Genomic DNA, 57,671 nt, shown 5'->3' with positions numbered 1-57,671 from the left:
TCTTTCAGCTGAGCTTCATAGGCGCGGCGGGCAGCGCGTACCTGTTCGCGCTCCGATACTTCCGGCACGGCAACATCCCACCACCAGCCGCCAGTGTCAGGCGTCGGGTAGGGATCGGTATCGATGACGATCACACTTGTGCGTGGGCTTTCGCGTGTTTCGGCAAGGGCCGCTTCCAGCTCCGTGATCGACGTAACCTTGCGTGTATCCGCACCCATGGCGCGGGCATGCGCGGCGAAGTCGATCTGCGACGGGTTCACATGGGCGGCATGGTCGAGCAGATTGTTGAATTCCGCGCCACCAGTGGCCATTTGCAGCCGGTTGATGCAGCCAAAGCCGTGATTGTCCGTCAGGACAACGGTGATTTTCTGGCCCAGCATCACGGCGGTGGCGAGTTCGGAGTTTGCCATCATGTAGGAGCCATCGCCAACCATGACGATGACGTCGCGGTCCGGCTCAGCCATCTTGATGCCAAGGCCACCCGCAATTTCATAGCCCATGCAGGAGAAGCCATACTCCATGTGATAGGACATGGCGCGCCCGGCCTTCCAGAGCTGGTGCAACTCGCCCGGCATCGTACCGGCTGCGCACATGACAACCGTATTGTCGCGTGACTGGCGTTGTACGGCACCGATGACCTGCATGTCGGTGGGCAGGGCATTGCCCTCCGTTGGTGCAGCGGTGATCCGGTCGGCATCGGCAAACCATTTGTCTTTCAATCCCATGTCAACAGGCAAGCGCTTGTAGCCTGAAAGCGCAGTGTCAAGCGCCTGCAACCCGATCCGCGCATCCGCCACCAAAGGCAGCGCATTGTGCTTCGCCCCGTCATAGGGCTGGACGTTGAGCGACAAGAGCTTGCGGCCCGGATGCTTGAACAGCGCCCATGAGCCGGTGGTGAAATCCTGAAAGCGAGTGCCAACGCCGATCACCAGATCCGCTTCGGCGGCAACAGCATTGGCGCTGTCGGCACCCGTCACACCAACCGGGCCGAAATTGAGCGGATGATCCCATGGCAGTGCGGATTTACCGGCCTGCGTTTCGATGACGGGAATGCCGTGCGTTTCGGCAAATTGCTTCAAAGCCTCATGCGCGCCGGAATAATGCACGCCGCCGCCTGCGACGATCACAGGCTTGGATGCGTTGCGGATTGCGGCGATGGCGGTTGCGAGCTCCAGTTCATCCGGCGGAGGGCGACGCCAATGCCAGACTTTCGGCGCGAAGAATTCCAGCGGCCAGTCATAGGCTTCCGCCTGAACATCCTGACAGAAGGCGAGTGTCACCGGGCCACAATCGGCTGGATCGGTCATGGTGCGGAAGGCGCGGGGCAGGGCGGTGAGAAGCTGTTCCGGTCGGGTGATGCGGTCGAAGTAGCGGCTCACCGGGCGGAAACAGTCGTTGACGGTCATGGTGCCGTCGTCGAAATCCTCGATCTGCTGCAGCACGGGATCGGGGCCGCGATTGGCGAAGACATCGCCGGGAATAAGCAGAACGGGCAGGCGGTTCACATGGGCCAGCGCTGCCGCCGTCACCATATTGGTCGCGCCGGGGCCAATGGAGGATGTGACGGCGCAGGCGCGTTTGCGGCCAAGCTGCTTGGTATAGGCGATGGCCGCATGGGCCATGGTCTGCTCGTTATGGCCGCGCCATGTCGGCAACTGCTCGCGGATGCCGTAAAGCGCCTCGCCCAGCCCCGCCACATTGCCATGACCGAAAATAGCCCATACACCCGCGATGAATGTGTCGCCTTCCGGCGTCATCTGGTTCGCGAGATAACGCACCAGCGCTTGCGCGGCAGTCAGTCGAACGGTTGTCATGTCTCCTCCCGAGATATGAATCAGTGTCTGCGCAGTTTGTCCCAGACATCGCACAGGTTTTTGTAGCGCGCGACCATTTCGGCAACGGCCTCATCATCGCTGATCTTACCATTTAGCCATTTGCGCGCTGCGTCACCGAAGATGGTTCTGCCGACCGCAAAGCCTTTCACAAGATCGAAGCCTGCCGCTATTGCGAGGCTCGATTCCAGCTCCTCGGCTGGCGCATCAAGACCCAGAACCACGATGCCACGCGTGTAAGGATCGTTGCGGGTGATGGCTTCACAGGCATTGGCCCAGGCCGCCTTGGTCTTCATCGGTTCCAGCTTCCACCAGTCAGGATAGACGCCGATATCGTAGAAGCGCTGGATGACGCGCGCGGTGGTCTCGTCATCGACCGGCCCGGCCTTGGACGGAATGATCTCCAGCAGAAACTCCAGCCGGTTGCGGCGCGCCGCCGTGAACAGCCGTTTGACGGTCGCTTCCTGTTCGGCCTTCATATCCGCCGTATCGTCCGGGTGGTAGAAACAGAGAAGCTTCACCACATGTTCCACCGGCCATTCCACGAGTCCGCCGCAATCGGCTCCGAGGTCTGGTTCCAGCTTTAGCGGACGCGAACCCGGCCATTCGGTCGGGCGTCCGATCCATAGGCCGGAGCCAGCCGCCCGGTAGAGCGCGTCACGACCCAGCCTACCATCGCACAGGATGCCATAGCCGCCGCTTCCGCCGGAAACCTGCAAGGCGGCGTCGAGGCAGAGACGTTTGAATTCGCCGATCTTGGTGTTATCCACGCCGGCCTCGGCAGCCATTTCTTCCAGCTGGATGCGATGATCGAAAGCGAAAACCCGCATATGCGGCCAGTCGCCATTGCGGTTGGTGGACCAATGCACCTGTTCCAGTTGCGCATCCTTGCGCAGCGCATGATTTCGAATGCCGTTGCGGAAGAAATATTGCATTTCTTCGAAGCTTGGATAAGCGGGCGTGCAGCCATGCCGGGAGACGGCGAAAGCACCGCAGGCATTGGCGAATTTCAGGCTGGTCGGCCAGTCCTCGCCCTTCAGCCAGCCGCGCAACAGGCCGGACATGAAGCCATCGCCCGCGCCCAGCACATTGAAAACTTCGATGGGAAAGCCTTCTCCGCTCTGCCCCTTGTCGAGATTGTCTGGAATAGCGCCTTCGAAAACCACCGCGCCCATCGGCCCGCGCTTGCAGACAAGAACGGCATCGGTGATCTTGCGCACAGCGGTGAGGGCTGCAAGCGTATCGGTCGAGCCGCCTGCAATGTGAAACTCTTCCTCCGTGCCTACGATGAGGTCAAAAAGCGGCAGGCTCGATTGCAGCTTTGCGGTGACGGCAGCAGATTCGATGAAACGGTTTTCGCCATCGCCATGCCCTGAAAGACCCCAAAGATTGGGGCGATAATCGATATCGAGCGCGGTGCGACTGCCATTCTGGCGCGCAAGGCGCAGCGCCTTGAGGACAGCGGCTTCCGTGCGCGGATGCGACAGATGGGTGCCGGTTGCGAGAACGCATCCAGCTTCAGCGATGAAATACGGGTCGATATCATCTTCGCAAAGCGCCATGTCGGCGCAGTTCTCGCGGTAGAAAATCAGCGGAAAATGCTGCTGGTCGCGGATGCCCAGAATGACCAGTGCGGTCAAACGTTGCGGATCGGTGACGATGCCGCGGGTGTCTACACCTTCCCGTTCCAACTCGCGCAGCAGGAAACGGCCCATATGCTCATCGCCGACGCGCGTGATCAGTGCGGATTTGAGGCCGAGCCGGGCGGTGCCCGTTGCGATATTCGTCGGGGAGCCGCCGACATATTTGTTGAAGGAAGCCATATCTTCGAGAAGGCCGCCGATCTGCGCGCCATAGAGGTCCACCGAAGACCGGCCAATCGTTATCAAGTCGAGCGGCTTCTCCATGAAATGCGCTTCCTCCCTCGGCACTTCTTATGATGACCGCAATGCGATTCTGTGCGCATAGCAGTTATTCCATTTCTGATTAAAATGGATTTATTATTCCATTTCAACCGAAAAATGGAATCAACCCGACTGGCGGGCGGTGCCGACGGCAACCGCAAGCGCGATAGCGAGGCAGAGTGTGGCGGAAAGCGAGCGGAAAGCGCCGAAATCCACTTCGGAGACCAGCAAGGTTTGTTGCGCAAGCTTGCTCAGCGGGCTGACGATGGTATCCGTGATGCCGACGACATTGACGCCGCGCGCGGCAGCGGATTCCGCCATCTCGACGGTTTCAGCGGAGTAGGGCGAAAAGGTGATTGCCAAAAGCACATCGCCTTTGCGGATGGCGTGCATGTTTTCCAGCTTGCCGACGGCGCTGTGCAGCATGGCCGGAACCTGCATCTTTTCCAGCGCATAAGCGAGATAGCTTGCCACAGGAAACGCGCGGCGAATGCCAACGAGGTGGATTGTCTCGGCGCGGGCGAGAATCTCGACGGCTCTTTCCAGCGCTTCCGGTTCTATAGTCTTGAGCAGGCCTTCAAGCGACGTACGCCCCGCTTCGGCAAATTCGGCCAGCAAGGCAGGCGCGCTGTTGGCTGCCGTCTCGCGCAGATGTTCCAGACGGGTCGAATAATCCGGCCAGCCGCCAGCATAGGATTCTCGGAAAAGCTTCTGCATTTCCGAAAAGCCGGAAAAGCCCAGCAATTGGCAAAACCGCATGAAGGCCGAGCTTTGCACGCCTGCGCCATCGGCCATTTCTGCGACTGTGGAAACCGCGATGCGGTCCTGATTGGCCGCGACAAAATCCGCGCATTGTTTCAGGCGCTTCGGCAGGCGGTCGGAAACTTCCAGCAGACGCGCTTCAAATTCCTTGACGGTGGTTGGGGCTGGGGATGAAGCGGAAACTGTATCCATTGCGGACTTTCCAAAAACGGTGTCTTGACAATCTTTATGCCACATTCTAGCAAAATAGAATAAATATTCCAATATGCCTTACGCGCGATCCCCAATAAACGGGACAATTAAGTGGTAAACGCATGAATGGGAATATCAATCAGTTTTGTAACCGTTTCACAGCGGCGGTTTCCTGGGAGGGATAAGGCAATGGTGACACGTCTGGCACTGCTTGGCGCAGGTCGCATCGGCAAGGTTCACGCGGGCGCGATAGCGTCCGACAGGCGCGCCAGACTGGTCGCAGTCGCCGACGCCAATGAGGCGGCGGCGCACGCGATTGCCGACGCTGCCGGTGCGGATGTGCGCACAATCGAAGAGATCGAAAAGTCCGGTGATGTGGATGCGGTGCTGATCTGCACGCCGACCAACACCCATGCCGATCTGATCGAGCGCTTTGCGCGGGCAGGTAAGGCGGTGTTCTGCGAAAAGCCGATTGATCTCGACATTGCGCGGGTGCGCGCTTGCCTGAAAGTCATCAAGGAGACCGGCGCGAAAGTGATGCTCGGTTTCAACCGCCGTTTCGATCCGCATTTTACAGCCGTGCGCAAGGCGATTGACGATGGCCAGATCGGCAAGGTCGAAATGGTGACGATCACCAGCCGCGATCCAGGCGCGCCGCCCGCCGAATATATCAAGGTTTCAGGCGGGATCTTCCGCGACATGACGATCCATGATTTTGACATGGCGCGGTTTCTTCTCGGCGAGGAAATCGACAGTGTTTCGGCCTCGGCCTCGGTGCTGGTGGACCCGAAGATTGGCGAGCTTGGCGATTTTGATAGCGCCAGCGTCATCCTCACCACTGCTTCCGGTCGTCAGTGCGTTATCTCCAATTCGCGCCGCGCCTCCTATGGCTACGATCAGCGCATTGAAGTGCATGGTTCGCTGGGCGCTGTATCGGCGGAAAACCAGCGTCCGGTATCGATAGAAATAGCTTCGAAGGATGGTTACACCCGCCCGCCGCTGCATGATTTCTTCATGACGCGTTATACGCAGGCTTATGCGGCGGAAATTGCGTCGTTCATCGATGCGCTGGATAGCGGCAAAGCGCCGTCGCCTTCCGCCGAGGATGGCTTGCAGGCCTTGGCATTGGCCGAAGCGGCTTTGCGCTCGGTCAAAGAGGGACGCCGTGTGAAAGTTGCGGACGTTCTGGCTTAGGCATTGATTTCCGTTTGCCTTTCCCGCCGCGAGGCTGCGATATGCGGATATGGCTTACAAAATCGATGACCTGCCGCTTGAGGAACTTTTCCTTGCCGTGACCAGCGCGACCGCCGCGCTGACACGACTGGACGAGCGGCTGGCGCGTTCGCCCATCTGTGATGGATTGAAACGGCGCATGCATATGCAGGACGCCGTCTCCTCCATGTGGCTGGAAGGCGAACTGGTGCATCTGGAAGACCTGGTGCTCCATGATGCGCTGATGGACAGCCGCACGCCAAGCCATGCCCTCACGGTCGCTCATGCGGTGCTACGTATGCGCCGCCAGATTGCGGGCCGTGCGGCGGGCTGGGCGTTGAGTCCTGCTGGCATGCGGCAGCTCCTGGGGCTTAATCCTGATGTTGCTGAAACACCCGAGCCAGAGCCGTCCGCCCTGTCCGACGATGACGACAGCGATCCGCTGCTTGATGATATCGACGCGCTTCTGGCACGAACGGATGCCCTGTTAAAAGGCGTGACCAGCGAACCCCGCAAGCCGAAACCTTTGCCACGCGATACGCTGATCTATGAAGACGACTGGGACGAGGCCGAGCGTCTGCAGGAATGGCGCGAAATTTTCGATTCAACCCGGCATTTGCCGCCGCTCTTGCGTGCCGCAATCATGCATGACGCCTGGTTTTCCATGCAGGTGGTGCAGCGCTCGTCCTGGATTGGCCGACTGCTGACGGCGTCTTTCCTGAACCAGTCGGGCATCGCCGCCAATCATCTGCCAGCGATCAGTATCGGTTTGCAGACGAAAAAGCCCAATGAACGCCGTTCGCCGAACCGGCTTATGCGGCTCAAGGTTTTTCTGGCGGCAATCGAAGAGGCTTCGGAAGCGGGCATGAAGGAGCATGACCGCCTGATGCTGGCGCGCGAACAGATGCAGCGCAAGCTGAAGGGGCGCCGATCCAATTCGCGTTTGCCGCAATTGATGGAACTGATCCTGAGCAATCCGCTGGTTTCCAGCCAGATGATCGAGAAGGAATTACAGGTCACGCAGCAAGGTGCGTTGAAGCTGATCGGCGAACTCAATCTGCGCGAAATGACCGGGCGAGGCCGCTTTCGCGCCTGGGGCGTTCTGTAGTTCAGGTCAGGCTGCGTCGCTCATACAGTTGTCGCGCAGATGGCTGGCGAACAGCTGGAACTCGTTGCGCCGCGCCGCATTCGCCCGCCACGCCAGCACCAGCGAACGGAAATTGTTCTTCCCCTCATAGGGCACGATGCTGAGATCGGTGCCGCGCGCCACATTGGCCTTGACAGCCAGCTCCGGCAGCAGCGTGACGCCCATGCCAAACTGCACGAGCTGAACCAGTGTCATGATGCTGGTGGCGTGCACATCGCCGCCGGTTTGGGCAGGCTTGGAGCCGATGGCCGCCATCACATGTTCGCGCAGGCAATGGCCGCTTTCGAGCAGCAGGAAAGGCTCATCCAGCAGATCGTCGGCATCGACGCGATCCCGATTGGCAAGCGCATGATCGCGGCGCACGGCCAGGAAAAACGGATCATGCCCGATTTCTGCCATTTCGAACTCATCGAGGTCATAGGGGTGGGCCACAAGCGCGACGTCCAGCGTGCCGGAGCGCAGGCTTTCCAGCAGGCTGCGGGTCAGCCCTTCACGCACGGTCAGTTGCAACTCGGGAAACGCCTTGGCCGTCGCGGGCAGGACTTTCGGCAGGAAAAACGGCGCGATGGACGGAATGACGCCAAGCCGCAGGCGCGTGGTCAACGGTCGTTCGGCCTGCCGGGCATGTTCGGGCAGTTCTTCGATCCGCGCAACGATATCACGTGCACGGGCCAGAAAATCCTCGCCAGCGGGCAAGAGTTGCATGCGCCGGCCCGTCCGGTCGATCAATGTAACGCCCAGTTCCGCTTCCAACGCCTGAATGGCAGCGCTCAATGTGGACTGGGTGACGCCCACGGCTTCAGCGGCGCGCGAAAACGAACCTGCCTGTACAAGCGATAGAAAATAGTGGAGCTGGCGAACGCTGATATTGAGCATGAAATGAAGAGCTTATCGTTATAATCGATATGAACAATCGCTTTAATCGCTTTGACCGATAGTGGTAGGTCGACTATAGATGACTCGCAAGCAGAAAGTTCAGAAAATTCTGAATTTTCTGAATAACTATAGAATTTACAGGCAGGTTTTAAGATGCTCGGTATCGGCGATAAGCTCCCCTCTTTCAAGGTCACCGGTGTAAAGCCCGGTTTCAACCATCATGAAGAAAACGGTGTTTCGGCATTCGAAGAGCTGACGGAAACGAGCTTCGAAGGCAAGTGGAAGGTCATCTTCTTCTATCCGAAGGATTTCACCTTCGTCTGCCCGACTGAAATTGCAGAATTCGCTCGTCTGGCTTCCGATTTTGAAGACCGCGACGCCGTGGTTCTCGGCGGTTCTACCGACAATGAATTCGTGAAGCTCGCATGGCGTCGCGACCACAAGGATCTCGACAAGCTGCCGATCTGGTCGTTTGCCGACACCAATGGCTCGCTGGTTGACGGCCTCGGTGTTCGTTCGCCGGATGGCGTTGCCTATCGCTACACCTTCGTTGTCGATCCAGACAACACGATCCAGCACGTCTACGCAACCAACCTCAATGTTGGCCGCGCTCCGAAGGATACGCTGCGTGTTCTCGACGCTCTGCAGACCGACGAACTGTGCCCTTGCAACCGCGAAGTCGGTGGCGAGACGTTGAAGGCAGCTTAAGCTGTCGCGCACGACCAATCAAAAGGCGGGTTCAGGCCCGCCTTTCTTTTATCCAGCAATAAGCAATAAGAGGGTTCCATGTCGATTGACGACCTGAAGTCAAAAATCCCGGATTTCGCCAAGGATGTCCGCCTCAACCTGTCGTCCATGGCCAGCGACGAAACGCTGACCCCGCAGCAGAAATACGGTCTGTTCGTGGCTTGCGGCATTGCCTCGCGCAATGCGGATGTGCGCAAGGCGCTAACCGCCGAAGCCGCAGGCAAGGTCGACGCATCGGTTGTGCAGGCTGCAAAGTCGGCTGCATCCATCATGGGTATGAACAATGTCTATTACCGCTTCGTGCATCTGGCCTCGAACAAGGACTACCGCACATTGCCAGCCAAGCTGCGCATGAATGTGATCGGCAATCCGGGTGTGGACAAGGTCGATTTCGAACTCTGGTCGCTCGCGGTTTCGGCGATCAATGGTTGCGGCATGTGCATCGACGCGCATGAAGATGTGCTGCGCAAAGCTAACGTGACGACGGAAGTCATCCAGACGGCAGCGCGTTTTGCCGCGATCATCCAGTCGGTGGCGATTGCACTCGAAGCTGCCGACGTCGAGTAGGCTTTCGGCAACGGAAACGAAAAAGCCCGCGTGGATTGCTCCACGCGGGCTTTTGTTTGGCTTTCAAACTTGGCTTTATTTGCCGCGATTGAACGAGATGAAGGCAAAGCCGACCAGCGAGATCAGGGCTGCGACCACCATGTAATAGCCGACATAGTCGAAGCTGTAATGGGTGGCGAGCCACGTCGCGATATAAGGCGCGACCGAAGCGCCGAGAATTCCGGCCAGATTGAAGGTCAGCGATGCGCCGGTGTAGCGTACCGAGGTCGGGAACGGTTCGGCCAGCGCCGCGCCGATCGGACCATAGGTCATGCCCATCAGGCCGAAACCGATGATGAGGAAGGCCAGAACGCCAGCCGTACCGCCCATGAAAAGCGGTGCCATGATCAGGCCGTACAGACCAATCAGAATCGTGACGACGATCATCACCGGGCGCATGCCGTAGCGGTCGGACAGGATAGCCGACAGTGGAATGGTCAGGCCGAAGAACACGACGCCGATCATCTGCAGGACAAGGAATTCTTCACGGCTGTAGCCCAGCGCACGCGTGCCCCAGCCGAGCGAAAACACGGTCATGAGGTAGAAAAGCACGAAGGTTGCAACGGCGGCGATGGTGCCGAGGAACAGGTTCAGCTTGTGCTGCTTGAACAGCGTGGCAACCGGCACTTCAACGCGTTCGGCCTTGTCGATGGCCTTCTGGAATTCCGGCGTTTCAGCGATCTTCAGGCGGATGAAGAGGCCGACCGCGACGAGAATTGCACTGGCGATGAACGGAACGCGCCAGCCAAAGGCGAAGAACTGTTCTTCGGTGAGAACTTCGGCCAGAAACAGGAAAATGCCCGTTGCCAGAATGAAACCGACCGGCGCGCCGAGCTGCGGGAACATGCCGTACCAGGTGCGCTTGCCTTCCGGCGCGTTTTCGGTGGCGAGCAGCACTGCGCCGCCCCATTCACCGCCGAGACCGAGACCCTGGCCGAGACGGCACAGCGCCAGCAGGAGAGCGGCCCAGACGCCGATGGATTCATAGGTCGGCAGGAAGCCGATGGCGACTGTGGAAATGCCCATGGTCATGAGCGCAGCCACGAGCGTTGCCTTGCGACCGATCCTGTCACCGAAGTGACCGAACAGCGCGCCACCAATCGGGCGGGCAAAGAACGCGATAGCAAATGTGGCAAGCGATTGAAGCAGTGCCGAATTACCATCGCTGGCAGGGAAGAACAGATGCGGGAATACAATCACCGCTGCCGTTGCATAAATGTAAAAGTCGAAGAATTCGATCGTAGTGCCGATCATGCTTGCGGCCAGAACACGGCGCGCGGAATTTTGCTGCGGAACAACCGCTTGAGCGACAGTCATTTTCTTATCCGTTTTTGTGGGCTGTTATAATTGGGAGCAGCCTCGATGCGGTTCTTTAAAACCGTGTGATACGGAATCGCAAGCAGAAAAGGGGTTTTGCGTAATTTTATGAACGCGCAACTCTTGTTTTCGAAAGAAAAGTGAAAGTGCGAGCAAAATCATGGGATGTAAGAATAGGCCTTTCAATTGTCACATCGTGTCCCTAGATTCGGGTCGGATCAATAACCGGGCATCAATTCGGATGCGGAGATGCAGTTCGTGAAACAGAACATTGGCGGCAGACGCAATATGTGGGGTCTTTCCTTCCTGCATATGCCGTCGCGCGTGTTGCTGACGGTTTTGTCAGTGCTGTTTCTCGTTTCCACACAGCTTTGTTATGCCATGGCGCATGATACGCCGACGGCAGGCGTTTCTGTCGGCTGTCGTATGAGCGAACAACAATCCGCCGCCAGCGCGATGCCCGCCTCCCACCATGGGGGACAACAGGCACCCATGGATCACGGAGCAAAGGCTCCGGTCGCCTGTGTGATGATGAGTTGCGGCTGTATTGTGCAGTTGAGCGCCGATATTGGCGCATTCGCGCCGTCACAGGATTTTGGTCCTCCGCCACTCGTTGCCGCACTGAGCAGCAATGCCCGCCATGACCTTCTGCGACCTCCAATAACACTTCCGCTTTAATCGCTCAAAACGCTGTCGATCGATCGGCGGCGACAGGATTATTGTCTGGAATTCTATTTGGAGACTTCACTATGCGTGGATTAACTCGCCGCCGCCTGCTCGCGCTTGGCGCGGGCGCGGCAAGCTTCGCCGCTGTTCGCCCTTTGACCGGCTTTGCGCAGGATGCGCATCAGAATATGGGCCACGGCGCCATGGAAATGGCCCCATCGGGCAAGGCGCAGAGCCTGCCCGTTCCGCCTTTGCTGGAACCCGATGCTTCCGGCGTCGTCCGGCTCAAGATCGGCAAGGGTCGTCATTCCTTCGCGCCGGGCAGCGATGCGGCTTCTGCCGGTATCAACGGAACCTATCTCGGCCCCGTCGTCCGGCTCAAGAATGGCGAAAACGTAACGCTTGCCGTCGAAAACGATATGGACGAGGAGACGACCCTGCATTGGCACGGGCTGTTCGTTCCGTCGAACCTTGACGGTGGGCCGCACAATCTTGTTCCAGCGGGAGGGCGTTGGGAACCGAAAGTGTCGGTCAACCAACCGGCTTCGTTCAACTGGTTTCACCCGCATCTGCACGGCGGCACCGCCCGTCAGGCGCATATGGGCATTGCCGGGTTGATGATCGTCAGCGACGGCAAGGATGCCGAGCGAGGCCTGCCGGAAACCTATGGTGTGGACGATATTCCGCTGGTACTTCAGGACCGCCGTGTCATCGAAGGCGACAAGGTCTATCAGCCTGACATCATGGATCTGATGCACGGTTTTCGCGGGAACCGGCTGATCGTCAATGGCGTCATCTCGCCGGAAGCGAAGGTGCCCGCGGCAGTGGTGCGCCTGCGCATTCTCAACGGTGCCAATGCGCGCAACTTCTATCTGCGTTTCAGCGATAATCGTCCGCTGTATGTGTTTGCTTCCGATGGCGGCTTTACCGGCAAGCCGGAAGCCGTCGAACGGCTGACGATCAGCCCCGGTGAACGCTATGAGGCGCTCGTCGATTTTTCGACGGGAGGCGAAAGCGTCGAACTTCTGACCGCAAGCGATGACAGCTGCGGCGACGGCCAGATGCTGATGCGGTTCAGCGTCGATAGCGCGCTTAAGGGAGGGGTCAAGGACATTCCGGCGAGTCTTGAAGCACCGGAAGCGCCAGACCCCGACAAATCGGTGCGCAGGCGTTCATTCTTCTTTGATGAGCGCATGGCTGAAAATATGAAGCTGATGATGCAAAAGCCTGCCGCAGACCCCCATGCTGGCCACAGGATGGGCCCGATGGATATGGGCGCCATGCAGGGCGGGGAGATGGACCACGACATGATGCATGGTAGCCGTTCATCCGCTGAGGCCGGTCCGGCGCTGGATGCGATGACGTCCGGTGTGCGCATGGCGATTGCGGGCGAACCTTTCGACATGAAGCGTATCGATGTGGAGGCCAGGCTGGGCTCATGGGAAATATGGGAACTGACCACGAAGGAAATGGCGCATCCGTTCCATATCCACGGTGCCTCTTTCCGTATTCTGACGTTGAACGGCAAGGCTCCGCCCGCCCATCAGTCGGGTTGGAAGGACACAGCGCTGATTGATGGCAAGGCAGAGCTTCTGGTGCACTTCGATCGTGAAGCGGTGCGCAGTCATTCATTCATGTTCCATTGTCATGTGCTGGAGCATGAAGATGTCGGCATGATGGGGCAGTTTGTAACTGTCTGATCGGATATTTGATTGCGCGGCGGAACACTGCCGCGCAATCTTTTGCAAACTTTATAAACCGAACAATTTGTCGATCCATACGTTAGTTTTTATCCCGAAACGAATTTGAGGATGGAGGAGACGATGCGCAGCTTGATTTTAGGTTCGTTACTGGCGCTTGCGACTGTGCCCGCCTTTGCGGACGACGTCAGCGTGAAAATGTTCGAGGCGCTACCAACAGGGCAGGGCAAGGAACTCGGCACGATTACGATTTCGCAAACCGCTGATGGCCTGCAGTTTACACCCAATTTGCAGGGCATAGCAGCGGGGGAACATGGTTTCCATGTCCATGAAAAGGGAAGCTGCGCACCGGCGGAAAAGGACGGCAAGACCGCTCCCGCAGAGGCGGCTGGCGGCCATTATGACCCCGGCCATACCAAGCATCACATGGGGCCTGAGGGCGAGGGCCATATGGGCGACCTGCCGCTGTTGAAGGCCGACGCGGACGGCAAGGTTACGGGTAGCGTGGTTTCGCCGCGTCTCAAATCGCTGGATGAAATCAAAGGTCGCGCACTGATGGTCCATGTTGGCGGCGATAATTATGCGGATAAACCGAAGCCGCTTGGCGGTGGCGGCGCGCGCTTCGCCTGCGGCGTGATTGAATAACTCGCGCCGAATTCCCCGGAGCTGTCAGCTCCGGGGAAAGCATATTGGGCTTAGCCCCAGGTTTCGATGCGCAGTTTTGACCCATCGGAAAAGCGGGAAATATGGAACGGCGATGGATCGACCACAGGCGTTTCACCGCTCACCATATCCGCAACCAGACGGCCAGCGCCGGGGCCGATGCCGAAGCCGTGGCCGGAGAAGCCGGTCGCAACGATAAGGCCCTCAACGCCCGGAATCGGGGAAATGGTCGGAATGATATCCGGCATGGTGTCGATCAAGCCCGCCCATTCCTGTGCAATCGAGACGGAAGCAAAGGCGGGGATCGCCTGTTTCAGCTTCGACAGAATTGCTGCATTGGCGGCCCGGTGCGGTTCGGGGTCGAGCGTGCGGATTCTCTCGAAGACCGAGACCTGATCGGCGGGGCGCAGCTTCCACTGGAAGGCTTCCTCGAAGAAGCGCTTTCCGAAACGGAAGCGCACATTGAACCACTCTCCACTCGATAGCGAAGGGATAAAATCTTTCAGATAGCGGAAGCTGTCGGGAACGATATCGGCAATCGAGCCACCGAGGCTCGCGACCGTATAGCCGCCGTCCATCCGCTTGCGCAGCGCGAAATCCGAATAGGCAATGGCAGGTTCCACACCGGCATCAATCGGTGTGGTGCGGAAAACCGACGAGCGAACTTTGAGCTGCGGCAGGCGGGCATTGAATTCCGAAATGATCAGGCGCGACCATGCGCCACCAGCCACAACGACCGCCTCACAACGCACGCGGCCCTTTTCCGTCAGAACGGCAGTCACGCGGCCATTGGTCGTTTCGATGCCGCGTACCGCGCAATTCTGCATGATGACGGCACCGTCTTCCTGCGCCTTGGCGGCAAAGGCTGGCACAGCCTTTTGCGGCTCTGCGCGACCGTCAAGCGGCGTGATCATGCCGCCAGCAAGGCGACGGGTCAGGCCCGGAGCCAGCGCTTCGGCCTGCTGGCTGTTCAGAATGTCGGTTTCAATGCCATGCTCGCGGGCAGCGGCAATCCATTGTTCATAGAGCGCCATCTGTTCGGCTTTTTCAGCCGCATAGGCAATGCCGGTCACACGGAAGCCGGTTTCGCGGCCCGTGCGCTCGTTCATTCCGTCCCAAAGCCGCATGCTTTCGACGATCAGCGGCATTTCACGGGTATCGCGGCCCGTGCGGCGGCACCAGCCCCAGTTGCGGCTGGACTGTTCGCCTGCGATTTCACCCTTTTCGAACAGGGCGACCGGGATGCCGCGTTCGGCCAGAAACAGGGCGGTGGAAACACCGATGACGCCGCCGCCGATAATGGCGATTTTCGTTTCTTGCGGCAGGCGTTCGGCTGTCGCGACCTTGTCCGTGACGGGCCCCATGGTCATTCTCCTAAGGTATGATAAGGCATGCGGAAAGCTTGCGGAACATGCTCCGCTTTTTGCTTGCAATCAACCAAGTTGATACCCAAAGCAATATCGAAATCCGAAAAAAGATGGGGCCGCTATCCGGTTCTTGAGGAATTCTGTCCTGTTTTGGTGGCGAAGCCGCTAAACACGCTTTATAGCGAGGGAATGGACAAGGGGATTCCGGTCAGGCATGGACGTGCGAAATCAGGTTGAGCAATTGCAGGAAGAGGCCAGTGCATCCGGTCCGGCTCTGACGCTTTCCAGCGTTACCCGCCAGTTTGGCCCTGTCCTTGCGCTCAACAATGTGTCGCTTGACGTGCAGGCCGGTGAAATCATCTGTCTCGTGGGCCATTCCGGCTGCGGCAAGACCTCCATGCTGCGCATTATCGCCGGTATCGACGCGCCCGATGGCGGCTTGCTGACCATGGGCGGCAATGTGCTCGCCTCTCCAACCACATTCGTCGAACCCGATAAGCGCAATATCGGCGTGGTCTTTCAGGATTATGCGCTGTTTCCGCATCTGAGCGTTCGCGACAATGTCATGTTCGGTCTGCGCAAGATGCGCCGCGATTTGGCTGAGGGCCGCGTGCGCGAACTGCTTGAACTTGTGGGCCTGTCGCATATGGCCGACCGCTATCCGCACATGTTGTCGGGCGGCGAGCAGCAGCGCGTGGCGCTGATCCGCGCGCTGGCGCCAAAGCCGCATCTTTTGTTGATGGACGAGCCGTTTTCCAATCTCGACCGGGGCCTGCGGGCAAAGGTGCGCCGCGAGACGGTCGGCCTGTTGCGGGCGCTTGGCACCACGGCAATTATCGTGACGCATGAGGCGGAAGAAGCGCTTTCGACCGGAGACCGCGTTGTGCTGATGCGTTCGGGCGAGATCGTTCAAAGCGGCACCGCGCGTGATCTTCATGATCGTCCTGAAAGCCGCTATGCCGCAGACTTCTTTTGCGATTTCAACGTCATTCCGGGTGTGGTGCAGAGCAATGCGGTGGAAACTGTTTACGGCAATTTCAAAGCGCCGCAAGCGCTGCAATCCGTGAAAGACGTGTCCGTCTATCTGCGTCCTGCCGATCTGCATATCGTCGCGGATGATGAGGCTGATCCCACCGATCTGCGCTGCCTGATCGAGATGCGCACCTTTCTGGGTGAAACGGAGGAACTGGTGCTCCATGCCGACGCCGCGCCGCTGCGTTTACGCCTGCGCACGCCGGTCCATGTGCCGAATACGGTCAATCACGTGTTTGTTCGTTTCGACCGCGACAAGGCCTTGATCTTCCACAGCTGATTCCAATTGGTTCGCATTTGCGTGGCAGGGCGATTGACCGGGCCAGAAACTGCTCATATAAGTTGATTGCATAACTCATCATTTTATTTGGAACCATTCCAAACGGAGGTAAAATGCCTATTTTCGCGCGTGCCAGCCTTGCTCTCGTTGCAGCGACTTTTCTATCTGGAACTGCTTCCGCCAATGAGGTGAATATCTACACGACGCGCGAACCGGGCCTCATTCAGCCTCTGCTGGACGCATTCAAGGCTTCGACGGGCATCACGGTCAACACCGTGTTCTTGAAGGATGGTCTGGCCGAGCGCGTCGCATCGGAAGGCGCAAGCTCTCCTGCCGATATTCTGATGACGGTCGATGCGGGCAATCTCGTTGATCTCGCAGAAAAGGGGCTGACCCAGCCGGTCGAATCCAAGACCCTGAACGAAGCCGTGCCGGAGCAGCTTCGTGACGCCAAGGGCAACTGGTATGCCCTGTCGCTGCGCGCCCGCGTGGTTTATACGTCGAAGGATCTGGAACTCGACGCCATCAATTATGAAGACCTGTCCGATCCGAAGTGGAAGGGCAAGATCTGCATCCGCTCCGGTCAGCATCCTTACAACACCGCGCTTTTCGCCGATTACATCGCCCATTACGGCGCTGAAAAGACCGAAGCCTGGCTGACCGGCCTGAAGGCCAATCTGGCCCGCAAGGCTGCCGGTGGTGACCGCGATGGCGCCAAGGATATTGTCGGCGGAATTTGCGATATCGCCGTTGCCAATTCCTATTATGTCGGCCTGATGCGTTCGGGTAAGGGCGGCGATGAGCAGAAGGGCTGGGGCGAGGGCATCAAGGTCATCCTCCCGACTTTCAAGGATGGCGGCACGCAGGTCAATATCAGCGGCGCAGCCGTGGCCAAGAATGCCCCGCATAAGGAAGAGGCTGTCAAGCTTCTCGAATATCTGGTTTCCGACGAAGCGCAGAAGATTTATGCCGAGGCCAATTACGAATATCCGGTGAAGCCGGGCGCTCCGGTCGATGCGATTGTAAAGTCGTTTGGCGAATTGAATATCGACAAGGTTCCGCTGACCCAAATCGTCAGCCATCGCAAGGAAGCCAGCGAACTGGTTGATAAGGTTGGTTTCGACAACTAAAACCAGAATGACAGTATGAACAAAGCGCCGGTGCTTCATGCGCCGGCGTTTCAGTATAACGAGCACAATGACACCTATGCCCGCCACAGCACGACGTTCGCTTTTCCGGCCTGCAAGGGCGGGGCGCGTCTGGCTTTGGGCTTCAGCGGTGATTGCGCTTCTTGTTTTCCTGCCGGTTCTGGCGCTCGCTCGCGAAGCTTTGCAGGGTTCGGCAGGCCTGTGGCAGCATCTGTTCGCGACATTGTTGCCGACAGCCTTTGCCGATACGATCATTCTTCTGCTTGGCGTCGGCTTCATTGCCGCGCTCGTCGGGACGTCGATGGCGTGGCTGGTGACAGCCTATGATTTTCGCGGGCGCGGTATTCTGGAATGGGCGCTGCTGCTGCCGCTGGCGGTGCCGACCTATATCGTCGCCTATACCTATCTGGACATTCTTCATCCGATAGGGCCGGTGCAGGGCGCAATTCGCTATATTTTGGGCTTTGATAGCCCGCGCCAGTTCCGCTTGCCGGATATTCGCTCGATGACCGGCTGCATTCTGCTGCTGGGCTTCGTGCTCTATCCTTATGTTTATATCCCGACCCGGGCGATGTTTCTGACGCAGTCGGCGAGCCTCATGGATGCCGCACGAACCCTTGGCGTCAGTCGCCGCGGCATTTTCTGGCGGGTGGCGTTGCCGCTGGCGCGTCCCGCTGTTGCCGTTGGTGTCAGCCTCGCCTTGATGGAAACGCTGAACGATGTGGGCGCGGCTGAGTTTCTCGGCGTTCGCACGCTGACCGTATCGATCTACACGACATGGATCACGCGATCCGATCTGCCGGGCGCGGCACAGCTGGCGCTGGCTTTGCTGCTGATCGTGGTGGCGCTGGTGTCGCTGGAGCGTTGGGCGCGGCGCAAACAGCGCTTTGCTTCCAACATCCGCCATTCGCGCGGTTTTGAACCATCGAAGGTTTCAGCAGCCAGAGGGCTGGGGCTGTTTGCTATCGGGTCTTTGCCGGTGGTCATCGGCTTTGTCGGACCGGCGCTCTATCTGCTTATCGAAGCAATCAAGCGCGCCCGCTTCGCAGGCATATCGCCGCGTCTTGCCGGGGAGGCGGTCAACACGCTGCTGCTGGCCTCGATTGCGACAGCGATTGTGCTGGTCTGTGGCATGGCGGTTGCTTATGCGGTGCGTCTGTTTCCAGGCGCTTCCTCCCGCTGGTTCTATCGCCTGTCGACCATGGGCTATGCCGCCCCCGGTACGGTGATTGCCATTGGTATTCTCGTCGTTTCGGGCAGCTTCGATCATGTGTTCAACCAACTGGCCGGGTATCTTCTCGGCGTTCCCGCCGGTCTGATCCTGATCGGTTCGGGTGCCGCTGTGGTTTATGCCTATGGGGTGCGGTTTATGGCCATCGCCGCTGGCGGCATCGATGCCGGGCTGGAGCGCATTCCGCTGTCGCTCGATCATGCATCGCGCACGCTTGGACGAAGCGTGACGGCGACATTCCGCTCCGTGCATCTGCCGCTCTCCAGAACGGCAATTGTTGCAGCCGGATTGCTGGTTTTCGTGGACTGTGTGAAGGAGCTGCCCGCGACTTTGCTTCTCCGCCCGCTCAATATGGAAACTTTCGCGACGCATCTTTACGGCGAAGCCGCCCGCGGTACATATGAAGAAGCGTCGATTGCCGCACTTGCCATTGTGGTGATCGGTATTGTGCCGGTTATCCTGCTTGCGCGGGTAGGCCGTAGGACTGTCGATTCCGCGCGTCAATATTAAAATTGTCTAATATAGTAAGTGTCTTAAGTATAGACCTTATACCCTGGTATCGCTTGGCTTTTATGCTCGAATTTATGATTGCTTAAGTAGTGTAGGCTAAAGAAAATCCTGTTATATAATAAAACTACCAATATGCTTCGGTCAGGGCCGACGCGGCCTTGCGCGAATGAGAGCGGGGGCGTGACGTGTTCAAAGTTATCGAATGCATATCCGTACAGCACGACAGATCTATCGTCATCCTGGCCGCCCTCATTTCCTTCATAGGTGTCTTTGCGTTTTTTCTTCTGCTGGCGAGAGCGGGCGAATGCGCCGATCATCGCCGTGACAGCTGGCTCGCAACCGCTGCCTTTGCAGGCGGCTTGAGCGTCTGGGCAACGCATTTCGTTGCGATGCTCGCCTATCAGGGCACGGTGGCGATCGAGTTTGACCTCATCATCACGACGCTTTCAGCTGTGATTGCCATTGCCGGTTTCTGGGTCATACTTCGCTTGCTCAATTTCGACAGCGTCAAGGCAAACCTGTTTGCAGGATTTTGTGGCGCGCTGGTGATCGCCGCAATGCATTTCACCGGCATGGCCGCAATCCGGGCTGCTGCGACAGTCCAGTTTGATGCAGTGCCTATCATCGTCGGCGCGGTTGTCTCCACCCTGTTGCTGGCTGGCGCTTTCGAGGTGATGCGTCTCTCAGGCCGTTGGATGCGCATTTCCCTTGCCACGGTTCTCGGCGTCGGCTCGATCTGCGTCCTGCATTTCACCACCATGTCGTCCAGCACTTTGATACCCGATCCAAGCCTGCCTGCGGCTGATCCGCTGGGTACGGGCCGCATGTGGATCGTCGGCGCTGTGGCGACGGTCTCTTGCTTCATCGCGTTCATGACTGTCGCTGCCGTATTCATCGACCGTTACATGACGGATTTGAAGGGCTTTGCCAATGCGACGCTGGACGGGCTTGCCGTCATCCGCGACGACCGGATCGTCGAAGTGAATGCGCGCTTTTCGCGTTTGATGAACAGCACTGAAAAGGCGCTGATCGGGCGTTCGCCAGAGGATTTGCTGCTGACGGCAGATGGTCTGCCCGCCGCCGCGCCGCGCACGGCTGCGGTCGAGGCGACTCCCCGGCAGGAAAATGACGAGCGGATTTTCGAACTCGCCGTCCACACGATTGAATATCAGGGCAAGGCCTGTGAAGTGCTCGCCGTGCGAGACCTGACGGAAAAGCACGCCGCGCAGCGTCAGATCGAGCATATGGCGAACCATGATGCGCTGACCGATCTTCCCAATCGCGCCTTTTTCGAACAGCGCCTGTCCAATGCCGTAGGCGGACGCTCGCAGCAGCGTTGCGCCGTCTTCGCGCTCGATCTCGACCGGTTCAAGGCGGTGAACGATATTTTCGGTCATGCGCAGGGCGACCGGGTGTTGAAAACCGTTGCCAATATTCTGCGGCGCACGATTAGCGGCGTCGATACGGCGGCGCGCATTGGCGGCGACGAGTTCGTGATCCTGCAGGTCGGCGTGCCGCAGCCTTCAGGCGCGCGCAAGCTTGCCGAGCGGATACTGGACGAATTTAAAAAGGAAATGAATATGATCGCCGATCAGACGGCGGTGGGCGTCAGTATCGGTGTTGCGATCTATCCGACCGATGGCCGTGATGCCGAAACGCTCCGCCACGCTGCCGACGTCGCGCTTTACCGCGCAAAGACTAGCGGCAAGGGCATGGTTGCGTTCTATTCGCCGGAAATGGATCGCGAGATTACCGAGCGGCGGCAGCTGGAAGCCGATCTGCGGCAGGCCATGTCGCGCGGTCAGATAACAATCGCCTACCAGCCGCTGATCGGAACCGCCGACGGTTCCTGCAAGGGCTACGAAGCGCTGTTGCGCTGGACGCATCCGGAGCGCGGAACCATTCCGCCGGAAGTGTTCATTCCGATTGCCGAGGAAACCGGTGTCATTATCGCCCTTGGCGAATGGGTGCTGCGGGAAGCATGCCGGACGGCAGCAAGCTGGGACCGGCACCTGACGGTCGCCGTCAATGTGTCTCCGATCCAGTTTCGCCTGACCAATCTGCCTGAGACAGTCGCCGCCATTCTGGATGAAACCGGACTTGAGGCCTATCGGCTGGAACTTGAAGTTACGGAAGCGGCACTCATCAAGGACAGGCCCACCACGCTGGAACTGCTGCGCCGGATCAAGAAACTGGGCGTGCGCATCGTGATGGACGATTTCGGCACCGGCTATTCCTCGCTGAACAACCTCCAGAGCTTCCCATTCGACAAGATCAAGATCGACCGCAGCTTCATCAATACGATGGAAACCGATGTCAGTTCCCACGCGATTGTGCGGGCAATTGTCGGGCTTGGGCGCAGTCTCGATCTGCCCGTCGTAGCGGAAGGTATCGAAAATTTTCATCAGCACCGCATGGTGATCGAAGAGGGCTGCGCACAGGTGCAGGGTTTCCTGTTCGGGCGCCCCGCACAGGCGCCAGGCATGGCCGACCCGTCAGAAATTGTTCCCTACAAGAAATTTGTGGACAAATAAAACGTTCCGCCTTGCTTGCTGCGGCGAATAAAGTGGAGCTTCGGAAGCGGCTCCCGGGCTCTCTATACTCTGCCAAATTGTTACAAGGCTGTTACATGACAGTCGCGCGATGTGCTTTCAGGGCGCGTCCGGCGGCCTGCGCGTCGGTAGCGCCAAGACAAATAATCCAAGACTATCAAAGGGGTTGCCACAGCACCCGTATCGGAGGGGAGCGGGGATAGTATAATGTTTTCAACACGATATTTCGCGTGATCGCAATAATATGTGAATTTATTACAAGGAGCTTTCCGTGCTTCTAACACGTTGAAGCCACAAATTGACAGCTCAATGGGGCTGAAGCATCGGGCAAGAAACGACATCGTTTTGGAAAGCACGGTGTAAAGGAAAGTAAACAATACCTTCGATCCGGAAGGAAAAGCCATGTGGCGGCTTTTGACCTGACGTATCGCGGCTTAAGTTGGATGATAGATACAATGCTTACTTCGCAGCAATGGCTCCCGGTCGAATTGCTCAACATCGGGCTGGCCGCGGCTCTTTTCTTCGCCTGCCTTGTCCACTCTCTGTGGAAGGCGGTCTTCGATGAACTCAATCCGGTTTTCTGGCGCCGCACGGCTGCCCTTTTGTGGGCTGGTGTCGTGGTCGTCGCGCTGAGCGGCGGGCTGGACAGCTTCAACTGGGTACAGGCAATCGGCTGGATGCTCGTCGCCGGTGGCGTTGCCGCAACGGTGGTTCGCGCCGGTCTTTCCTATTATCGCCAGTATTGCGCGCAGAACCCGCAGGGTGTCTTCGGTCGTCGCACGCGGCTTTCGGGACGGTGAGCCTTATGTTTGCAAGAACCGAAACAATGCCCTTGCGGCAACACCGCCCTTATAGCCTGCGCTCGTTCTTTATCCGCGCTTTTGGCTCTGCACGATCCCGTAAATATTCGTAGAACGGGCGCCGGAGCGGCAATAGGCGAAGAACGGCCCTTCTGCCTCGTCAAGCGCCGCCGCCATGGCATGGACATCATCCTGCGTCAGCTGGCCGCCAACCACCGGAATGTAATAGGTGGCGAGGCCAGCTTTCTCTGCAACACGCGCAATTTCTGCAAAATCCGGCTGTTCCGGGCCGCCTTCGCCATCGGGACGGTTGCAGATGATCGTCTGAAAGCCTTCTGCCGCAATGTCGCGTACGTCATCGGGCGAAATCTGGCCCGAGACTGAGTAATTATCGTCGATCTGGCGAATATCCATTTTATCCTCGCTATCGGCGCTGCCTTTCATACACAATATATTCGGGCGATGGCCGAAATACTTGTGCTGCATGCCTGTTCGCTGGCACCATACATAAAACCCGATATGATGCTACAGCAAACTGTAGCAATGTGTCGGGATGCGCAAACAGCAGGCAAGAGAAATGACAATACCCAAGATCAGTCAGGATGTGGTGCGCCTCGCACATCGCGTTTCGGGCTTCCAGGAAGGGCACCGCGCCGTGCCCGAGGAAGTGCCGGTCGCGATGAGCTACAACGGCTCCACACAGGCTGTCATGATGGCGACCCCATCCGATCTGGAGGATTTCGCGGTCGGGTTCAGTCTGACCGAAGGTATTATCGACGATGCCGGCCAGATTGAAAGCATCGAGCTTGTCGCATTCGCGGAAGGCGTGGATGTGCAGATGCGCCTTGCTGAATTGCCGGAACAGCGGCTGGCGGCGCGTCGCCGTTTCATGGCTGGCCCGGTTGGCTGCGGACTATGCGGCATCGATTCCATCGAACAGGCCTTGCGCCCGGTGAAGCCGCTCGCGGTGGACGGCTACCGTTTTTCGGCGAGCACCATTGCCATCGCGATGGCGGCACTCGGGCGTGAACAACAATTGAATGCGATCACCCATTCGGTTCACGCAGCTGGTTTCTACACACCGCAGCAGGGATTGATTGCTGCGCGTGAGGATGTTGGCCGGCATAATGCGCTGGACAAGCTCGTTGGCGCTCTGGCGCGTAGCGAGTTCGCAACCGGATGCGGCATAACCGTGATCACGAGCCGGGTATCCGTTGAAATGGTGCAAAAGGCAGTGAAGCTTGGCGCGCCGGTTCTTGCGGCTATTTCAGCGCCCACGGCACTCGCCATTCGCACGGCACAGGAGGCCAATCTCACTCTGGTCGCCATCGTGCGCGGCGAAGAATTCGATATCTACACCCATGGCGAGCGTATTGTGGTCGACTGAGATACGGCCCCGCATGGCGGGGCCGTTCCTGTGAGCGATCAAACCAATGCGGCGATACGGCTGTGTTCGCCGACGATCTGCAAGGCCGCGTGAGCGGCTTCGACACCCTTCACCTTGAAATGGTTGAAGAAGAAGTCGTGATGCTCCTTGCTGTCATGGAAATGATGCGGGGTCAGAACGACGCTCAGCACCGGCACTTCGGTTTCCAGCTGCACCTGCATCATGCCGTTGATGACGGCAGTGGCCACGAAATCATGGCGATAGATGCCGCCATCGATGACGAATGCGGAGCCGACGATGGCTGCATACTGGCCGGTCTTGGCAAGCGTCTTGGCATGAAGCGGAATTTCGTAAGCGCCGGGAACATCGAAGACGTCCACTTCGACATTGGTGCCGGTTTGGGCGGCGAGTTCCGCGATAAAGCTCTTGCGGGCTTCGTCGACAATGTCGGCGTGCCAGCGGGCCTGAATGAATGCAACTTTGAAGGAAGTCTTGTTCGGATAGCTCTGGTTCATAGGTTCCTCAAGAAACTAGAATCAGGGCGCACAAAGGAACGCATTGCTCGCGTCGGGAGACGCAATTCGTCACGCTCTTTTGCTCTCTTTCATCCGGACTATACCGTCGGCTCCGGCATCTCACCGGATCTGCTGACCCTGACAGAAGAAGCGAATCAGCTTCCTTCTTTCAGGCGCTCGCGGGCTTAGAAATCGCTTTCCATACCGCCGGTGGGGAATCTCACCCCGCCCCGAGAACAAGCCCACGCACTATTGCGAGAGCACCCTTAAATTAAGTGGCGGCTGCGATCTTGTCCAGTCGGTTCACAGGATTTTTATCCCATTAAAGAGCGTGCAGCGTCATTTTTGGTCTACGGAAATTCAAACGTTTAGGCGCTAGCCGCAACAGCTCCCCAAAAAAGCCTAAATGCCTCATTTCTCATGCGAAATTGCCCGCAGAAAAGGGCAGCAAATTTTAATCGATTAAATTTTTCACTATTTATCATATCTGCCGTATTGACACCCATCAGGGGTTTCAGCCTATCCTAAGCATTACATCTTGTCGGTTGGATGCGGTTCATCCATAAAAGACAACGTTGTCAATTGGGGTGAGGCGGCGTAAAGATGGTATGGAGGACATCGCAGCACGTCGTGTCGTTTGGCCGGGGTATCCGGCGGGGATCATCTCCCTGTGTCGGGTTGCGGCAGTGAATGAGGAGGAGCCGGTTGTATGGAGCGACCGGTTTCAGTTTGCGCCTGAAGGCGCGGACAGGACGAAGGAAATATAAGTTTCGTTTGTTTCTACGGGAGGTAGACATGCATAAACTTCTGAAACTCGCCGCTATGGGCACCGCTGCCTGCGCTTTGCTCGCCGGAATGGCGCCTGTCGCAAATGCACAGGATGCCAAGCAGAATGTTGAGGTTCTGCACTGGTGGACCGCTGGCGGTGAAGCTGCCGCGCTCGATGTTCTCAAGAAGGACCTCGAAAAGAAGGGCATCAGCTGGACTGACATGCCGGTTGCAGGCGGTGGCGGCACCGAAGCCATGACCGTTCTGCGCGCCCGCGTTACCGCTGGCAACGCACCGACCGCCGTGCAGATGCTCGGTTTCGACATTCGCGACTGGGCCGAGCAGGGCGCTCTTGGCAATCTCGATGAAGTTGCCAACAAGGAAGGCTGGGACAAGGTCATTCCGGCTCCGTTGCAGGCATTCGCCAAGTATGAAGATCACTGGATCGCCGCGCCTGTGAATGTCCACACCACCAACTGGATGTGGATCAACAAGGCCGCGCTCGACAAGGCAGGCGGCAAGGAACCGGCAAACTGGGATGAGTTGATTGCGCTTCTCGACAAGTTCAAGGAGCAGGGCATCACGCCAATCGCCCACGGTGGCCAGCCTTGGCAGGATGCGACGATCTTCGACGCTGTCGTGCTTTCGTTCGGCACCGATTTCTACAAGAAGGCCTTCATCGATCTCGACCCGGAAACGCTGGGCAGTGATACGATGAAGCAGGCTTTTGACCGTATGACCAAGCTGCGCAGCTATGTCGATGACAACTTCTCCGGTCGCGACTGGAACCTGGCTTCGGCCATGGTCATCGAAGGCAAGGCCGGTCTGCAGTTCATGGGCGACTGGGCCAAGGGCGAATTCGTGAAGGCCGGCAAGAAGCCGGGCACGGATTTCGTCTGCATGCGCTATCCGGGCACGCAGGGCGCGGTGACCTTCAACTCCGACATGTTCGCGATGTTCAAGGTTTCCGACGACAAGATCCCGGCGCAGATGGAAATGGCATCGGCTGTTGAAAGCCCGACCTTCCAGTCGGCCTTCAACGTGGTCAAGGGCTCGGCGCCTGCACGCACCGACGTGCCGAACACCGACTTCGATGCTTGCGGCCAGAAGGCTATCGCCGACCTGAAGGAAGCCGATGGCAAGGGCACGATGCTGGGTTCCATGGCGCATGGCTATGCCAATCCGGCAGCCGTCAAGAACGCGATCTACGACGTGGTGACCCGCGAGTTCAACGGACAGCTCTCTTCGGAAGATGCTGTCAAGGAACTCGTCTCGGCTGTCGCTGCAGCGAAGTGATGCGCTGAATAGGCGTCCGGGAAGTTTAAACCTCCCGGACGTTTTTTATCCGGCCCGGATTCTCCGACCGGCGCAGCAATATCGTAACTAATCAAGCATTGCATGATGTTGTCTTGCATGGTTCCATCTGAACCGGTGAAGGCATCTCGGACCAACGCATTTTGCAGCCGGGTCGCGATCCGGTCTTGCATAAATGCCGCTGAAACGATCGTCTCCAATACGCCTTCATGGGGCATCAGGAGCGGCGCAAACTGGGTGGCGCAAATATGCAGCGTAACAGCCGATTGCAGGAAATCATCCCCAAGCTGGTCTTGGCTCCGAGTTTCCTGATCGTCCTCGTCTTCGTCTACGGGTTTATCATCTATACCGGCGTGCTTTCGCTGACCAACAGCCGCATGCTGCCATCCTACGGCTTCGTGGGATTGTCCAATTATGAGAAACTCTGGGCGCTGCCGCATTGGTGGCGGGCGATCACCAATCTGGCGATTTTCGCGTCGCTCTATATCATCATCTGCTCGGTGATCGGCCTGTTTCTGGCCATTCTGCTCGACCAGAAGATCCGCGGCGAAGGCTTTTTGCGTCCGATCTATCTCTACCCGATGGCCCTTTCCTTCATCGTGACCGGCACGGCATGGAAGTGGTTTCTCGATCCGGGCATCGGGCTTGAAAACACCATGCATCTGTGGGGTTGGGAAAGTTTTTCCTTCGGCTGGATCAAGAGCAACACCATGGCGATCTACTGTCTGGTGATCGCCGCCGTGTGGCAATCGTCGGGTTTCGTGATGGCGATGTTTCTTGCCGGCCTACGCGGCGTTGATAATGAAATCATCAAAGCGGCCCAGATCGACGGCGCTTCGACCGCCACGATCTATCGCCGCATCATTATTCCGCTGATGCGCCCGGTATTTCTGTCGGCCTTTGTCGTGCTGGCGCATCTGGCGATCAAGGCCTACGATCTGGTGATCGCGCTGACCGGCGGCGGGCCGGGGCAGGCGACCGAACTTCCGGCGACATTCATGTATTCCTATACGTTCACCCGTAACCAGATGGGCATTGGTGCTTCGTCAGCGATTATCATGCTGGCGATGATCTTCTCTATCATCATTCCCTATCTCTATTCGGAAATTCGCGGAGGGTCGCGGTCATGAACGCCCAGTCGCAAGATAACGCCATCAACAGCGGAAAGCTGACGCGAGCGCTGATCTACACCGCGCTGCTGCTCTTCGCCTTTTATTATCTGTTGCCGCTCTATGTGATGCTGGTCAACTCGTTCAAGCCGCTGGAAGAAATCCGTCAGGGCGGCATGTTGAACTTGCCGCAGCAATGGACCATCGAGCCCTGGCTTTCGGCCTGGTCCACGGCGCAGATCGGTGTGCAGCCTACCGGACTGAAGCCGTTCTTCATCAATTCCATTTTGATGGTCGTGCCTGCCGTGGCAATCTCCACGATCATCGGCGCGTTGAATGGTTACGTGCTGACTAAATGGCGCTTTCGCGGCTCGAACATCTTCTTCGGACTGCTGCTTTTGTCATGCTTCATTCCGTTCCAGATCGTGCTCATCCCCATGGCGCGTGTGCTCGGGCTTTTCGGCATTGCCGGAACGATATGGGGCCTCATCATGGTGCACGTCATCTATGGTCTCGGCTTCACGACCCTCTATTTCCGCAACTATTACGAAGCGTTCCCGACCGAGCTGGTGCGTGCCGCGCAGATTGATGGCGCAAGCTTTTTCCAGATTTTCTGGCGCATTTTGCTGCCGTCGTCGGGGCCGATCATCGTGGTGTCGGTGATCTGGCAGTTCACCAATATCTGGAACGACTTCCTGTTCGGCGCGTCCTTCTCCGGCGCGCACTCCACGCCGATGACGGTTGCGCTCAACAACCTCGTTTCGTCTTCCACAGGCGTCAAGGAATATAACGTCCATTTCGCGGGCGCCATTCTGGCGGCTCTGCCGACGCTGATCGTCTATATCGTATCTGGCCGCTACTTCGTGCGCGGTCTGATGTCCGGTGCCGTCAAGGGATAAGTTCAATATGTCATTTCTGAAAATTACCGATCTCTACAAATCCTATGGCACCGTCTCGATCCTGAAAAACATCAATATCGAGATTGAAGAAGGCGGCTTTCTGGTTCTCGTTGGCCCGTCGGGTTGCGGCAAGTCCACACTGCTCAACACGATTGCCGGTCTTGAGCCGATCACCTCCGGCGACATTGCCATCAACGGCAAATCGGTTGCCGGCCTGCATCCATCTCAGCGCGATATCGCCATGGTCTTCCAGTCCTATGCGCTTTATCCGAACATGACGGTTGCCGGAAACATCGCTTTCGGCATGGAAATCCGCAAAGTTCCGAAGCCCGAGCGCGACAAGGCCATTCAGGAAGTGGCCGACATGTTGCAGATCGGGCATCTGCTCGACCGCAAGCCGAGCCAGCTTTCCGGTGGTCAGCGCCAGCGCGTCGCCATGGGCCGCGCATTGGTGCGCAATCCGCAGGTCTTCCTGTTCGATGAACCGCTGTCGAACCTCGATGCGAAGCTGCGTGTGGATATGCGCACCGAAATCAAGCGGCTGCACAACCGCATGAAAACCACCATTGTCTATGTCACGCATGACCAGATCGAAGCCATGACGCTGGCAACCAAAATCGCGGTGCTGAAAGACGGCGTCTTGCAGCAGTTCGGCACGCCTGCGGAGATTTATAACAATCCGTCCAACATGTTCGTGGCGGATTTCATGGGTTCACCGGCGATGAACCTGCTGTCCGTTGCAGTGGAGAAGAACGGCACGGATTATGCAATCTCGCTTGATCGCGGGGATGGGCAGGCTTTGACGCTGCCGCTGAAGAACGCGCCGCAAGCGCTTGGCGATTACGTGGGCAAACAGGTTGTCTTCGGCATTCGTCCGGAAGCCTTGACTGATCCCGACGGCGCGGATCGCAATGCGGGCGCTGTCGTGGAAGGCGACTGCCTGATTGACGTGGTCGAACCGGCAGGGTCGGACACGTTCGCGGTAACCCGTCTTGGCGGCAAGCATGTGGTCGCCCGGCTGCGCGCCGATGCGCGCATCGTTGCCGGGCAAGCATCGCGGCTCGCCTTCAATCTCGACAAGTCGGTGTTCTTCGATCCGACGAGCCAGGCACGGATTCTGTAGAACAACATTCGCCAGATACGGGAAATCGGTATCTAAACCGCTTCCCCATTCTGGCTCGCCGTTCAAAGCCAAAACGAAAAGAGCGCTTCCGACCAATCGGAAGCGCTCTTTTTTCATAATTTGCCTGGAGGGCAAAATCAAATTCGATCTATGAACATCGCAAGCACTGGACCAGCCTCATCGGGCGGTCAACTCAGCGCAGAAAATCCAGTCCCAGAAGACCGACCGCAAGCGCCGTGTTCAGCGAAATGATCATCATGCCATAAACAAGTGCAGTTCTCGTAATATCGTTCATTTCCTACCTCCTTGAGCCGGGACCACCCCTTCCAGACTCGAAGCCTCGTGAAACTGTTACCGAATGTAACAGTCCGTTACGGAGAGCGCAACCCCGCTTTACACAATTGTGAACGATTGAAATCTGCCGTGAGAAAATTGGCTGCCGGCAGCCCGCGCTCGCGGTCCGGTCGCAAAAATCGCCACCAAGTCACCACAATGTGAGAAAAAATTGGCTAGCAATCTATCTATAAGCTCGACATAGCTTCGGCAGGCTTTATGTAAAAAGCACGGCTTATTCGGATATTCATCGTGAACCGCATCATTCCACTTGTGCTGGCTATTGCTCTTTTCATGGAGCAGATGGATTCGAATGTCATCTCGACATCTTTGCCAGCAATTGCCGCAGATATCGGCACCAGCCCGATTGCGCTCAAGCTGGCGCTGACGGCCTATCTCGTCGCGCTCGCGGTGTTCATCCCAGTCAGCGGCTGGATGGCCGATCGGTTTGGCGCCAAAAATGTCTTTCGCGCGGCCATTGCCGTCTTCGTCGTCGGTTCGATTGCCTGTGCAGCAGCAAACTCGCTGACCGCCTTCGTGGTTGCGCGCTTCTTGCAGGGCATGGGCGGCGCGATGATGACGCCGGTGGGGCGTCTTGTGCTTATTCGCTCCACACCGCGCAGTGAGCTTGTCTCCGCCATGGCGTGGCTGACGATCCCGGCCATGGTCGGCCCGTTGGTTGGTCCGCCGGTTGGCGGCTTCATCACGACCTTTCTCACCTGGCACTGGATATTCCTGATCAATGTACCCATCGGCGCTGTCGGTATCTGGTTTGCAACGCGCTTCCTGCCCGATAATGACGAGCGCATCGTCAAGCGTCTCGACTGGCCGGGTTTCGTTCTTTCCGGCATCGCCATGTCTGGTGTGGTCTTCGGCCTCTCAGTGGTCAGCCTTCCGGCGTTGCCGCCCGCCGTTGGCTTGGTCACTCTGGCTGTCGGTCTGATCTGCTCGGTGCTTTACATCGGCCATGCGCGGCGCAGCGCCGATCCGCTGCTCGATCTGCGGCTGTTCGACAATCAGGTTTTCCGTTCGGCAGTGTTCGGCGGCAGTATTTTCCGCTTTGGCATTGGCGCAATTCCGTTTCTGCTGCCGCTGATGTTCCAGCTCGGCTTCGGGTTCTCTCCGTTCCAGTCGGGCATGATAACCTTCGTGTCAGCCATCGGCGCTATCAGCATGAAGTTCGGTGCAAAACGGATTTTCGCTCGGATCGGTTTCCGGCGCGCCTTGATGGCGGGCTCGATCATTTCGGCGGGCTTCATCGCGGTAAACAGCCTGTTCACGCCTGCAACGCCGATCTGGTTCATTCTCGGCTTCCTGCTGGTCGGCGGCTTTGCGCGCTCCCTGTTCTTTACCGGCGTCAATGCGCTGGCCTATGCGGAAATTCCGGATGAGAAGACCAGTCAGGCCACGCCGATGACCGCTGTTGCACAGCAGGTTTCGCTAGCGATTGGCGTTGCGCTTGCCGGCGGCGTTCTGGAAATCAGCAGTGGCTTGCGCGGTGCGCCGCTTGCTTTGGTCGATTTCCACGTCGGCTTTATCGTGGTGGCTTTGGTCTCCGCAGTGGCATTCTTCTGGTTCGCGCGGCTTTCGCCCGATGCCGGTCACGAATTGGCCGGGCCGACTGTCGTTAAACCGAAGAGCACTGAGCGTGCTGTAGTCGAAGCGGCAAACTCGTCGGCGGGTAAATAAAAGGGGCCGTGGGGCCCCTGTCGTGACTTTGCGATTTCGTTTGAAAATCAGCCTTTAAAATCCCGTGCGAGCAGATAAAGCTCCACCGATTCCGCGCGCGATGCGGGCGGTTTGACGTGATGCACGGAGCGGAATTTCTGCTTCAGCATGGCCAGGAGCTCGTTTTCCGTGCCGCCCTGAAATGTCTTGGTCAGGAAGTGGCCGCCGGGCTTGAGCACCGAGACCGCAAAATCAGCCGCCACTTCACACAGATGCACCGTGCGCAGATGGTCGGTGCGACGGTGACCGGTGGTAGGTGCCGCCATATCGGAAATGACGAGATCTGGCTTGTCGCCAAGCGCTTCCATCAGCTTCTGGGGTGCTTCATCGTCGAGAAAGTCCATTTCCAGAAGGATAACGCCCGGCAGCGGATCGACATGCAGATAGTCGATGCCGACAACATGCGGGTCTTCATCGGTGGAGCCGACGATCTTGGCCGCAATCTGCGACCAGCCGCCCGGTGCTGCGCCAAGATCGATGATCTTCTGCCCCTTCTTGAGCAGGTCATAGCGGTCGTTGATTTCGATCAGCTTATAGGCCGCGCGCGAACGATAGCCATCCTGCTTGGACTTGTGCACATAGGGGTCGTTCAGGTGACGCAGCAGCCAGCGACGCGAGGATTCCTTGATCGTGCCTGCCTTTTTCTTCACGCGCACGTGCAGATTGCTGGTGCCCGCACCACCACGCCCACCAGTTTTGGCGCCCGTCTTCGTGCCGCCCTTGTTTCCGCCTGCTTTGCTCATTTTCAGTTGCCTGTTCTAGCGCCAACAGCGCATTTATTGGCGCAATTGCGCACGATTGTGCCGCCATGCGCCGTCGCGCGACATCAGTTCGGTCAGGATGCCTTCACGCAAACCGCGATCCGCCACCAGAAGTTTTTCACTCGGCCAAACCTTGCGGATGGCATCGAGAATGGCGCAGCCTGCAAGAACCAGATCGGCCCTGTCCGCACCGATGCATGGATTTGCCACCCGCGCCTCGAAATCCCAGGAGAGGAGGCGGCTCGTCATCTGCGTCACATCTTCCGAGCCCATCCACATGCCATCGACGCGGCGACGATCATAGCGTTCGAGACCGAGATGAATACCCGCCAGTGTGGTCACCGTACCGGATGTGCCGAGCAAATGGAAACGCGGGCTTGAAGCCAGTTGGCCCAAGCAGTGCCGTTCGGCAAAGCTGGACAGAAGCTCGGTCACATGACCGACCATCGCCTCGAAACTTTCCTGCGTGACATTGCGCCCACCGAAACGCTCGGCAAGGGTCACGACCCCAACGGGCAGCGACGTCCATGCCATGATGTGTTCGGCAAGACGCGGCGAACGGCGTTGTGAAACGTCGATCAGCGCGATTTCGGATGAACCGCCGCCAATATCGAACAGCACCACGGCTTCCGTTTCGCGCGCCACCAGCGTTCCGCAGCCCGAAACGGCCAGACGCGCCTCGGTCTGGCGATCGACGATTTCCAGTTCAAGTCCGGTTTCCTCGCGGACACGCTCCAGAAACTCTTCGCCGTTGGAAGCCGCGCGGCAAGCCTCCGTCGCAATCAGACGCGAACGGCGAATTTTCTTGCCCGCCAGCTTGTCGCGGCAAATCTTGAGCGCTTCAATGGCGCGCAGCATGGCGTTGTCGCTCAGTCTGCCAGTCGCGCTCAAGCCTTCGCCGAGGCGCACGATCCGCGAAAAAGCATCCACAACGCGAAACTGTCCCGGCCGGGTCGGCGATGCAACCAGCAGGCGGCAATTGTTGGTGCCAAGGTCGAGCGCGGCATAAAGCGGCGCTTCGGCGTGGTAGTGCCGTGGAGGCTGTGCCGTGCCGTTCTTGCGCTTGGCTTGAGACGATGCCTGCGCATGGTTGTCACGGCGCGGGGTTTCGTGGCCTTGCTTGGCGGTGTGTTCAGCGGCCCGCGGCGCGGCATTCGTCTGCTGCTGCGCCTGCTTCTTCTTGCGGGCGCGTCGGCGACGATCTGAAATTTTGCCGGGAGACTTGGCTTCCTGATGCGCGGCTTCTTCCGCAGCTTTCTGTGCAACAGCTGCTTCCGATCGCCGTCCCGCTTTGCCACGGTGACGACGGCGCGCACGCTTCCGCTGGCTGCCGGAACCCTTGTCGTCCGCTTCACTTTGCGGCTTTGGGCATCCTGAATCGGGTGCGCTACGCGCATTGCCCGCTTCTGCAACGGCTTCTTCCTTGCGCGCTTTGCGCTTGCCGTTGTGGGACGGACTCCGGGCTTGAGCATTTCCCGATTGTCCGCCGGACGCCCCTTGATGCGCCTTTTCTACGGGGCGCTCCTCGGGGTTTTTCAAGGTACTGATCCTTATAAGCGCCGCGCGAACCGTCAGGACGCAAGCTGGACACTTCAATTATTACGTTGCCCTTAATGTAACAGCGGTTTCCTCTTTTACCAAGGGGCAGGCCGGTGAGACTCGGCGGAAAATTTTGAAAAGAACGAATGAATTGCGCCAAGGCGAAAAATGAGAGGGCCTTCGCAAACACGAAAGCCCTCTTTTGAAAGCAAAATGTCCGGTCAGATGTCGTAAGTGTGCGCGGCGTTGATGGTTGCGACAAACTGCTTGGTACGCTCGCGGGATGGGCGCGTGAAAACTTCATGCGCAGAGCCGGTCTCGACAATATTGCCCGATTCCAGAAACACCACATTCTGCGAAATCTTCGAGGCGAGGCGCAGATCGTGGGTGGCAATCATCATCGTCGTGCCTTCCTTGGCAAGTTTGCTCAGCACATCCACCACTTCCGAGGCAAGTTCAGGATCGAGCGCCGAAGTGGGTTCGTCGCATAGCAGCACGCGTGGCGAAGGCGCCAGCGCACGGGCAATCGCGATGCGCTGCTGCTGCCCACCGGACAAGGTCGATGGCCAGGCGTCGGCCTTATGGGCCATGCCCACTTTCTGCAACAGTTCCATCGCGCGTTCGCGGGCCCTGGCTTTCGGCCATTTCAGCACGGTGACGAGGCTTTCCATGACATTCTGGATCGCGGTCTGATGCGGAAACAGCTGGAAATTCTGAAACACCATGCCGGTCTGGCGGCGAATGGACTGAATGGCCTGCCAGCTTGGCTTGCGCCCCGGCTCGAAAGTCAGCGTCTGTCCGCCGAGCGACAACGTGCCGGATGTCGGTACTTCCAGCAGGTTGATGCAGCGCAGAAGCGTACTCTTGCCGCCACCTGATGGGCCGACAAGGGCCGTCACCGAGCCTTCAGAGATCGTGACATTGATGTCGTTGAGGATAACAGCGTCGTCGAAACGCTTGACGATGTGTTTCAGCTCGATCATGCGTTTGTCTCCAGCGTGCCGCCATAGCGCCCGAAGCGTCGTTCAAGCCGTACCTGAAGGGCAGACAGAACCGAACTCAGCGCCAGATAGATCAGCGCGGCCTCGATATAGAGGATCAGCGGTTCGTAGGTTGTAGCGACGATGCGCTGTGCCGACTGGAAAAGCTCCGGCACGGTGATGGCGGCGGCGAGCGAGGTATCTTTCACAAGCGAAATGAACGTGTTGGAAAGCGGCGGCACAGCGATTCTCGTCGCCTGCGGCAACACGGTGCGGGTCAGCGCCTGACGCCAGCTCATGCCAATGGAATAGGCGGCTTCCCATTGGCCCTTGGGCACGGACGAGATGACCGCGCGGATAATTTCCGAACTATAGGCACCGACATTCAACGTGAAGCCAATGAGGGCTGCCGGGAACGCATCGAGATAAATGCCAATGCTCGGTAAGCCATAGAAGATCACGAAAAGCTGCACCAGTAGCGGCGTGCCACGGAATATCCAGACATAGAAGCGAGCAATTGATGAGAGCCAGACCGGCGCGAAAAGCCGGACGAGGGCCGTCAGAAGCGCCAGCGCCAAACCAAAAACGAAGGACAGCAATGTCAGTGGAATTGTGAAGATCAGCCCCGCCCAGAGAAGGGTCGGGAGCGACTCGATCATGAGTTGTAGCCAATCAGGCACTTAGGTCTGCTCCTTCGCACGCAAAGCAGTGTCGGTTCAAATCGAGATGATCAGGCACCGGCAAGGCACTCTCATTCATCTTATACTGTTTGTGGAAAACGATCTCTGAAATTCAGTGGGAATAATTTTCTACTACACAATAAAAGAAGCCGGAAATGAATTCCGGCTTCATCGTTTATGTATCCGGAAGCTTACTTGGAAACGTCCTGACCGAAATATTTCTGCGCAATCTTGTCGTAGGTGCCATCGGCCTTGATATCGTCCAGCGCCTTGTTGATGGCTGCGACGAGGTCGTCGTCGCCCTTGCGAACGATGATGCCCGAAGCGTCAGCATTTTCCTTCTCTGCGGCGATCTTGACCGGAGCCTTCGGCTGCTGCTTCTTGAAGTCAAGGAAGGATAGGCTGTCATTGAGCGTCGCATCGGCGCGGCCCGTCAGCACGAGCTGGATCGACTGGTCGAAACCATCGGTCGCCACAAGTTCCGCGCCGGCTTCCTTGGCGAGCTTGCCGTAGTTGCTGGTCAGCGACTGTGCCGACTTCTTGCCCTTCAGATCGGCAAAGTCCTTGATCGTGTCGTTCTTGTCGTTGACGATCAGAACAACCTTGGAAACGATGTAAGGGTTGGAGAAGTTGAACTTCTTCTTGCGCTCTTCGGTGATGCCAACCTGATTGATGACGGCATCATAACGATTGACGTCGAGACCGGCGATAAGGCCGTCCCACTTGCCTTCGATGAATTCCGGCTTCACGCCGAGCTTGGCAGCCACGGCTTCACCGATTTCCACGTCGAAGCCGACGAGCTTGTTTTCCTTGTCGTGATAGGTGAAAGGCGCATAGGTGCCTTCCGTGCCGATCTTCAGAACGCCCGCCGACTTGATGGCGTCGAGATTTTCTCCGGCCATTGCGCCGGTGAAGAGAGCTGCCTGAATGATGCCTGCGGTAGCGATGATCTGAGCGAATTTCATTTTCGGTATCCGTGAACTGGTTGATGTTCTATTGATCGCAGAAATTTAATTCTAAAGATGCGTCCAAAACGACGGTAAAGACGCAATTATTAGGATTGAATCCTAATTATAGATCGAATTTTGGTGAATAATTCTAACATTTTTCGGGGTGGACCGAAAGGGTGGAAAAACCGTTCGCAAATGCGTCGGCACGCATTGATTTTGCCCGGTTTTATCCCGGTTGAATGCACAACGCCGCCAGACATGAGCTGGCGGCGTTGTGCTTTGTTAATATTCATCTCGGTTATTCAGGCTTGCCGTATCCGCCACCAGTCGGCGTGATGACGGTGAAGGCTTCACCTGCTTCCAGAACAGTCTGGTCGCAATTTCCTAATACGTCGATGGACCCGTCCTTGCGACGCACTTCATTACGGCCGGTCTGGCCAGCTTCGCCGCCTTCCAGACCGAAAGGCGCCACCCGGCGATGACCGGAAAGAATGGCAAATTCCAGCGTTTTCAGCGCGCGGATCGTGCGCCTGGTGCCGTCGCCCGCGTGCCATTTGCCCCTGCCGCCGGAGTCCTTTCGAATATGGAAGTCTTCCAGCAAGACGGGGAAGCGGGTTTCCAGAATTTCCGGGTCGGTCAGGCGCGAATTGGTCATGTGGGTGTGCACAGCATTGGCACCGTTGAAACCGGGACCGGCGGGCGCGCCGGAACAGATGGTTTCGTAATACTGATATTCATCATTGCCGAAAGTTAGATTGTTCATCGTGCCCTGCGCTGCGGCCATCGCCTTGGTCGCGCCGAACAGGCAGTTGGTGACAGCCTGACTGACTTCGACATTGCCCGCCACGACCGCCGCTGGATATTGCGGAGAGAGCATCGAGCCTTCCGGCACAATGATCCTGATCGGTCGCAGGCAGCCCGCATTCATCGGAATGTCGCCCTCAACCAGCACGCGGAAGACATAAAGCACAGCCGCGCGGGTGACGGGCTCTGGCGCATTGAAATTGTCGGAACGCTGTTCCGACGTGCCGGTGAAATCGACCGTCGCTTCGCGCTTTTCCTTGTCGATGGTGACGCGCACCTCGATTTGGCAGCCCTGGTCCATCTCATAGGTGAAATGGCCGTCCGGCAGCTTGTCGAGTACGCGGCGCACGCTTTCGGCGGCATTGTCCTGAACGTGGCCCATATAGGCTTTCACGACATGCTCGCCGAATAGGCCGATCATCTTTTTCAGCTCGGTCACGCCCTTTTCGTTGGCCGCGATCTGCGCCTTCAGGTCGTTGACGTTCTGCGTCAGGTTACGGACAGGGTAGGTCGCGCCAGTCAGCAGAGCGGCAAGCGCCTCTTCGCGGAAGGTGCCGCGATCGACCAGCTTGAAATTGTCGATATAGACGCCTTCCTGCTCGATATTGACCGCAAGCGGCGACATGGAACCCGGCGCAATGCCGCCAATATCCGCATGGTGCCCACGGCTTGCCACCCAGAAGCGGATTTCACGATTGTCGTCGTCGAAAACCGGCGTGCAGACGGTGAGGTCGGGCAGATGGGTGCCGCCATTATAAGGTGCGTTGATGAGGAACACATCGCCCGGCTTGATGTCGCTGTTTTCGCGGATGGCGGTGGCGACCGACGCATCCATGGAACCGAGATGCACCGGCATATGCGGCGCATTGGCGACAAGATTGCCTGCCGCGTCGAAAACCGCACAGGAAAAGTCGAGACGCTCCTTGATATTGACCGAATAGGCAGTGTTTTGAAGCGTAACGCCCATCTGCTCAGCAATGGACATGAAGAGATTGTTGAAAATCTCCAGCATGACCGGGTCGGCTTCGGTGCCGATGGCCGTGCGCGCAGGCAGCGCCTTGATGCGCGTCAGCACGACGTGGTCATGCGCAGTCAGGCGGGCCTGCCAGCCATCTTCGATAACGATAGTCTGGTTTTTCTCGATGATGATCGCCGGGCCGGTGACAGTCTGGCCGCGTTGCATCTGCTCGCGCAAGACAACGCCCGCGTCGTGCAACTCGCCCTGCGAGAAGAAGCGGGTCCGCTTGGCGGTTGCAGCTTCCAGATCGCTGTCGAGCGATTGGGCGCTTTCGGTTTCGCCTGCGCCACCACCCACGGCTTCGACTTCCACCGCGTCGATAACGAGAGCCTTGTTCTCCGCAATGAAGCCGAAACGGCGCTTATGGGCCGCCTCGAACTCGGCGCGAAGGCGGTCGGCATTGTCCTTAGCAGGGAAGGTGGCTTCAACGGAGAGCACGGTGTCGGTGCCCGCATAGCGGATGTGGGCGCGCAGATGACGCTGCACGGCTGCGGCTTCTATGCCTTGAGCCAGAAGTTCGGCCACGCATTCCTGCGCCAGTTCTTCACCCAGTTCTTTCAGGGCTGAAGGCGCTGCCGGATCGAGCGCGACGCCGAGCGCCTTTTGACGGGTGGCGCGAATATCGGCCAGACCCATGCCATAGGCGGACAGCAGACCGGACATTGGATGGAGGAGAATATTCTTCATGCCAAGCGCATCGGCAACGAGACAGGCGTGCTGGCCACCCGCACCGCCAAAGCAGTTGAGCGCATAGCGCGTCACGTCATAGCCGCGCTGGACGGAAATTTTCTTGATGGCCTCGACCATATTGGCCACTGCAATGCGGATGAATCCATCGGCAACGGCTTCCGGCGAGCGACCATCGCCAATTTCGGCTGCGAGCGCGGAGAAAAGTTCCCGCACCCGCTCCACATCGAGCGTCTGGTTCTGGTCCGGGCCAAAGATTGCCGGGAAAAATTCCGGCAGAAGCTTGCCCAGCATGACATTGGCATCGGTGACGGCGAGCGGTCCACCGTTGCGATAGCAGGCCGGACCGGGATTGGCGCCCGCCGAATCCGGGCCGACGCGGAAACGTCCGGCGTCATAATGCAGGATCGAGCCGCCGCCTGCGGCAACGGTGTGGATCAGCATCATCGGTGCCCGCACGCGCACGCCAGCCACTTCCGTTTCGAAAGCGCGTTCATATTCGCCATCGAAATGCGCGACGTCCGTGGAGGTGCCGCCCATGTCAAAGCCGATGACTTTCGGAAAGCCTGCCGTTTCGCCGGTTCGGGCGAGGCCGACAACGCCACCAGCCGGGCCGGACAGGATTGCATCCTTGCCCTGAAACAGATCAGCGGCCGTGAGACCACCCGACGACATCATGAACATGACGCGCGCGCCGGTGCGCTCGACATCCAGCTCATTGGAAACCTGCGCAACGTAACGGCGAAGAACCGGCGACAGATAGGCATCGACGACTGTAGTGTCGCCACGACCGACCAGCTTGATCAGCGGCGAAACCTCGTGGCTAACGGAGACCTGCTCGAAGTCGAGACCGCGCGCAATGCGAGCAATTTCAGCCTCATGTGAGGGAAACTTAAAAGCATGCATGAGCGCGATGGCGACGGATTTGTAGCCCTGTTCCTTCAGCGCAACCAGTACGGCTTCGGCCTCGGAGGGATCGAGAGCCGTTTCAACCGTGCCATCCGCCTGAACGCGCTCATTCAGTTCCACGACCTTTTCATAAAGCGCTTCCGGCTTGATGATTTCGGTCGCGAAGATGTTCTTGCGTTCCTGATAGCCAATGCGCAGCGCATCACGGAAACCCCTTGTGGTAACAAGGGCCAGCCGCTCGCCCTTGCGCTCCAGAAGCGCATTGGTGGCGACCGTCGTGCCCATGCGAACTTCGCCGATGGCACCGGCGGGAATCGTTTCACCGGAGTTCAGGCCCAGATGCAGGCGAATGCCGTGAACGGCGGCATCCTTATAGGCAGACGGGTTTTCGGAGAGAACCTTGCGTGCATGGAGCTGGCCCTGCGGATCCCGCCCGATGACGTCCGTAAACGTACCGCCGCGGTCGATCCAGAAATCCCATACTCCGCGTCCCGTTCCGCTCATCGCTGGCTCCCTCACACAAGTTATAAAGCGGGTCGCATTTATCCTATTAGGGTGACGCGCTCTCAGTATTTGTTTATACGCACATCCCGAAAACCGTTTCACCCTTTTCGGGGTATATTCCAAAATCTTCTTGGCGACTGGCTGCGCGACAGCCTTGACCCCGCTTTGATCCCATTGGCAGGACTTCCCGATGAGCGTGCTTTTTGAGAAAACCTATCCGCGTACCGTTCATGCGCTTGTCGATCATTTTCTGAAACCGGAAATGCGCGACGCGAAGGTGGAAGCCTGGCTGTTCGATGACCAGCCGAGCCGCTTTGCAGCGGAAACGAAGCTGCGCGAAGCAGGCGTCGAGGCGCGCCTGCGCTCGGCTTACAAGCCGCTCCTGCATTTCTTTCTGGAAGAAGTCGATGGCGCGGCGCTGAAGTCGGCTGCGATCCGCTATCCACGCCACGAAGCCTGCGTGCAGAACCGTTTCCTGCTCGAAACCTATCCTTTGTCAGTGCTGCTGCCGGAGGCGGAGGTGGCTTTTGCAGCTTCGGACAAAGACGATTTTCATTATGAAGTCGATCTGACCTTTACCGATGGTCATAGCGAGAAGCACCGGGTTTTTGCCCCGAACCGCGTGCATGTGGATTTCATCGGCGAAACGCTGGTCTCGCCAACCGGCTGGCTGACGGTCACGCAAGGCGGCAAGACTGAAAGCGCGCGCTATGAAACATCCTATGAAAAGCTCTTTCATGACACGGTTTCGACCATCGCGGCCCATGACTGGAAGCGTGGCGAACCTTATTTCGATGAACTGAACATTACGGTCAGCTTGCCCATCACCGACCGTCGCCTGCCTTACGATGAGGAAACGCTGAGCCTCACCGAAGCCATGCACGAGGATATCTATTTCTCGCTGCTTGAAGTATTTCAAAAAAAGTCCAGTCGTCCAGTGGGTGATCGTGGGTTGCAACCGGGCCAGATTGTGCCAGAAGTCTGCTTTCGCGATGCCGAGCCGTCGGTCAGAGTGGAAACGAGACCGCTTTCCACCGATGACGCGCTGACGGCAGAACAGGTGCTGGAGACGGCGCAAGCGCCGCTTTCCGCCGATCAGATCCGCCGTGAACTCGCCCGTCTGGGCGGTGAGCCGTTCGAGGCAAAAACCCGTTCGGGCAGAGCGGTGCGCGCGACCTATCGCAAGGGCAGCGATGCCGCGATGATGATCAGCGCCGGTCAGCATGCCAATGAAACGACGGGCGTTGTCGGCGCGTTGCGTGCGGCCAATCGGCTTGTCACGCGCGAAGGCGCGCATTTCACGATCTCCCCGCAGGAAAACCCGGATGGATACGAGATACACAAGCGGCTTTGCGCACTGCAGCCGCACCACATACATCATGCGGCGCGCTATACGGCGCTGGGTGATGATCTGGAATATCGCAGCGGCGAGGGGCTCTACGAAAAGGCCATTCGTGTCGAGGCTGAAAGGCTGACGGATGCGAAACTGCACGTCAACCTGCATGGTTATCCGTCGCATGAATGGACGCGCCCGCTCTCAGGCTATGTGCCGCGTTCCTTTGCCATGTGGACGCTGCCGAAAGGCTTTTTCCTGATCATCCGCCACCATGCCTCATGGGAGAGGCACGCAGAGGAACTGATCGACCGCGTAACGAAACATCTGGCCGCGATTGACGGGCTGGTCGCTTATAACAACGCCCAGATCAGGCTTTTCGAGCAGCATGCAGGCGAAACGGGTTTCCGCATCATCAACGGATTTCCGTGCCTTGTCGGCGTCGATGACCGACATACGGTGCCAATGACGCTCATCACCGAATATCCGGACGAAACGGTCTATGGTGATGCTTTCGTCAAGGGCCATACCGCGCAGATGGAAACCGTGCTGGCATCCTACGATGCCTTGCAGGCGCTGTTCCCATCCACGCCGGTTGCCTGAACGGTCTCGATTTCGAGAGTGAACTTTTATAAAGGAAAAAAAGCGCCGTTTAGCGGCGCTTTTTCATGTTTAACATCTGCTGGTTGAGATCAACCGCTGATCAGCTTCACTTCCATGAAGTCTTCGAGGCCCCATTTGCCGCCTTCGCGACCGTTGCCCGACTGCTTGTATCCGCCGAACGGGCTGCCCGGAGCGCGGGACGTGCCGTTGATCTGGATCATGCCTGCGCGAAGCTTGCGCGCAACGCGCTTGGCGCGTTCCGGGCTGCCGGTCTGGATATAGGCGGCCAGACCGTAAGGCGTATCGTTGGCGATGGCGATAGCTTCTTCTTCCGTTTCAAACGGGATCATGGCCAGCACTGGTCCGAAGATTTCTTCGCGGGCGATGGTCATGTCGTTGTTCACATCGGCGAAGACGGTCGGCTTGACGAAGTCGCCTTCGGTGAAGCCATCCGGGCGGCCAGTGCCGCCGGCAACGAGGCGTGCGCCTTCATCGATGCCTTTCTGGATCAGCTTTTGGACCTTTTCGAACTGAATCGACGAGGAAAGTGGCCCGATATGATCGCCTTCTTCCGCAGGATCGCCAACCTTAGTGCCTTCGGTGACCTTCTTCGCGAGTTCGACGGCCTTGTCATAGACCGAGCGCTCAACCAGCATGCGCGTCGGCGCATTGCAGGACTGGCCGGTATTCTCGAAGCAATGGGCAAGGCTGCGCTCGATGGTCTTTTCCAGATCGCTATCGGCAAAGACGATGTTCGGCGACTTGCCGCCGAGTTCCAGCGAAACGCGCTTGACGGTTGCCGCTGCGGCGCGGGAAACCGCCGTGCCTGCGCGCGTCGAGCCGGTGAAGGACATCATGTCCACATCCGGGTGCTGCGACAGCGCTTCGCCGACCACCGGACCTTCGCCATTGACGAGGTTGAACACGCCCTTCGGCAGACCGGCTGCATCGACGAATTCCGCAAACAGCATCGCCGACATCGGTGCGATTTCGGACGGCTTGAGCACGACCGTGCAGCCAACCGCAATCGCGGGAATGACCTTCAGCGCAATCTGGTTCATCGGCCAGTTCCACGGGGTGATCAGCCCGCAAACGCCGATCGGTTCGTGCACGATGGTCTGGTTTGGAAATTTCGGAGAAAGAATTTCTTCGAACTCGAAACTCTCGAAGGCAGCGACAAAAGCCTTGATATGCGACACGCCAACGGCAGCCTGCGATTCACGCGCAAGCGTGATCGGCGCCCCCATTTCGTGCGAAATGGCCTTGGCCATTTCATCCATGCGGGAATCGTAGATTTCAGCAATACGGCGGATATAGGCGATACGCTCCTTCGCGGGCGTTTCGGCCCATGCAGGGAAGGCTTTGCGCGCTGCCGCAACCGCGAGATCGATATCGGCAGCCGAACCGCCAGAGATCACCGCATAGGGCTTTTCATTGGCCGGATTGACGACTTCGATGCTCTTGGCGTCGATTGGAGCCCGCCAGGCGCCGTCGATATAAAAATCCGTTTTCTGAACCAGGTTCTTCTGAAGCATGGCGCTTTCCTCCGTCGTTTTTGAATTCCCATATGTTGTTCTGCAAGCGGATCCAGATCGAACCGGTTACATTTGCGGGCAACTCTAATGCCCGGATATGGCAGCGTCAAAACAGAAGGACGGATGGAACCATCAATTTTTCTTATTCATTATCGTAGGCTTCGACATCGATGCCGAGCGACACAAGGCCTTCCTCGATATAATCGCCCAGAAGCGGTGTTCCGATCAGGTATTTTGCCTCGCGCCCATTATGGCGTTCGCTTGCGGTGGATAGCGCGTCGTCCCATTCCTCTGCCGAGAAATCGCCGCGCCCCACCCACATCAAGGCGAGCAATTCGATACGCTGATCTTCGTTCAGCGAGCGGATGGCGGCGAAAAGCTCTTTCCGGGTTGGGTTGTCAATTGACGCATCGAGAATATCGACATCCCTGTCGTCGCCGGGATTGGAGCCGGAATCCTCGTCCACCGCAGGCACTTGCACGTCATATTCGCGCGCCTTTGATATAATGAATTCCAGATTCTCCAGATTGTTCGTCAGCTCGACCATCGAATACCTCCGTTACCGGTTTTCTCAGCGTCTTTCTGATTATAGGGCGTCCGCTTCACGCAGGCGATAGCCAACACCGGTTTCGGTGAGAATATATTGCGGCTGGTCGGGCAGGGCTTCGATCTTGTGACGAAGCTGGCGCACATAGATGCGCAAATATTGCACGTCTGCCGCCGGACCCCAGACGTAATTCAGAATAAATTGATGCGTCAAAACCTTGCCCGCATGCTGCACCAGAAGGCGCAGAATATCGTATTCTTTGGGCGAAAGCTTGATGTCGTTGCCATCGACCCTGACGATGCGCCGCACCAGATCGACCGAAAGACCACCGCTCTGGAAAATCGGCTTTTCGCCTTGCTGTTGCAGCTTGTGGCGGAGCGCAACGCGCATGCGTGCCGCAAGTTCGCGCATACCGAAGGGCTTGGTCACATAATCGTCGGCGCCGAGTTCGAGAGCTTTCACAATGCCCACTTCGTCGGTGCGGCTCGAAAGAATGAGGATGGGCAGGCTGCGCCCTTCCTGTCGCCATTGCAGCAGGAGCCGGTGCCCGTCCATATCCGGCAGGCCGAGGTCGAGCAGTACCAGGTCTGGACTTTCTGCCTCAATCTTTTCGATCGCTTCGGTAGCATTGGCGGCTTCAACGGTCGTGTAACCCTCGGTGGTCAGCCCGACGCGCAGAAGTTTGCGGATCGGCGGTTCGTCATCGACGATCAGCACTTTGACGCTTTGCATATTCATTGCGTTGTTTCCGTTTCAGCGTCGCCGGATGGAAGCGGCAGGGATATGACGAAGACCGCGCCCGCACTGCTGTGGCCGCGATTGCGGGCGGATAAGGTGCCGCCCATCGCTTCGACAAAACCGCGCGCGATAGAAAGGCCAAGGCCTGTACCCGCTTGTACGTGATCACCCTTGCGAACGCGATAGAAGCTGTCGAAAATCCGTTCCGTGTCGTCGGCGGGGATGCCCGGCCCCTGATCGGCAATTTCCAGAATAAGCCGCGTGCCGCTGATATGGGCTTCGATGGTAATTTCAGAGGCGTCCGGCGCATATTTCGCGGCATTGTCGAGAAGATTGAACAGAACCTGTTCAAACAGCACCGCATCCAGCCGGAGCATCGGCAGATCGGCGGGTACTGATACGCGCACCGCATGGCGCACAAGAATTTTGGCGGCGCGGTGCAGGGCAGCGCCGACAATATCGCCGATATAATGCGGGGAAAGGTTCGGCTCCATCGCGCCTGCTTCAATCCGGGTCATGTCCAGAAGATTGGCGATGAAGCGGTTGAGACGTTCCGACTGATCCACGATGGTCTGATAAAGATCGGCCTGATCTTCAGCGGGCAAAGAGCCGTGATATTCACGCAATGTGGTGGCCGCACCCATGATGGCCGCGAGCGGGGTCTTGAGGTCGTGCGAAATCGAAGTGAGAAGTGCGGAGCGCAACTTGTCGGTTTCCGCAGCAAGCTTCGCCCGCTCGACATCCTCCACCAGTTGCACGCGCTCGATGGCGATGGCGGCCTGATCGGCCAGCGCTTCGAACAGTCTCTGCTGCTCTGGCGTGAGTATCGGTCCCTGCCGGTCATTGTCGAGACCGATAACGCCGACCGAGGTTCGCGCCGTGCGCAGTGGCAAGTAAAGGCGGCGCGCGCCGGGCAGCGTATCCGCACCACGTCCTGCGGGCAGATTGTGCTCCCATGCCCAATGGGCAGCGGCGATATCGGCATCGTCGAGCGTGTCGTCCGGCGGATATCCGGCGCGCACCGCGATGCTTTCGCGTTCCGGCAGCAGGATGACGGCTCGCACCTTCAGCATGGACGCGATCTGGAACGCCGTTGCCCAAAGGACATCGTCCAGCGAACCGGTGCCCGCGAGCTTTTTGCTGAAAAGATAGAGATCCTCCGTCATGCGCGCGCGCTGGCGCGCCGATGCCGCCTGACGCTGCACGCGGCTTGCCAGATTGCTGGCCACGAAACTGACGAGCAGGAAGAAGACGAGGGCGACCACGCTTTCCGGGTCCGCAATGGACAGGGTGTAAAGCGGCAGGAGAAAGAAGAAATTATAGGCGAAAGCGCTGATGACGGACACAAACAGCGCTGGCCACAGGCCAAGCGTTACTGCAACGCCGAGAACGCCGACCACGAAGACCAGCGCTATGCTGCGCACGTCGAGAAACTGGTCGAGCAGCAGCCCGACGGCGAGCGCCGCCGTGATGACCGCCATGCCAATCACATAGGGCAGGAGTTGCAGGCTCGCGGTTGGCGCGGCGGTCTTGACCTTGCGGGCAGCATTTGCCGCCTCCTGATCAATGCCAGCGGTGATGTGAACATCGATGGCGCCTGCCCGGCGGATCAGATCGTGCCCGACCGAACCTTCGATGATTTCACGCCAGCGCGGCTTGGCCGATTTGCCGACGACAACCTGCGTGAAATTATGCGTGCTGGCATAGCGGATAATGTCTTCGGCCACCGACTGGCCGGGAATGATGATCGGTTCGCCGCCCAACTGTTCGGCAAGGCGCATGGTTGCCGACAGCCGGTCTTTTTCATCCTCCGACATGGTGGCCGAGCGGGGTGTTTCAATGTAAATGACCGCCCATGGCGCGCGCAGCCGGTCGGCAAGACGGCGCGCATAGCGCACGAGAGACGCGCTACGCGGTCTTTCATCCACGGCAACAAGAATACGGTCGCCGGCAGCCCACGGACCCTCAATAGCATGGGCGCGCATATGGGTGAGAAGCTGTTCGTCCACCCGCTGCGCAGTGCGCCGCAGTGCCAGCTCGCGGAGCGCCGTCAGATTGCCGGGCGAGAAATAGTTGCGGAATTGCGCGCTTCGCGGTCTTTGGAAGATAGACCTTGCCTTCATTGAGCCGTTTGATGAGGTCGCCCGGCGTCAGGTCGATCAGCTCTATATCGTCGGCGCGGTCGATAATGCTGTCCGGCACGGTCTCACGAACGCGAATGCGCGTGATCTGCGCCACCACATCATTCAGGCTTTCGACGTGTTGAATGTTGAGCGTGGTATAGACGTCTATCCCTTGCGCGAGGATTTCCTCCACATCCTGATAGCGCTTGGGGTGTCGGCTTCCGGGCGCATTGCTGTGGGCGAGTTCATCCACCAGAACCAGCTGCGGACGGCGCGCCAGCACGGCGTCAATGTCCATCTCTTCCAGTTCATGGCCATGATAGGCGACGCGGGCGCGCGGAATGATTTCCAGCCCATCGACCAGTGCTTCGGTGTCGCGGCGGCCATGGGTTTCGACAACGCCGATAACGATATCAACGCCATCGGCCTTGCGCGCCCTGCCGGACATCAGCATTTCATAGGTTTTGCCGACACCGGGTGCTGCGCCCAGAAATATCTTCAGGCGGCCACGCGTTTCGCGCTCCGCCTGTTCGAGCAGGGCATCGGGAGAGGGCCGTGTGTTGTCAGCGCGAATGTCGTCCGACATCAATGATAATGCTCCTGCGAAGCGGGCGGCGACATGAGCGCCACCCGCAATCTACCTCATTTTGCTGCGGTTCTGTCCAGAACTAGATTGAGTTTCAGGACATTGACCACAGCTTCGCCGAGAAAGCCGAGTTTTCGGTCTTCCACCTGCTGCTCCACAATGCCGCGCAGCGTGGCTTCGCTGATACCCCGCGCCTTGGCGACACGCGGTATCTGATAAAAGGCTGCTTCCGGCGAAATATGCGGGTCGAGACCGCTGGCCGAAGTGGTCACGAGATCGATAGGGATCGAGGCGGCAGGCGCTGACTGTTTTAACGATTCCGCCTCGCTCTTGATCCGCTCGACCAAGGCGGGATTGGTCGGGCCGAGATTGGAGCCGCCGGAACTGGATGCATCGTAGCCATCCTTGCCTGCGGCAGATGGGCGACCGTGGAAATAACGGTCACTGGCAAAATTCTGGCCGATCAGTTCAGAGCCGATGACCGTTCCATCCTTCTCGATCAGGCTGCCATTGGCCTGTTGCGGAAAGATTGCCTGCGCAAGGCCTGTCATGCCGAGCGGATAGATAAACCCGGTAATCACGGTGAGTGCGACGATCATGACCAGTGCAGGGCGAAGTTGCTTCAACATGGGTGAAAATCCTTATGCAAGGCCAAGGGCAATGAGGGCCATGTCGATGGCCTTGATGCCGATGAACGGAACGATGACTCCGCCGAGACCGTAGATGAGCAGGTTGCGGGAGAGCAGGGCGCCTGCGCCAACGGCCTTATACTTCACGCCTTTCAACGACAGCGGGATCAGCGCCACGATGATGAGGGCGTTGAAGATGATGGCCGAGAGAATAGCGCTTTGCGGCGTGGCGAGGTTCATGATGTTCAGCGCGCCAAGCTGCGGATAAAAAGCCAGAAACATGGCCGGAATGATCGCGAAATATTTCGCGATATCGTTGGCGATGGAGAAAGTCGTGAGCGCGCCGCGCGTCATCAGAAGCTGCTTGCCGATTTCAACAATCTCGATGAGCTTGGTCGGATCGCTGTCGAGATCGACCATATTGCCCGCTTCGCGGGCGGCAACCGTACCAGTGTTCATGGCGACACCCACATCGGCCTGCGCAAGCGCTGGCGCATCGTTGGTGCCATCACCACACATGGCGACCAGTTTGCCCTTGGCCTGTTCCTCGCGGATAAGCGCCAGCTTGTTCTCCGGCGTTGCCTGCGCCAGAAAATCATCCACGCCCGCTTCCGCAGCAATTGCTGCTGCCGTCATGGGATTGTCACCGGTGATCATCACCGTGCGGATGCCCATGCGCCGCAATTCGGAAAAACGCTCACGAATGCCGCCCTTGACGATATCCTTCAGATGGATAACGCCGAGCAGCTTGTCATCCTTGATCACGGCAAGCGGCGTGCCGCCACCCTTGGCAATGGTGTCGGCGATGGCTTGCAGTTCGTGAACGGTTTTTGCATCCGAAGTCGCGTTTTTCAGCACGGCATCCACGGCACCCTTGCGAATGGACGAACCGTCAATATCAACGCCGCTCATGCGGCTCTGCGCCGTAAAGGGCACAAAAGTCGCATGCAGGCTTTGCATATTGCGACCGCGAATGGCGTATTTTTCCTTGGCCAGAACCACGATGGAACGACCTTCCGGCGTTTCATCGGCAAGGGAGGCGAGTTGTGCTGCGTCGGCCAGTTCCTGTTCGCTTACGTCGGTGATGGGCATGAAGGCTGTTGCCTGACGATTGCCAAGCGTGATCGTGCCGGTCTTGTCCAGAAGCAATGTGTCTACATCGCCTGCCGCCTCCACCGCACGGCCCGACATGGCCAGCACATTGAAGCGCACCAGACGGTCCATGCCTGCAATGCCGATAGCTGACAGCAGCGCACCGATGGTGGTCGGGATCAGCGTAACGAACAGGGCAACCAGCACGATGACGGGGATATAGCCGCCCGCATAGGTCGCGAAGCTTGGAATTGTCACCACGGCCAGAACGAAGATCAGCGTCATGCCTGCAAGCAGGATGTTGAGCGCGATTTCGTTCGGCGTTTTCTGGCGTTCAGCACCTTCCACAAGGCTGATCATTTTGTCGATGAAGGTCGAGCCCTGCGCTGCCGTGATGCGCACCCTGATCCAGTCGGAGAGGACCTGCGTACCGCCGGTGACGGCGGAACGGTCGCCGCCGGATTCGCGGATGACCGGTGCGGATTCGCCGGTGATGGCGGCTTCGTTAACCGAGGCGACACCCTCGATCACTTCGCCATCGGAGGGGATGATGTCACCTGCTTCAACGAGAACGATATCGCCGACCTTGAGGCTTGTTCCGGCCACGGTCTTGTAATCGGTCTTGCTGTCGCCGCTCAGAAGCTTGGCCTGGGTTTCAGTGCGGGTGCGGCGCAATGATTCCGCCTGCGCCTTGCCGCGCCCTTCGGCAACGGCTTCGGCAAAATTGGCGAACAGCACTGTAAACCAGAGCCACAGCACGATCTGGGCAGAAAAGCCGACATTGCCGCCGCCTGTGGCAATGTCCTTTGCAAGCAGTACCGTGGTGAGCGCCGAAACGACGGCCACGACGAACATGACCGGGTTTCGGGCGAGGCTTTTCGGGTTCAGTTTGCGGAAGGCATCGCCGACCGCCGGGATAAGAATACGGGCATCGAGAATGCTCGCAGATTTGGACTGGCTCATAACGAGGCTCCAGTGGATGTTTTGCGAAGCGGACGCTCAGATCAGCCGGATGGCGAGAAACAGGATGAGCATCACGGCAAGGATCGACAGAATGCAGTTCGATGGTTTCAGCATCACAAGGTCTTTCCCTGGATCAGAGCGAGGTGTTCGGCGACGGGGCCGAGCGCCAGCGCGGGGAAGAAGATCAGCCCGCCGACAACCAGAATGACGCCGATCAGCAAGCCCACGAACAATGGACCATGGGTCGGGAAGGTGCCGGCCGATTGCGGAGCGATTTTCTTGGCGACCAGCGATCCGGCAATGGCCATGGCGGGAACAATGACGAGAAAGCGCCCCATCAGCATCGCAAGCCCGATGGTGATATTGTACCAGGGCGTATTGCCGGAAAGCCCGCCGAAAGCCGAGCCGTTATTGGCCGTGCCGGACGTATAGGCATAGAGGATTTCCGAAAAGCCGTGCGGTCCCGGATTGGCGATGGAGCCAAGGCCAGCCGGAATGACGGCAGCGATTGCGGTAAAGCCGAGGATCGACAGCGGCAGGCACAGCACGGCCAGCATCGCCATTTTGACTTCCCTGGCCTCGATCTTCTTGCCCAGATATTCCGGCGTGCGACCGACCATCAGGCCAGCCACGAAAATCGCCACCACAACGAACAGGATAATGCCGTAAAAACCTGCGCCGACACCGCCGATGATGATTTCGCCGAGCATCATATTGATCATCGGGATCATGCCGCCGAGCGCCATCATGCTGTCATGCATGGCGATCACCGCGCCACAGGATGCGGCAGTCGTGACCACGGCGAAAAGGGCGGTCATGGCGATACCGAAACGGGTTTCTTTGCCTTCCATATTGGCACCGTCGATGCCGAGTGCGTGGATCAGCGGGTTGCCGGCAGCTTCTGCCCAGTAACAAATGGCAACGCCTGCAACGAACAACACGCCCATGGCCGCGAAAATGGCCCAGCCCTGCTTTTCATTGCCGACCATGCGGCCAAAGACATTGGTCAGCGATGCGCCGATGGCGAAGATCGCAACCATCTGGATCATGTTCGAAATGGCGTCCGGATTTTCAAACGGATGCGCGGAATTGGCGTTGAAGAAACCACCGCCATTGGTGCCCAGCATCTTGATCGCCAGCTGCGATGCAACCGGCCCAAGCGCGATGACCTGCCGCGCGCCTTCAAGCGTCGTGGCCTGCGCATAGGCGCCAAGCGTTTGCGGAACGCCCAATGCGACGAAGGCAAGCGTCATCACGATGCAAATTGGCAGCAGGATATAAAGCGTGCAGCGCGTGAGATCGACCCAGAAGTTACCAAGCGTTTTCATGGATTTGCGAGAGAAAGCGCGGATAAGCGCTATCGCGATCGCCACACCCGTTGCAGCCGAGACGAAGTTCTGCACCGTCAATCCGGCCATCTGCGTCAGATAGGACATGGTGCTTTCGCCGCCATAGTTCTGCCAGTTGGTGTTTGTCACGAAACTGGCGGCGGTGTTGAAGGCGAGGTCAGCGGGCACATTGCTCATGCCCATGGGGTTGAAGGGCAATGCACCCTGAAACCGCTGCATGGCATAAAGCAGAACGAACCCGGTCAAGTTGAACAGCAGCATGGCGGCGGTATAGCTCGTCCAGTGCTGTTCCTCGCGTTCGCCAGTGCCTGCAAGGCGGTAGAGCCCGCGTTCGACCGGAACGAGAATTGGCGAAAGGAACGTTCGTTCGCCGTTGAAGACGCGCGTTAAATAGAAGCCAAGCGGCTTTACGAGCAGAATGATGATCCCGCAAAAAACGAGGATCTGTATCCATCCATTGATTGTCATGGTTTTTCCCAAGCCCCATTGGGCTGCAGCTCAGAACCGCTCCTCAGAACCGCTCTGGGCGAATGAGCGCATAAAGAAGGTAGATCGCGATGAAGATGGCGACCAAAGCGCCAGCGATATATTCGATCAGCATGTCACGCCCTCAAAGCTTTTCGCAGACGCGCAGATAACCAAAGAGCAGACCGAAAAAGCCGATGCCGATTGCCAGGACGGCGATGTCCATAATGTCGTCCCCTTGCGGGGCTCCCTGTTGGTGAAGGCTTTCGCCAGGCAGGGATTATGTGACGTTACGGCATAGGGTTTCGAGACAGGGAAACGGGCCGCGATATAAAAATCTCATATAGAAAATGGAATAGTGGACGGCAGCTGTCCGGCTGACGATCCAGAAAAAATCACGTAAAATCGAATTGTTACGGAATGGTGCTCACGCTTCAGATCGAAGCGACTGCCCGGCCTGCCGCCCGCCCGGAGAATATACAGCCGCCCAAGAATGTGCCTTCCAGCGCGTTATAGCCGTGATAGCCGCCACCGCCAAAACCGGCGGCTTCGCCTGCTGCATAAAGGCCGGGAACCGGTTCGCCGTCCTCGCCCAGAACTGCCGATTGTAGGTTGGTGTGCAGGCCACCCAGCGTCTTGCGGGTCAGGATATGCAGTTTGACGGCAATCAGCGGGCCGTTGGCAGGGTCGAGCAATGCATGCAACGGCACGGCCCGCGTCAGCCGGTCGCCGATATAGGCGCGGGCATTATGGATCGCCATGATTTGCGCATCTTTCGTGTAGCGGTTGACCACTTCAAGATCCCGCGCTTCGATCTGGTCGCGAATGCGCCGCACATCGAGCAGTTTATCGCCGCTCAAAGTGTTCATGGCCGCGACCAGTTCTTCAATCGTCTTGGCGGTGATGAAATCCGCACCTTTGTCGATAAAGGCCTTCACGGGCGGCGGTGGCGCTTTGCCGAGGCGACTTTTCAGCAGCAGCTTCCAGCTTTTGCCGGTCAGGTCCGGGTTCTGTTCGGAGCCGGATAGTGAAAACTCCTTGCGGATGATCTTCTCAGTCAGAATGAACCAGGAATAATCATATCCGGTGGAGAGAATATGTTTGAGCGTGCCGAGCGTATCGAAGCCGGGCAGATAGGGAGCCGGTAGCCGGTTGCCGCGCGCGTCGAACCACATGGAGGAAGGACCGGGCAGAATGCGGATGCCATGATTGGGCCAGATCGGGTTCCAGTTGCGGAGACCTTCGGTGTAATGCCACATGCGGTCGGCATTGATGACGTGCCCGCCTGCATTGACAGCCATATCGATGCCGCGTCCGTCCACATGGGCTGGAACACCAAGCACCATTTCCTTCGGCGGATTGCCGAGCCTTTCGCGCGGCCATGCCCGGCGCACGCGTTCTGGATCGCCGCCAATGCCACCGGATGTTACGATAACGCTGTCAGCGCCAAAGGCGAATTCCCCAATGATCTCGCGGGATGATGGTTGCCCGCGCTCAACGGTGGAAGGGGCCAGCACTTCTCCGAAAACGCCGGTGACGCGTCCGTTTTCGGTGGTGATTTCATTGACGCGGTGACGGCATTTCAGAGTCACCAGTCCTTTCGCCATTGCCGTCCGCAGCCGCTGTTCGAAAGGGGGCCACCACACCCGGCCCGGTTCCCCAAGTGACGTGAAAACGCGGCACGGAATTGCCATGCCCATGGGCCTCAGCGCCGCCACGTTCGGCCCAGCCGACAACGGGAAACCAGCGCATGCCAAGGCTATGTAGCCATGGGCGCATTTCTCCGGTTGCAAATTGCAGATAGGCTTCGGCCCACTTCCGGGGCCATAGGTCTTCCGGCCTGTCAAACTGCGCCGAGCCGAACCAGTCCTGCGCGGCAAGATCGAAACTGTCCTTGATGCCGAGACGGCGTTGTTCCGGCGTGTCGATCATGAACAGGCCGCCCAGCGACCAGAAAGCCTGACCGCCGATGGAATTCTCGCCTTCCTGTTCGAGCAGGATGACTTTTTTGCCCGCGCTGGTCAGCTCGCTCGCTGCGGTAAGGCCCGCCAGCCCCGCACCGATAATGATCGCATCCGCATCAGCCATTCCCACATCCTCCCCGCATTTTGTGCGCATGGTGGCGGAAGCGGAAGCATCTGGCAAGAACCGGCGAAAGCCTCTCAACCAAAGAAATACGGCATGACCCAATCGGCGATCAGCTTGATGGAAAGGCCGAACAGCGTCAGTTGTACCAGCAGGAAGAAGGGACCGTCAGGAAGAAGCCGCGTCAGTTTGGCGCCGGCAAAAGTGCCGATGACTGCCGACGGTATCAGCCAGAGGCCCATCGACAGGTCGAGATTGGAAAACTGCTGCAACTGCCAGTATGGCACCAGCTTCACGGCGTTGACGATGGCGAAGAGGATCGTCGATGTGCCCGCGAAAACAAGCTTTTCCAGATGCTGCGGCAGCACATACATCTGAAAGGGCGGCGCGCCGGAATGCGACACGAAACTGGTGAGGCCGGTGAGAATGCCCCAGAAGACGCCGCCCGGAACATCGGCCTTGCGGGCTTTTCTGCGATAGCGGGCGCCGATCCAGGCATTGAGGCAAAACAGGATGCCGACCAGCCCGACCAGCATGCCAATGAAAGTGGCGGAGAGGTGCGAGCTGAACACCCAGCCCACACCGACACCAACGATGGCCGCTGGCGTAAGGATGGCGAGATTGCGCGCTGAATAGTGATGTCGGTAGAGATAAAGCCCGAACATGTCGCTGATGACATAGATCGGCAGCAGCAAGGCGGCGGCTGTCACAGGCGAGATGACAAGCGCCATCAGCGGAACGGCAAGCGTACCGACCGAGGGCAGGCCGCCTTTCGACATGCCGACCAGAAAGGCCGCAGTGACAGCGATTGCCAGATAAAGGGGGGTATGTTCGATCATGCGGCCGCCGCTGTCGGGGATAGGCTCCGGGCAGGATGGCCCGAAGGGTCAGGAGAATGGAATTTCGTGACGGAAAATCAGGCGTGCGCCCATTCCCAATAGAGGCTGCGGGCGCGCTTGGTCACGGCACCGTAATCGAGCTTGCAGTCGTCAAAGCCGATGATCGGCACAACCTTGCTCATATTGCCGGTTGAGAAAATTTCATCCGCCTGACGGAAATCTTCGATCTTCAGCGTGGTTTCATGCACCGTCACGCCTGCGGCGCGCAACAGCTTGATGACGCGCTGGCGCGTGATGCCGTTGAGGAAGGTGCCGTTTGGCACCGGGGTGAAGACTTCACCGCCGCGAACCAGGAAGATATTGGAGGTCGCCGTCTCTGCGACGTTACCCAACACATCGGTCACGATTGCGTTATGAAAGCCCTTGGCCTTGGCTTCGAGCAGCATACGGCCATTGTTCGGATAGAGGCAGGCCGCCTTGGCATTGACCGGCATTACTTCCAGAAAAGGACGACGAAACGAGGTCGTGGTGATGGTGAAGCCCTTCGGCTCAACCATCGGAATGGCTTCAAGGCACAAGGCGAAATCGGTGGAAGAGGCAAGTGGCGCAACCGTGCTGCTGTCACCCTCCTCGGCCCAATACATGGGGCGGATATAGACATCCGTGCCGGGGGCGAATTTCTTCAGGCCTTCCAGCGCCAATGCTTCGATGTCATTGGCCGAAAGCGTCGGCGACAGACCGAGCGCGCGCGCGGAATCATTGGCGCGTGCGGAATGCAGGTCGAGGTCCGGCGTAACACCTTCGAACAGGCGCGCCCCGTCGAATACAGCAGAACCGAGCCAGGTCGCGTGCGAGGCCGCACCCAGAATGCGCACGTCGCCTTCGCGCCATTCGCCCTTGTAATAGGTCCACATTGCCTTCGAGGCCTGCTTGTCGGTCATTTCTCTCGTCCTTAATTCGTTTGTCTTGCGACGGTAACCCATGGCACCGGCGAGCGTGGATACGCTGTTGTCTGCTGCTGATCTGTCGGGGAAAGGTGCAGTCGGCCGGTGAGTTTTGGGTATCGTAGGATCGCTTGTCGGTGGAAACAAGCGGGAAGCGGGCAACGAGAACAGTTTTTATCGGGCAATGCCGTAAAAACGAAGAAGCCAGCCGGGTGGGCTGGCTTCCGGTAAAATTCTGAGTGAATGGCTCAGAACATCGTATTGTTATTCTTGGACGTTTCCGGCACCGCCTGGATTACGTCCCAATGTTCGACGATCTTGCCGTTATCGACGCGAAAAATATCCACGATGGCGCGACCGCGATCCTCTTCATTCATTTTCGACTGGAGATGCAGGAAGACAAGATCGCCATCCGTGGCGCTGCGCACAATGCGTGCGGTGGCCTTGGGATTGTCCTTGAAGCGCTGCGTGAAAAATTTCACGAAAGGCGCTTTACCGTCGGGTACGCCCGGATTGTGCTGGATATAGTTTTCAGCAAGTACTTCGGAGTATTTTTCCACTTCATGCTTATTGAAGACACCATCGTAAAATTCAAGAACGAGTTTGCGATTGGCTTCTTCTTTGGCAATGTCCCGCGTTTGCTGGGCAAATACTGGTGTGGAAACCGATGCAACACTGATCAGCAAGGCACTGCAAACGGCAAGAATGGATATTTTCATGGGAGAGGCCTCTTTGTTAGGCTGGGAGGAAGCCTCTATTCTAGGGCATTCTGGCGATTGGAAAAGGCCTTATTCAGCATTTCGCCAGATTCTCAGAAAGCTGGCGATCGATGCGTCGATCAGTTTTTGATTGACCTGTTCGTCGGGATCAACCGTGCCAAGCAGCAGACGGGGAAACAGAAACCCGCTGATACTGCCCAGAAAAAGCATAACCTGCGTTTCCGGGTCCTTTACATGAAACTCGCCGGTCCTGGTTTTTGCCTCCAGATATTCGATCATTTTTTTCAGGACCTGGCCGGTTTGATCCGATCGCAGACTGACGCTGATCTCAGGAATGTCCTCGACGGCCTGAATCATTGCGCGCAGCAACTTGGCCATTGCCAGATCCAGAAAACTATCCGCTACAATACGCGCGATCACCGGGAGCAGAACTTCGGGTTCAGCGTCCCATGGAGCATTGTCAAGACGAGCATGAATCTGCTGGCGCAGATCGTCGAAAGCAGCGCGGAGAAGGGTTTGCTTACTGCCAAACCGGTTATAAAGGGTCTGGCGCGTCAGTCCGGCCTCGG

45 protein-coding genes, 2 pseudogenes and 1 riboswitch (2 of these 48 only partly in view) are annotated in these 57,671 nt (G+C 58.2%); of the genes and pseudogenes, 19 read left to right on the top strand and 28 right to left on the bottom strand.

From position 1 onward, the window contains the following. From iolD to QLQ11_RS14950, 3 genes are all read right to left on the bottom strand, one after another. Window positions 1–1,814: the 5' portion of a 3D-(3,5/4)-trihydroxycyclohexane-1,2-dione acylhydrolase (decyclizing) gene (gene iolD, locus QLQ11_RS14960; RefSeq protein WP_121538227.1), read on the bottom strand. It extends 10 nt beyond the left edge of the window; 1,814 of the gene's 1,824 nt are visible here — the first part of the coding sequence; the start codon lies at window positions 1,812–1,814; its stop codon lies beyond the left edge, outside the window. 20 nt (window positions 1,815–1,834) lie between these two features. Continuing rightward, window positions 1,835–3,739, bottom strand: coding sequence for a 5-dehydro-2-deoxygluconokinase (gene iolC, locus QLQ11_RS14955; protein ID WP_109367199.1), 1,905 nt, complete (start codon window positions 3,737–3,739; stop codon window positions 1,835–1,837). 120 nt (window positions 3,740–3,859) lie between these two features. Next, window positions 3,860–4,690, bottom strand: coding sequence for a MurR/RpiR family transcriptional regulator (locus QLQ11_RS14950; protein ID WP_109367200.1), 831 nt, complete (start codon window positions 4,688–4,690; stop codon window positions 3,860–3,862). A gap of 189 nt (window positions 4,691–4,879) precedes the next feature. Here QLQ11_RS14950 and iolG point away from each other — a divergent pair, with 189 nt between their 5' ends. Together iolG and QLQ11_RS14940 are read left to right on the top strand one after the other, a co-directional pair. Beyond that, window positions 4,880–5,884 carry an inositol 2-dehydrogenase gene (gene iolG, locus QLQ11_RS14945; protein WP_109367201.1) on the top strand — a complete coding sequence of 335 codons (1,005 nt, stop codon included), beginning with the start codon at window positions 4,880–4,882 and terminating at the stop codon, window positions 5,882–5,884. A gap of 49 nt (window positions 5,885–5,933) precedes the next feature. Then, window positions 5,934–7,010 (top strand): RHE_PE00001 family protein, encoded by a 1,077-nt coding sequence (locus QLQ11_RS14940; protein ID WP_109367202.1) that lies wholly within the window; start codon window positions 5,934–5,936, stop codon window positions 7,008–7,010. A 6-nt stretch (window positions 7,011–7,016) separates the two neighbouring features. Here QLQ11_RS14940 and QLQ11_RS14935 read toward each other — a convergent pair whose 3' ends face one another. Beyond that, complete coding sequence (locus QLQ11_RS14935) at window positions 7,017–7,925, bottom strand: hydrogen peroxide-inducible genes activator (protein WP_109367203.1); 909 nt, start codon at window positions 7,923–7,925, stop codon at window positions 7,017–7,019. Window positions 7,926–8,078: 153 nt separating this feature from the next. Here QLQ11_RS14935 and QLQ11_RS14930 point away from each other — a divergent pair, with 153 nt between their 5' ends. Beyond that, window positions 8,079–8,633 carry a peroxiredoxin gene (locus tag QLQ11_RS14930; protein WP_109367204.1) on the top strand — a complete coding sequence of 185 codons (555 nt, stop codon included), beginning with the start codon at window positions 8,079–8,081 and terminating at the stop codon, window positions 8,631–8,633. 78 nt (window positions 8,634–8,711) lie between these two features. Further along, window positions 8,712–9,239, top strand: coding sequence for a carboxymuconolactone decarboxylase family protein (locus QLQ11_RS14925; RefSeq protein ID WP_109367205.1), 528 nt, complete (start codon window positions 8,712–8,714; stop codon window positions 9,237–9,239). Window positions 9,240–9,314: 75 nt separating this feature from the next. Here the strand turns inward: QLQ11_RS14925 and QLQ11_RS14920 are convergent, their stop codons facing one another. Further along, entirely contained in the window at window positions 9,315–10,595 is a 1,281-nt protein-coding gene (locus QLQ11_RS14920; protein WP_109367206.1) for an MFS transporter, read from the bottom strand. A gap of 249 nt (window positions 10,596–10,844) precedes the next feature. Between QLQ11_RS14920 and QLQ11_RS14915 the strand changes: the two genes are divergently transcribed. The 3 genes from QLQ11_RS14915 (at window position 10,845) to sodC (ending at window position 13,606) form a co-directional block, all read left to right on the top strand. Further along, window positions 10,845–11,273, top strand: coding sequence for a hypothetical protein (locus QLQ11_RS14915; RefSeq protein WP_109367207.1), 429 nt, complete (start codon window positions 10,845–10,847; stop codon window positions 11,271–11,273). 71 nt (window positions 11,274–11,344) lie between these two features. Continuing rightward, window positions 11,345–12,961, top strand: a complete 1,617-nt coding sequence (cueO, locus tag QLQ11_RS14910) for a multicopper oxidase CueO (RefSeq protein WP_371835959.1) — start codon at window positions 11,345–11,347, stop codon at window positions 12,959–12,961. A gap of 123 nt (window positions 12,962–13,084) precedes the next feature. Then, window positions 13,085–13,606, top strand: coding sequence for a superoxide dismutase family protein (sodC, locus tag QLQ11_RS14905; RefSeq protein ID WP_124915841.1), 522 nt, complete (start codon window positions 13,085–13,087; stop codon window positions 13,604–13,606). Window positions 13,607–13,656: 50 nt separating this feature from the next. Here the strand turns inward: sodC and QLQ11_RS14900 are convergent, their stop codons facing one another. Continuing rightward, on the bottom strand, window positions 13,657–14,988 hold the full coding sequence (locus tag QLQ11_RS14900; RefSeq protein WP_109367210.1) for an FAD-binding oxidoreductase: 1,332 nt from the start codon (window positions 14,986–14,988) through the stop codon (window positions 13,657–13,659). A gap of 217 nt (window positions 14,989–15,205) precedes the next feature. Between QLQ11_RS14900 and QLQ11_RS14895 the strand changes: the two genes are divergently transcribed. From QLQ11_RS14895 to QLQ11_RS14875, 5 genes are all read left to right on the top strand, one after another. Then, on the top strand, window positions 15,206–16,303 hold the full coding sequence (locus QLQ11_RS14895) for an ABC transporter ATP-binding protein (protein ID WP_109367212.1): 1,098 nt from the start codon (window positions 15,206–15,208) through the stop codon (window positions 16,301–16,303). Window positions 16,304–16,416: 113 nt separating this feature from the next. Next, window positions 16,417–17,433, top strand: a complete 1,017-nt coding sequence (locus QLQ11_RS14890) for a Fe(3+) ABC transporter substrate-binding protein (RefSeq protein WP_371835958.1) — start codon at window positions 16,417–16,419, stop codon at window positions 17,431–17,433. Between the two features lie 67 nt (window positions 17,434–17,500). Continuing rightward, window positions 17,501–19,192 carry an iron ABC transporter permease gene (locus QLQ11_RS14885; protein ID WP_109367214.1) on the top strand — a complete coding sequence of 564 codons (1,692 nt, stop codon included), beginning with the start codon at window positions 17,501–17,503 and terminating at the stop codon, window positions 19,190–19,192. Between the two features lie 185 nt (window positions 19,193–19,377). After that, a complete protein-coding gene (locus QLQ11_RS14880; protein ID WP_109367215.1) occupies window positions 19,378–21,726 on the top strand; it encodes an EAL domain-containing protein in 2,349 nt (782 codons plus the stop codon). 473 nt (window positions 21,727–22,199) lie between these two features. After that, a complete protein-coding gene (locus tag QLQ11_RS14875; protein WP_109367216.1) occupies window positions 22,200–22,544 on the top strand; it encodes a hypothetical protein in 345 nt (114 codons plus the stop codon). A 69-nt stretch (window positions 22,545–22,613) separates the two neighbouring features. On the opposite strand, the gene QLQ11_RS14870 is transcribed toward QLQ11_RS14875, so the two are convergent. Beyond that, on the bottom strand, window positions 22,614–22,958 hold the full coding sequence (locus QLQ11_RS14870; RefSeq protein ID WP_109367971.1) for a TIGR01244 family sulfur transferase: 345 nt from the start codon (window positions 22,956–22,958) through the stop codon (window positions 22,614–22,616). Window positions 22,959–23,121: 163 nt separating this feature from the next. Between QLQ11_RS14870 and fdhD the strand changes: the two genes are divergently transcribed. Then, entirely contained in the window at window positions 23,122–23,931 is an 810-nt protein-coding gene (gene fdhD, locus QLQ11_RS14865) for a formate dehydrogenase accessory sulfurtransferase FdhD (protein ID WP_109367217.1), read from the top strand. A gap of 38 nt (window positions 23,932–23,969) precedes the next feature. On the opposite strand, the gene QLQ11_RS14860 is transcribed toward fdhD, so the two are convergent. Continuing rightward, the gene (locus QLQ11_RS14860; protein WP_109367218.1) at window positions 23,970–24,446 is read right to left on the bottom strand and encodes a 6,7-dimethyl-8-ribityllumazine synthase; all 477 of its coding nucleotides are present in this window, start codon (window positions 24,444–24,446) and stop codon (window positions 23,970–23,972) included. A 77-nt stretch (window positions 24,447–24,523) separates the two neighbouring features. Then, a riboswitch (FMN riboswitch) is annotated at window positions 24,524–24,688 on the bottom strand. Window positions 24,689–25,241: 553 nt separating this feature from the next. Between QLQ11_RS14860 and QLQ11_RS14855 the strand changes: the two genes are divergently transcribed. The 5 genes from QLQ11_RS14855 (at window position 25,242) to QLQ11_RS14835 (ending at window position 31,681) form a co-directional block, all read left to right on the top strand. Continuing rightward, on the top strand, window positions 25,242–26,510 hold the full coding sequence (locus tag QLQ11_RS14855; protein ID WP_109367219.1) for an ABC transporter substrate-binding protein: 1,269 nt from the start codon (window positions 25,242–25,244) through the stop codon (window positions 26,508–26,510). Window positions 26,511–26,776: 266 nt separating this feature from the next. Next, on the top strand, window positions 26,777–27,658 hold the full coding sequence (locus QLQ11_RS14850; protein ID WP_109367972.1) for a carbohydrate ABC transporter permease: 882 nt from the start codon (window positions 26,777–26,779) through the stop codon (window positions 27,656–27,658). Then, complete coding sequence (locus QLQ11_RS14845) at window positions 27,655–28,536, top strand: carbohydrate ABC transporter permease (RefSeq protein WP_283736164.1); 882 nt, start codon at window positions 27,655–27,657, stop codon at window positions 28,534–28,536. Before QLQ11_RS14850 ends, QLQ11_RS14845 begins: the two co-directional genes overlap by 4 nt. A 7-nt stretch (window positions 28,537–28,543) precedes the next feature. Then, window positions 28,544–29,659 (top strand): ABC transporter ATP-binding protein, encoded by a 1,116-nt coding sequence (locus QLQ11_RS14840; protein ID WP_121538241.1) that lies wholly within the window; start codon window positions 28,544–28,546, stop codon window positions 29,657–29,659. 585 nt (window positions 29,660–30,244) lie between these two features. After that, on the top strand, window positions 30,245–31,681 hold the full coding sequence (locus QLQ11_RS14835) for a DHA2 family efflux MFS transporter permease subunit (RefSeq protein ID WP_109367222.1): 1,437 nt from the start codon (window positions 30,245–30,247) through the stop codon (window positions 31,679–31,681). 47 nt (window positions 31,682–31,728) lie between these two features. Here QLQ11_RS14835 and QLQ11_RS14830 read toward each other — a convergent pair whose 3' ends face one another. The 6 genes from QLQ11_RS14830 to QLQ11_RS14805 form a co-directional block, all read right to left on the bottom strand. Then, complete coding sequence (locus QLQ11_RS14830) at window positions 31,729–32,463, bottom strand: RlmE family RNA methyltransferase (protein WP_109367223.1); 735 nt, start codon at window positions 32,461–32,463, stop codon at window positions 31,729–31,731. Window positions 32,464–32,496: 33 nt separating this feature from the next. Beyond that, complete coding sequence (locus QLQ11_RS14825; protein ID WP_371835957.1) at window positions 32,497–34,020, bottom strand: Ppx/GppA phosphatase family protein; 1,524 nt, start codon at window positions 34,018–34,020, stop codon at window positions 32,497–32,499. A gap of 221 nt (window positions 34,021–34,241) precedes the next feature. Next, window positions 34,242–35,003 (bottom strand): amino acid ABC transporter ATP-binding protein, encoded by a 762-nt coding sequence (locus QLQ11_RS14820; protein WP_371835956.1) that lies wholly within the window; start codon window positions 35,001–35,003, stop codon window positions 34,242–34,244. Further along, window positions 35,000–35,680 (bottom strand): amino acid ABC transporter permease, encoded by a 681-nt coding sequence (locus QLQ11_RS14815; protein ID WP_121538242.1) that lies wholly within the window; start codon window positions 35,678–35,680, stop codon window positions 35,000–35,002. The genes QLQ11_RS14820 and QLQ11_RS14815 overlap by 4 nt, the downstream gene beginning before the upstream one ends. Window positions 35,681–35,871: 191 nt before the next feature. Then, on the bottom strand, window positions 35,872–36,645 hold the full coding sequence (locus QLQ11_RS14810; RefSeq protein WP_109367227.1) for an amino acid ABC transporter substrate-binding protein: 774 nt from the start codon (window positions 36,643–36,645) through the stop codon (window positions 35,872–35,874). A gap of 283 nt (window positions 36,646–36,928) precedes the next feature. Beyond that, entirely contained in the window at window positions 36,929–40,552 is a 3,624-nt protein-coding gene (locus QLQ11_RS14805) for a hydantoinase B/oxoprolinase family protein (protein WP_109367228.1), read from the bottom strand. A gap of 190 nt (window positions 40,553–40,742) precedes the next feature. Between QLQ11_RS14805 and QLQ11_RS14800 the strand changes: the two genes are divergently transcribed. Next, window positions 40,743–42,488 carry a M14 family metallopeptidase gene (locus tag QLQ11_RS14800; protein ID WP_109367229.1) on the top strand — a complete coding sequence of 582 codons (1,746 nt, stop codon included), beginning with the start codon at window positions 40,743–40,745 and terminating at the stop codon, window positions 42,486–42,488. An 89-nt stretch (window positions 42,489–42,577) separates the two neighbouring features. Here QLQ11_RS14800 and QLQ11_RS14795 read toward each other — a convergent pair whose 3' ends face one another. The 14 genes and pseudogenes from QLQ11_RS14795 to QLQ11_RS14730 all read right to left on the bottom strand — a co-directional run. Beyond that, a complete protein-coding gene (locus QLQ11_RS14795; RefSeq protein WP_109367230.1) occupies window positions 42,578–44,023 on the bottom strand; it encodes an aldehyde dehydrogenase family protein in 1,446 nt (481 codons plus the stop codon). A 142-nt stretch (window positions 44,024–44,165) separates the two neighbouring features. Continuing rightward, window positions 44,166–44,570, bottom strand: a complete 405-nt coding sequence (locus QLQ11_RS14790) for a DUF3775 domain-containing protein (RefSeq protein ID WP_109367231.1) — start codon at window positions 44,568–44,570, stop codon at window positions 44,166–44,168. A 39-nt stretch (window positions 44,571–44,609) separates the two neighbouring features. Next, window positions 44,610–45,308 carry a response regulator transcription factor gene (locus QLQ11_RS14785; protein ID WP_109367232.1) on the bottom strand — a complete coding sequence of 233 codons (699 nt, stop codon included), beginning with the start codon at window positions 45,306–45,308 and terminating at the stop codon, window positions 44,610–44,612. Beyond that, window positions 45,305–48,017, bottom strand: a pseudogene (locus QLQ11_RS14780) (DUF4118 domain-containing protein). Before QLQ11_RS14780 ends, QLQ11_RS14785 begins: the two are co-directional and overlap by 4 nt. 56 nt (window positions 48,018–48,073) lie before the next feature. Continuing rightward, on the bottom strand, window positions 48,074–48,646 hold the full coding sequence (gene kdpC / locus QLQ11_RS14775; protein ID WP_109367234.1) for a potassium-transporting ATPase subunit KdpC: 573 nt from the start codon (window positions 48,644–48,646) through the stop codon (window positions 48,074–48,076). A gap of 12 nt (window positions 48,647–48,658) precedes the next feature. Next, on the bottom strand, window positions 48,659–50,701 hold the full coding sequence (gene kdpB / locus QLQ11_RS14770; protein WP_109367235.1) for a potassium-transporting ATPase subunit KdpB: 2,043 nt from the start codon (window positions 50,699–50,701) through the stop codon (window positions 48,659–48,661). 113 nt (window positions 50,702–50,814) lie between these two features. Further along, a complete protein-coding gene (kdpA, locus tag QLQ11_RS14765) occupies window positions 50,815–52,518 on the bottom strand; it encodes a potassium-transporting ATPase subunit KdpA (protein ID WP_109367236.1) in 1,704 nt (567 codons plus the stop codon). Between the two features lie 43 nt (window positions 52,519–52,561). Next, window positions 52,562–52,651 carry a K(+)-transporting ATPase subunit F gene (gene kdpF / locus QLQ11_RS14760; protein ID WP_078336841.1) on the bottom strand — a complete coding sequence of 30 codons (90 nt, stop codon included), beginning with the start codon at window positions 52,649–52,651 and terminating at the stop codon, window positions 52,562–52,564. Between the two features lie 298 nt (window positions 52,652–52,949). Next, on the bottom strand, window positions 52,950–54,308 hold the full coding sequence (locus tag QLQ11_RS14755; RefSeq protein ID WP_371835955.1) for an FAD-binding dehydrogenase: 1,359 nt from the start codon (window positions 54,306–54,308) through the stop codon (window positions 52,950–52,952). A 124-nt stretch (window positions 54,309–54,432) separates the two neighbouring features. Further along, a pseudogene (locus QLQ11_RS14750) lies at window positions 54,433–54,603 on the bottom strand (FAD-dependent oxidoreductase); the annotation flags it as partial. A 74-nt stretch (window positions 54,604–54,677) separates the two neighbouring features. Beyond that, window positions 54,678–55,439: a sulfite exporter TauE/SafE family protein gene (locus tag QLQ11_RS14745; protein ID WP_109367238.1), complete on the bottom strand. Its 762-nt coding sequence runs from the start codon at window positions 55,437–55,439 to the stop codon at window positions 54,678–54,680. A 77-nt stretch (window positions 55,440–55,516) separates the two neighbouring features. Continuing rightward, window positions 55,517–56,380, bottom strand: a complete 864-nt coding sequence (locus tag QLQ11_RS14740; protein WP_109367239.1) for a branched-chain amino acid aminotransferase — start codon at window positions 56,378–56,380, stop codon at window positions 55,517–55,519. Between the two features lie 251 nt (window positions 56,381–56,631). Next, window positions 56,632–57,102: a nuclear transport factor 2 family protein gene (locus QLQ11_RS14735; protein WP_109367240.1), complete on the bottom strand. Its 471-nt coding sequence runs from the start codon at window positions 57,100–57,102 to the stop codon at window positions 56,632–56,634. 69 nt (window positions 57,103–57,171) lie between these two features. Then, a protein-coding gene (locus QLQ11_RS14730) for a TetR/AcrR family transcriptional regulator (protein ID WP_109367241.1) crosses the window boundary here: on the bottom strand, window positions 57,172–57,671 show its 3' portion. 100 nt of this gene lie beyond the right edge of the window; 500 of the gene's 600 nt are visible here — the last part of the coding sequence; the start codon falls outside the window, past its right edge — the gene reads right to left on this strand; it ends in the stop codon at window positions 57,172–57,174.

Origin of the sequence: Ochrobactrum sp. SSR, assembly GCF_030067775.1 — a bacterium.
GTDB lineage: Bacteria > Pseudomonadota > Alphaproteobacteria > Rhizobiales > Rhizobiaceae > Brucella > Brucella teleogrylli.
Note: the sequence above shows the minus strand (reverse complement) of the source record. Positions and strands in the feature narration are given on the sequence as shown.

Bases quoted from the DNA above. Each gene is read 5' to 3' on its own strand.
- iolC (WP_109367199.1), bottom strand. From the start codon at position 3,739: ATGGAGAAGCCGCTCGACTTGATAACGATTGGCCGGTCTTCGGTGGAC.
- QLQ11_RS14950 (WP_109367200.1), bottom strand. From the start codon at position 4,690: ATGGATACAGTTTCCGCTTCATCCCCAGCCCCAACCACCGTCAAGGAA.
- iolG (WP_109367201.1), top strand. From the start codon at position 4,880: ATGGTGACACGTCTGGCACTGCTTGGCGCAGGTCGCATCGGCAAGGTT.
- QLQ11_RS14940 (WP_109367202.1), top strand. From the start codon at position 5,934: ATGGCTTACAAAATCGATGACCTGCCGCTTGAGGAACTTTTCCTTGCC.
- QLQ11_RS14935 (WP_109367203.1), bottom strand. From the start codon at position 7,925: ATGCTCAATATCAGCGTTCGCCAGCTCCACTATTTTCTATCGCTTGTA.
- QLQ11_RS14930 (WP_109367204.1), top strand. From the start codon at position 8,079: ATGCTCGGTATCGGCGATAAGCTCCCCTCTTTCAAGGTCACCGGTGTA.
- QLQ11_RS14925 (WP_109367205.1), top strand. From the start codon at position 8,712: ATGTCGATTGACGACCTGAAGTCAAAAATCCCGGATTTCGCCAAGGAT.
- QLQ11_RS14920 (WP_109367206.1), bottom strand. From the start codon at position 10,595: ATGACTGTCGCTCAAGCGGTTGTTCCGCAGCAAAATTCCGCGCGCCGT.
- QLQ11_RS14915 (WP_109367207.1), top strand. From the start codon at position 10,845: ATGCAGTTCGTGAAACAGAACATTGGCGGCAGACGCAATATGTGGGGT.
- cueO (WP_371835959.1), top strand. From the start codon at position 11,345: ATGCGTGGATTAACTCGCCGCCGCCTGCTCGCGCTTGGCGCGGGCGCG.
- sodC (WP_124915841.1), top strand. From the start codon at position 13,085: ATGCGCAGCTTGATTTTAGGTTCGTTACTGGCGCTTGCGACTGTGCCC.
- QLQ11_RS14900 (WP_109367210.1), bottom strand. From the start codon at position 14,988: ATGGGGCCCGTCACGGACAAGGTCGCGACAGCCGAACGCCTGCCGCAA.
- QLQ11_RS14895 (WP_109367212.1), top strand. From the start codon at position 15,206: ATGGACGTGCGAAATCAGGTTGAGCAATTGCAGGAAGAGGCCAGTGCA.
- QLQ11_RS14890 (WP_371835958.1), top strand. From the start codon at position 16,417: ATGCCTATTTTCGCGCGTGCCAGCCTTGCTCTCGTTGCAGCGACTTTT.
- QLQ11_RS14885 (WP_109367214.1), top strand. From the start codon at position 17,501: ATGACACCTATGCCCGCCACAGCACGACGTTCGCTTTTCCGGCCTGCA.
- QLQ11_RS14875 (WP_109367216.1), top strand. From the start codon at position 22,200: ATGCTTACTTCGCAGCAATGGCTCCCGGTCGAATTGCTCAACATCGGG.
- QLQ11_RS14870 (WP_109367971.1), bottom strand. From the start codon at position 22,958: ATGGATATTCGCCAGATCGACGATAATTACTCAGTCTCGGGCCAGATT.
- fdhD (WP_109367217.1), top strand. From the start codon at position 23,122: ATGACAATACCCAAGATCAGTCAGGATGTGGTGCGCCTCGCACATCGC.
- QLQ11_RS14860 (WP_109367218.1), bottom strand. From the start codon at position 24,446: ATGAACCAGAGCTATCCGAACAAGACTTCCTTCAAAGTTGCATTCATT.
- QLQ11_RS14855 (WP_109367219.1), top strand. From the start codon at position 25,242: ATGCATAAACTTCTGAAACTCGCCGCTATGGGCACCGCTGCCTGCGCT.
- QLQ11_RS14850 (WP_109367972.1), top strand. From the start codon at position 26,777: ATGCAGCGTAACAGCCGATTGCAGGAAATCATCCCCAAGCTGGTCTTG.
- QLQ11_RS14845 (WP_283736164.1), top strand. From the start codon at position 27,655: ATGAACGCCCAGTCGCAAGATAACGCCATCAACAGCGGAAAGCTGACG.
- QLQ11_RS14840 (WP_121538241.1), top strand. From the start codon at position 28,544: ATGTCATTTCTGAAAATTACCGATCTCTACAAATCCTATGGCACCGTC.
- QLQ11_RS14830 (WP_109367223.1), bottom strand. From the start codon at position 32,463: ATGAGCAAAGCAGGCGGAAACAAGGGCGGCACGAAGACGGGCGCCAAA.
- QLQ11_RS14820 (WP_371835956.1), bottom strand. From the start codon at position 35,003: ATGATCGAGCTGAAACACATCGTCAAGCGTTTCGACGACGCTGTTATC.
- QLQ11_RS14810 (WP_109367227.1), bottom strand. From the start codon at position 36,645: ATGAAATTCGCTCAGATCATCGCTACCGCAGGCATCATTCAGGCAGCT.
- QLQ11_RS14805 (WP_109367228.1), bottom strand. From the start codon at position 40,552: ATGAGCGGAACGGGACGCGGAGTATGGGATTTCTGGATCGACCGCGGC.
- QLQ11_RS14800 (WP_109367229.1), top strand. From the start codon at position 40,743: ATGAGCGTGCTTTTTGAGAAAACCTATCCGCGTACCGTTCATGCGCTT.
- QLQ11_RS14795 (WP_109367230.1), bottom strand. From the start codon at position 44,023: ATGCTTCAGAAGAACCTGGTTCAGAAAACGGATTTTTATATCGACGGC.
- QLQ11_RS14790 (WP_109367231.1), bottom strand. From the start codon at position 44,570: ATGGTCGAGCTGACGAACAATCTGGAGAATCTGGAATTCATTATATCA.
- QLQ11_RS14785 (WP_109367232.1), bottom strand. From the start codon at position 45,308: ATGAATATGCAAAGCGTCAAAGTGCTGATCGTCGATGACGAACCGCCG.
- kdpC (WP_109367234.1), bottom strand. From the start codon at position 48,646: ATGTTGAAGCAACTTCGCCCTGCACTGGTCATGATCGTCGCACTCACC.
- kdpB (WP_109367235.1), bottom strand. From the start codon at position 50,701: ATGAGCCAGTCCAAATCTGCGAGCATTCTCGATGCCCGTATTCTTATC.
- kdpA (WP_109367236.1), bottom strand. From the start codon at position 52,518: ATGACAATCAATGGATGGATACAGATCCTCGTTTTTTGCGGGATCATC.
- kdpF (WP_078336841.1), bottom strand. From the start codon at position 52,651: ATGCTGATCGAATATATCGCTGGCGCTTTGGTCGCCATCTTCATCGCG.
- QLQ11_RS14745 (WP_109367238.1), bottom strand. From the start codon at position 55,439: ATGATCGAACATACCCCCCTTTATCTGGCAATCGCTGTCACTGCGGCC.
- QLQ11_RS14740 (WP_109367239.1), bottom strand. From the start codon at position 56,380: ATGACCGACAAGCAGGCCTCGAAGGCAATGTGGACCTATTACAAGGGC.
- QLQ11_RS14735 (WP_109367240.1), bottom strand. From the start codon at position 57,102: ATGAAAATATCCATTCTTGCCGTTTGCAGTGCCTTGCTGATCAGTGTT.